Origin of the sequence: Methylocella sp., assembly GCF_044226135.1 — a bacterium.
GTDB lineage: Bacteria > Pseudomonadota > Alphaproteobacteria > Rhizobiales > Beijerinckiaceae > Methylocapsa.
The window spans coordinates 1-55,635 of the sequence record NZ_JBGAHM010000003.1; the positions used below are offsets into that span (position 1 = coordinate 1).

The following is a 55,635-nucleotide window of genomic DNA, read 5'->3' on the forward strand; positions in this document are numbered from 1 at the left end:
CTCATTCGCCGGCCTCATGCGCAAGCGCGCCGCGGCGCTCGGCCTGACCCATTCGAGCTTCACCAACGCCTGGGGCAAGGACGACCCGGGGCAGAGGGTGACGGCGCGCGACATGACGACGCTCGCCGCCCATGTGATCGCGACCTATCCCGACTACTATAAATATTTCGGCGAGAAGGAGTTCACCTGGGGCAAGATCCGGCAGACGAACCGGAATCCGCTGCTCGCCATGGAGATCGGCGCCGACGGCCTCAAGACCGGCAACATCGACGCGAGCGGCTATGGCGTCGTCGGCTCGGCGGTTCAGGACGGGCGGCGGCTCATTCTCGCGCTCTATGGCGCGGCCAGCGCGAAGGAGCGGGCGGAGGAGGCGCGCAAACTGCTGCTGTGGGGTTTTCGCGCCTTCGCCCTGAAGGAGATTTTCGCCGCCGGAGAGACGATCGGATCCGCTCAGGTCTATGGCGGCGAGAGCTTCGAGGCGCCGCTCGTCGCGGACGGCCCCGTCGCCATTCTCGCGCCCCGTTCGGGCGGCGAGAAGTTCGCCGGGCGCATCGTCTATTCCGGGCCGCTTGTCGCGCCGGTCGAGGCCGGCCGCGAAGTGGCGCGGCTGAAGATTTCGCGCGGACAGACGCAAATCCTCGACATTCCGCTGAAGACCGCGGCGCCGGTGGCGGCCGGGTCGCTGCCGCGCCAGGCCTTCAACGCCGGGCTTGAACTCGTCGGCGGTCTGTTCCGCAAATATGTCGGCTCGAAGCTCGACCGGAAATATGTCTCCAGGGACTGAGCCCGCAGCGCGGCGGGGGCGCCTGATCACCTTCGAGGGGGGCGAGGGCGCCGGCAAGTCGACGCAGCTTCGCCGTCTCGCGCGCCGTCTCGAGAGCGAGGGAGTCAAAACCGTCGCCACACGCGAGCCCGGCGGCTCGGAGCATGCGGAGGCGCTGCGGCGGGTTCTTTTGAGCGGCCGCGCCAGATTTCTGGGCCCAGCCGGCGAGGCGACGCTTTTCGCGGCGGCCCGGATCGACCACATAGACGCGATGATCGAACCGGCTCTCGCCTCAGGACTTTGGGTCGTCTGCGACCGCTTCGCCGATTCGACGCGCGCCTATCAGGGCGCGGACGGGCTCGATCCACGACTGATCGACGCGCTCGAGCATGTCGCGCTGAACGGCCTCGCCCCGGACCTGACCCTGGTGCTCGACGCCCCGGCGGAGCTGGGGCTCGCGCGCGCCGCGAGGCGCTCGGGCGCCGCCGCCGACAGGTTCGAGGCGCAATCCCGCGCCTTTCACGAGAAGATCCGCGCCGCCTTCCTGCGCGTCGCCGAGGAAAATCCGCGGCGGTGCGTGGTGATCGACGCGACGCTGTCCGAGGACGACGTCGCCGCCGCCGTGTGGCGCGCGACGCGGACGCGGCTTCTGACTTCGGCGGCGCAAGACGCGCATGGACAGGACGCGCATGGCCGCTAAAGCCGCCGCGCCGGACGAGCCGGCGGAGGCCGACCGTTTCGAAGATGCGCCGCATCCGCGCCATGCGCGGGCGCTGATCGGCCATGCCGAAGCGGAGGCCGAGCTTCTCGCCGCCTGCGTCTCGGGCAGGCTGCCGCAGGCGGCGCTGATCGGCGGCCCGCAGGGCGTCGGCAAGGCGACTCTGGCCTGGCGGCTCGCGCGATTCCTGCTCGTTCATCGAGACGCGCGCGCGGCGCAGGCCCGGCATGACCTTTCGACCGACCCGGACCATCCGGCCGTGCGCCAGGCGCTGGCGCTCTCGCATCCCGACCTGTTCCTGCTGCGGCGCGAGTGGAACGACAAGACCAAAAGGCTTGCGAGCGAAATCCGCGTCGACGACGTGCGCCGCATGATCCACATGTTTCAGCAGGCGGCCTCGGGCGACGGCTGGCGCGTCGGCCTCGTCGACAGCGCCGAGGACCTCAACGCGTCGGGCGCGAACGCGCTGTTGAAGCTCATCGAGGAGCCTCCGCCGCGCTGCATGATCCTGATCGTCGCGCATCGGCCGGGCCGGGTCCTGCCGACGATCCGCTCCCGCTGCCGCAAGATTTTGCTGCGGCCGCTCGGCGCGGCCGAGGTCGCGCAGGTTCTGACGAGCCTTGGCCCGCCATGGTCGACGACGGACGCGGCGCGGCGCGAAGCGGCGGCGGCGCGGGCGAGAGGCTCCATCCATGGCGCCCTGCGCCGCCTCTCCGAGAAAAGCGCCGATTTTGACGCCCGCGCCCGCCGGCTCCTCGACGCCCTGCCGCGCCTCGACCCGCGCGCCGTCCAGATGACGGCCGACCATGTGGCCCTGCGCGACCATTCCGAAGACTATGACGCGCTGCTCGAAGCGGTGTTCGACTGGCTCGAGGACCGGCTGCGCGCGCCGGCGCCTCAAGGCGCGCGCGCGCTTGCGCCCTATGCCGAGGTATGGGAAAAAGCGACGGAAGCGGCGCGCCAGACCGAAGCGCTCAATCTTGACAGGCGCCCGTTCGTCCTTTCCCTTTTCGCCGATCTCGCCGCAGCCGCGCGCCGGGCGGCGGCCTAAGCGCGGACGGGCGTCGCCGCTCCGTTTGGAAACGACACGACCGCAATGTCCGCGCCGACCTTTTACATCACCACCGCCATTCCCTACGCCAATGGCGCGCCGCATATCGGCCACGCCTATGAGCGCGTCGCGACCGACGCGATCGCGCGCTTCAAGCGGCTCGACGGCTTCGACGCCTTTTTCGTCACCGGCATGGACGAGCACGGGCAGAAGATGCAGCAGACCGCCGCGCGCGACGGGCTGACGCCGCAGGCGCTCGCCGACCGCACGGCCGCGCAGTTCGCGGCCATGGGCGAGAAGCTCGACGCGCCGGCCGACGACGTGGTGCGCACGACGCAGCCGCGCCATCGCGAGGCCGCCAGGGAAATCTGGCGGCGGATGGAGGCCGCCGGCGATATTTATCTCTCGAAATATCCCGGCTGGTATTCGGTTCGCGACGAAGCCTTTTTTGACGAGAGCGAACTGACCGAAACGCCTGACGGCAAGCGTCTCGCCCCGACCGGCGCGCCGGTCGAATGGGTCGAGGAGGAAAGCTATTACTTTCGCCTCTCGGCCTATCAGGAGCGCCTGCTCGATCTCTATCGGACGCGGCCCGATTTCATCACGCCGGAAAAATACCGCAACGAGATCGTCGCCTTCGTGGAGCGCGGCCTGACCGATCTCTCGATCAGCCGCTCCACCTTCGACTGGGGCGTGCCGGTTCCCGGCGATCCGAAGCATGTGATGTATGTGTGGGTCGACGCGCTGACGAATTACCTCACCGCCACGGGCTTCCCCGACGCCGCGGCGTCGCGCGCGAAATTCTGGCCGGCCGACGCCCATGTCATCGGCAAGGACATCACCCGGTTCCATGCGATCTACTGGCCGGCGTTTCTGATGTCCGCCGGCCTGCCGGTCCCCAAACAGATCGTCGTCCACGGCTTTCTGTTCAACCGCGGCGAGAAAATGTCGAAATCCGTCGGCAACGTCATCGACCCGATGGCGCTCGCCGATCATTACGGCGTCGACTCGTTTCGCTATTTTCTGCTGCGCGAAGTTCCGTTCGGACAGGACGGAAACTATTCGCATGAGGCGATCGTCAACCGGATCAACGCCGACCTCGCCAACGACATCGGCAATCTGGCGCAGCGCTCGCTGTCCATGATCGCCAAGAACTGCGCCGGGCGGCTGCCGGCGCTGACGGGGCTGACCGAGGCCGACGAAGCCTTGCTCGGGCAGGCGAGGGCGCTTGCCCCCAGGGCGCGCGCGCTCATGCGGGACTATGCGCTGCACCTCATCCTCGCCGAAATCTGGCGGGTCGTCGGCGACGCCAACCGTTATTTCGCCGCCGAGGAGCCCTGGACGAAGCGCAAGACCGACCCGGCGCGCATGGAGACGGTGCTGGCGGTGACCGTCGAGACCCTGCGCGTGGTCGCCATTCTCGCCCAGCCGTTCGTTCCAGGCTCGATGGCGCGCATGCTCGATCTTCTCGGCGCGCCGGCCGAGGCGCGCAGCTTCGCCCACGCTGAGGCGGCCCGGCCGGCCGAACCCGCGGAGGCGCTGCCCGCGCCGGCGCCGGTCTTTCCGCGCTATGTCGAGCCGGACGCCGCGGCGTCGACCGCCTGAGGGTGCGAGGTCTCATGCTGATCGACAGCCATTGCCATCTCGATTTCCCCGAGCTCGCCGCCGACCGCGAGGGCGCGCTGCGCCGTGCGCGCGAGGCCGGCGTCGCGCGCATGATCACGATTTCGACGCGCGTCGACCGCTTCGACGAGATCAGCGCGATCGCCGAAGCCCATGAGGAAATTTTCTGCACGGTGGGCGAGCATCCCGAGAACGTCGGGACGTCGCCCGAGCCCGAACTCGCGCGCCTGGTCGAACTCGCGGCGCATCCCAAATGCGTCGGGATCGGCGAGGCCGGCCTCGACTATCATTATGACAGCGCGCCGCGCGATCTCGCCGAGCGCGCCTTCCGCACCCATGTCGCCGCCGCGCGCGAGACCGGCCTGCCGCTGGTGATCCACAGCCGCGACGCCGACGCCGACATGGCGCGAATCCTCGAAGACGAGATGGGGAAGGGCGCCTTCACGGCGGTTCTGCACTGCTTCACTTCGTCCGCCGCGCTGGCGAGGACTGGCGTCGCCCTTGGGCTCTATGTGTCCTTCTCGGGCGTCGTCACCTTCAAGAAATCCGACGCCCTGCGCGAGATCGCGGGCGAAATTCCGCTGGACCGCCTGCTGGTCGAGACGGACGCGCCGTTCCTTGCGCCGACGCCGCATCGCGGCAAGCGCAACGAGCCGGCCTTCGTCGCCGCCACGGCCCGCGTCCTCGCCGAGGTCAAGGGCGTTTCGCCCGCCGCGATCGCCGGGGCGACCAGCGCCAACGCGCTGCGTCTCTTCAGCAAAATGACGCCGCCCGCGTCCTTCAGGACGGCGGCTGAATGAGCTTCGCGCTCACGATCCTCGGCTGCGGCTCGTCGGGCGGCGTGCCGCGCGTGGCGCAGGGCTGGGGCGCTTGCGACCCGGGCAATCCAAAGAATCGCCGCCGTCGCTGTTCGATTCTCGTCGAGCGCTCGGGCGGCGACGGCGCGACCGCGGTGCTCGTCGACACCTCGCCCGACCTGCGCGAGCAATTGCTGGCGCAGGACGTCCGGCGGCTCGACGGCATTTTTCTGACCCACGCCCACGCCGACCACACCCATGGCATGGACGACGTGCGCCCGCTGGTGATCGCCGGGCGGCGCAAGATCGACCTGCACATGGACGAGCCGACCTCGACGGTCGTGCGCACGAATTTCAGCTATATTTTCGCGACGCCGCCGGGCAGCCAGTATCCTCCGCTCCTGACGGAGCGCCGTCTTGCGCCCGGCGTCCCGGTCAGCGTCGACGGACCCGGCGGCCCGGTCGAGGCCATGCCGTTTCGCCTCGAACATGGCGAAATCGACTCGCTCGGGTTCCGTTTCGGCGACGTCGCCTATACGCCCGACGTCAACGGAATTCCGCCCGAAAGCATCGCGTTTCTCGAAGGGCTCGATCTCTGGGTCGTGGACGCGCTGCGCTACACGCCGCATCCGAGCCATTTCAGCCTGAACGAAACGCTCGCATGGATCGGGCGCATGAAGCCGGCGCGCGCGATTCTCACCAATCTGCACACCGACCTCGACTTCGCGAGGCTTGCGGCCGAACTGCCGCCGAACGTCGAGCCGGCCTATGACGGCATGCGGGTCGAATTCGGCTGACGGCGCGAGTCCTGGCGCGCGTTTCTTGACGAGCGAATTGGGGCGCCACTTTCGATCATATCTTTCAGCAAACGTAACCCGTTGGCAAAACACAGGCAACGGAATTTGCTAGAAATCCTGATTTGCGCACGCCCTATGCGATGGCAGGTTCCGCGAGTGCCGTCCACCTCGGCGCATGGGCGGTCCGGGCTGCTCACTGAGCGCTGGCCCTCGGTACGCGCTGGAGCGGGCAGCAGCCCGGCCCCCTCGTAGTAGCGATATGGTGGGCGCCTTCACGCCTGAGCGCCGCGCCAGCTCGCCGATGGAAGTTTCTCTCACAACCCTTGAACCTCTAGTCACTAGAGAGTGTATCTTAAAGGCCGGAAGGGAGTCCCTGATGGCCGATAGCTGCTGCAAGGGCGAAACCGCCTGCTGCGAACCGCCTGCGCTTGTGCTGCCGGGCCAGCCCGCTGCCTCGCACGGTACGTCGGCGGATAGCTGTTGCCCAAAGGGCGTGCCGGTTTTCGATGGGGTAGACCCGCGTTATAAGCGCATCCTCTGGACGGTGATTGGCCTCAACGGGGCGATGTTCCTTGGGGAGATGGTGGCGGGGCAGCTCGCCGGGTCGCAGGCGCTCAAGGCCGACGCTCTCGACTTCCTCGCCGATACTGTCACCTACGGCCTGTCTCTGGCGGTGATCGGCGCGAGCCTGCGCACACGCGCCACGGCTGCGCTCGCCAAGGGTGTGTCGCTGTCGCTCATGGCTCTGTGGGTGTTCGGCTCGACGGTCTACCAGACGCTCATCCTCGGCCTGCCGAAGGCGGAGGTCATGGGCGTGGTGGGCGTGCTGGCACTAGCGGTGAACGCCGCCTCGGTGCTGATGCTGCGGCCTTACAAGGATGGCGACGCGAACGTGCGCTCGGTATGGCTGTGCTCGCGCAACGACACGATCGGCAACGTGATCGTCATGGCGGCAGCGGTCGCCGTGTGGGGGACGGCGACCGCTTGGCCCGATCTCCTCGTGGCGGCCATCATGGCGGGCGTCTTTCTCACCTCGTCGGTGCAAATCCTGCGGCAAGCGTGGGCTGAGTGCCGCGAGGGATCGCGCCCGGCTGCGCCGGTTCCAGCCGAATAGATAATATGTTCCATAATGCTGATTATGCGAAATTCCTGTCGACCGCCGAAACGCCGACCCTCTCCCTGAAACGAGTCCGATTTGGGTAGCCAAGGGCCGCAGGTGTTGATATGTTTTTAACGACACGGGGCGTCAGGCATTTCACATCGAATTCCATAGCTGAGAATTTTTGTGGCTGGCGCCCGACGGCGGCCGGTCTTTGACGCATGGCGAAACGCCCGTGACAATCTTGGGTAATCAGCGGCGCAGGCTGAGACGAGTAGGCATAACATGAGCAAAGGCAGAGATTTCCGGGGACCCAAAAAGCGTGGCTTCGACGATGACGGCCCGTCCCCCTACGATCCGCCGCGGCAGAGTCGGGCGCCGCGCGGCGGAGGGTTCGGCGGGCCGCCGGAGATGGCCATGCCGGCCGCGGGTCCGAGCGTCGACGCCGTGGTCAAATGGTTCAAGGGCGACAAGGGCTTCGGCTTCGTCGAGCTGAGCAACGGCACGGGCGACGCCTTCCTCCACATCGGCGCCTTGCAGGCCGCCGGCTATGAGACGGTGCCGCCGGGCTCCAAGCTCAAGGTCATCGTCGCCAATGGAATGAAGGGCGCGCAGGTCACGCGCGTGCTCGAGGTCGACACGTCCGGGGCTTCCGAGCGTGCGCCGTCGTCGTCGTCGCGCTTTGGCGATTCGCCCCGTCCGCCGCGTCGCGCGCCCGATCCGTCGACCGCCGTTTCGGTCACCGGCACCGTCAAGTGGTTCGACGACAACAAGGGCTTCGGCTTTGTTCAGTCGAACGACGGCGGCAAGGACGTCTTCGTGCATATTTCGATCCTCGGCCCGTCCGGCGTGCAGAATCTCGCCGAAGGCCAGCCGGTCAGCATGCGCGTCGTCGACACGCCCAAGGGCCGTGAAGCGCTGTCGATCTCGCTCGACTGACGGCGTCCGGGCTTCTGAAACACGGGATGCGGCCGCAGGCCGCATCCTTCGTCGTTCGTCGCATTCCTGACTGGCGCATGCAGCCCTCCTCCGACGTTCGACGCCTTCTCGACATCATGGCGGCGCTGCGCGCGCCGCGCTCCGGTTGCGCCTGGGACCTCGCCCAAAGCTTCGAGACGATCGCCCCCTATACGATCGAGGAAGCTTATGAAGTGGCCGACGCCGTCAGCCGCGGCGATCTTTCCGATCTGAAGGACGAACTCGGCGACCTGCTGCTGCAGGTGGTGTTCCATGCGCGCATGGCGCAGGAGCAGGACGCGTTCGATTTCGGCGACGTCGTCGACGCGATCTGCGCCAAGATGATCCGCCGCCATCCGCATATCTTCGGCGACGTCAAGGTGCTGTCCGCGCAGGAGATCGAGACGCAATGGGCGCGCATCAAGGCCGAGGAGAAGGCCGCGCGCGCCGGCCCTGCGGCCAGAGAGAAAGGCGTGCTCGACGGCGTCGCGCTCGCCCTGCCCGCCCTGACGCGCGCAGTCAAGCTTCAGCAAAAAGCGTCGGGCGTCGGCTTCGACTGGAACGACCCGCGCGCCGTGCTCGCCAAGATTCGCGAGGAGACGGACGAGATCGAGGCGGAGATCCCGAGCGCCAGCGCGGACGCGATGGAGGATGAGATCGGCGACCTTCTTTTCGCGGTCGCCAATCTCGCCCGTCACTTGAACGTCGATCCCGAGGCGGCCGCGCGCCGCGCCAACGCCAAGTTCATGCGGCGCTTTCGCCATATCGAGACCGAGCTGGCGCGGCGCGGCCTGTCGCCGGAACAGGCCGGCCTCGCCGCGATGGACGCGCTCTGGGACGACGCCAAGGCCAGAGAGAAAGCCGACCGCGGCTGACGCCCTGCGCCCCCGCGCGCCACACAACCGCCCCAACGCCGCCTGCGGCGGCTCAGCGCCCGGCGACCGCCGTCTCCGCGGCGAATTTTCGCCTGAGCTGATCCGCTCGCTCCGGCCCGACGCGGACCTGCATGTGCAGCGCGCCTTCGGCGTCGACGCGTCGCCCGAGCACTTCGACGTTTTCGTAGAGCCAGTGCAGGCCGGCGCCGTCGTCGGGCGCGAGAGTAAGGTCGAACAGCTGGCGTTCGGCGGCGAGTTGCGTCTCGATATGGGCGCGAAGCTCGTCAAGCCCCTGCCCCGTCATGGCCGACACAATGATCGGCTGCGTCGCCCCATCCCTTCCGCCGGCGCGTCTGGCGGCGTTGCGCGCGGCCTCAAGCTCATCCTGCGACAGGAGATCGGCCTTGTTCCAGACCTCGACGATGCGGCGGCCGTCCGTGGCGTCGACGCCGAGATCCGCGAGGACGGCGCGCACGTCGTCGCGCTGCGCCTCCGCGTCTTCGTGGGAGACGTCGCGCACATGCAGGATCAGATCGGCCTCAAGCACCTCCTCGAGCGTCGCCCTGAAGGCCGAGATCAGCGCATGCGGCAGCGCGGAGATGAAGCCGACCGTGTCCGAGAGGATGATCTTTGCGCCATGGGGCAGGTCGACCGCCCGCAGCGTCGGATCGAGCGTGGCGAACAGCATGTCCTGCGCGAAGACCTCGGCGCGGGTCAGCCTGTTGAACAGCGTCGATTTGCCGGCGTTGGTGTAGCCGACGAGCGCGACGACCGGATAAGGCACGTCGCGCCGGCTCTTGCGATGCAGGCCGCGCGTCCGCTTCACCTTTTCGAGATCCTGCTCGATGCGCGTCATGCGCTCCTGAATGAGGCGGCGGTCGGTTTCGATCTGGGTTTCGCCCGGACCGCCGAGGAAGCCGAAGCCGCCGCGCTGGCGCTCGAGATGGGTCCAGGACCGCACCAGCCGCGATTTCTGATAGGCGAGATGGGCGAGCTCGACCTGAAGGGCGCCTTCCCGGGTGCGCGCGCGCTGGCCGAAGATTTCAAGAATGAGCCCGGTGCGGTCGATCACCTTGGCGTTCAGCGCCTTTTCGAGGTTGCGCTGCTGAATCGGGGAAAGCGCGCAATCCATCACGACGAGATCGACCTCGCCGGACGTGACGAGCTCCGCCAGCTCCTCAACCTTGCCCTTGCCCAGAAAGGTCGCCGGGCGGATCGTGGACAGAAGCGCCATGACATGGCCGACAATTTCGACGTCTATGGCCAGCGCGAGGCCGATCGCCTCGTCCATCCGCGCCTGCGGCGAACGTCCGGCGCCCTCGACTGGCGCCGGCTGACGCACCTTGTCGTTGAGATAAGGACCGACGACCAGAGCGCGGGTCTTCTGTTCGCGCGCGTCGGCCGCGCTTTTTTGTTCGGCGTCCAGGCTCTTCTCCTTGATTTCGGGGGGGCAAAGGCCCGCCCGGAACACATATGGGATCGCCTGCGCCGGCCGGAAGCGCTTCGATCCTCTCAAGCTTCATAAATTTGCAAAAGCTTATGGATGCGCCGCGCCCTCATCCCCCGATTCGAACATCTGGATCGGCTGGCCCGGCATGATCGTTGATATCGCGTGCTTATACACGAGCTGCGAATGGCCGTCGCGTCGCAACAACACGCAAAAATTGTCGAACCATGTGACGACGCCTTGCAGTTTGACGCCATTGACGAGAAAAATGGTCAAAGGGACTTTGTTCTTGCGAACGAAATTGAGAAAAGTGTCCTGGAGGTTCTGTGGCCGTTCCGCCGCCATCTTGCATGTCCCAATGTTATTGACGCCTTGCGGCGCGGTTACGTTGCGCAAGGCTTGGAGCGGCGGCAGGGTTACTGCGTCCGCACGCTCTCATTAGAACGACGGGCGCGTCGATTTGCAATCCGTCTTTCCGCGCATGGCCGTCGCCATACGTGGAAAGCGCGGAGTCGAATCGGTTAAAAATTTGTCTCGGCTGATATTTTTCGATTGTTGCGATCAGTTTGAATGAGCGGCGAAATCGTGAAATAGCCCGCGCAGCTTGAGCGCCACCGGTCCAGGGCGGCCGTCCCCGATCGGCTTGCCGTCGATGTCGACCACCGGCATGACAAGCGTCGTCGCGCCGGTGATGAAGGCTTCACGCGCGGCCAAAGCCTCGTCGAGGCTGAATTTGCGCTCTTCGAACGTCAAGCCTTCAGCTGCGATGAGTTCGATCAGCGTCGTGCGGGTGATCCCCGGCAGGATCGAGTGGCCGAGCTGGCGGGTGACGACGACGCCGCGCGCGTCGACGATCCAGGCGTTAGAGGCGGCGCCTTCGCTGACGAGCCCGTCGTCGTCGATCAGCCAGGCCTCATAGGCGCCTTTTTCCTTCGCCGCCTGGCGCGCCAGCACATTGGGCAGCAGCGCGATTGACTTGATGTCGACCCGCTTCCAGCGCAGGTCCGGCGCGCTCGTGACCTTGACGCCCGCCCGCGCCGCCGCCTCGCCCTTTTCGGGCGGGATCGATTTGGCGGCGACGACCAGGCTCGCCCGCGTCGGCGGATCGGGAAAGGGATGGTCGCGGTGCGCGACGCCGCGCGTCGCCTGAATGTAGAGATAGCCGTTCCTCAGCCGGTTGCGCGCGCGGATCTCGCGCAAAATCGTCCTGAGCGCCGCTTTTGACACCGGCTCCTCGATCTTCAGCTCGGCGAGGGAGCGCCGCAGCCGCTCGAGATGGCGGTCCTCGTCGATCAACGCGCCGCCGAACACCTCGCATACTTCATAGACGCCGTCGGCGAACTGGTAGCCGCGGTCCTCGACGCTGACGCAGGCTTCGCGGCTCGGCACATAGCGTCCGTTGACATAGGTGATTCGGCTCAACTGGCGCTCCGAAGATTAGATGTGGACGTCGAGGGCGCGGGCCGCGGCGCCGAGCGCCGCGCCGCCGGCGATCCCGAACAGGGGATTGACCCGCGTCAGGCCGCACAGGATGGACATGCCGGCCGCGAGCGCCAGGGTCAAGACGCCGCTGACGGCCGCGCGCGCCAGAACGAGCCCGCTCGCGGCCATCAGCCCGACCGCGATCGGCGCCATGGAACGGCGCAGGACGGCCACTCCCGCGCGGCGCGCATGAAGCCGAAGCAGCCGCTCCACGACGATGGCGAGTGCGGAAGACGGAAGAATCATCGCGAGCGTGGCGACGATGAGGCCAGACGCGCCGGCGAGGCTCCAGCCGACGGCGCTCGACGTCAGGACATTGGGGCCCGGCGCCGCCTGCGCCAGAGCGACGAGGCTGGCGAAGGTCCGGTCGTCCATCAAGCCCTGGACGACCACGATCTGGCGGCGAAGCTCCGGCAGAGAGGCGTTGGCGCCGCCGATCGCGCTCAGCGACAGGGTCGCGAAGGTCGAGGCTATGCCAAGGAGCGAAGCGCTCATGGATGCGCCCGCGTCAGGGCGAAGGCGGCGACGCTCGCCGGGATGGCGCAAATCAGCACGGCGACGAGCGGCGCCGCGAAAAGGCCCACGGCCGCGAACACGGCCGCCGCGACGAGAAGCGCGACGCGATCGCCGCCGATCGCGCGCAGGAGCCTGAAGGCGTTCGCGATGACGAGGCCCGACGTGGCCGCCGCCGCGCCCTGCAGGGCGCCCTGCGCCGTCGTCAGTTCGGCGAGGCGGTCGTAAAAGACCAGAATCATCGTCAGAATGGCGAGCGGCGCGACGAACAGCCCGCTCAACGCGGCGAGGGCGCCGGACAGCCCGTGATGCCGGTCGCCCAGCATGACGGAAAGATTGACGGTGTTCGCGCCCGGCAGGGCGCTGGCGACGCCCTGCGTCTCGGCGAATTCGCGCAGGCTCATGAAGCCGCGCTCGTCGACGAGCACGCGCTGGACCCAGGCGGCGACGCCGCCGAAGCCGACGAGCCCGATCTTGAAGAAAGCCAGAAAGAGGTCGCGACGCGACAGCTTTGCAGCCTCTCCGCGGCGGTCTTCGGCGTCGTCCATGCGCGTCCCGCCGCCTCTCAATCGACCCGCAGCGATTTCAGCTTGCGATGCAGCGCCGAGCGCTCCATGCCGATGAACTCGGCGGTGCGCGAGATATTGCCGCCGAAGCGGTTGATCTGGGCGACGAGATATTCGCGCTCGAACACTTCGCGCGCCTCGCGCAGGGGCAGGCTCATCAGCTTCTCGCCGCCGGCGCCGTTCGGCGTCGACGGGACGAGCGCGCCGATTTCGGAGGGAAGCAGGTCGGCCGTGATCGGCGCGGAAGGGTCTCCGGCCGACAGAATCATCAGCCGTTCGACATTGTTGCGCAGCTGGCGGATGTTGCCCGGCCAGTCATGCGACTGCAGGACGGCCATGGCGTCGTCGGCGATCAGGCGCTTCGGCATGCCGGTCGTGGCCGACACCTGGTCCATGAAGAAGGAGATGAGGTCCGAGATGTCCTCGCGGCGTTCGGACAGGGACGGAACGCGCATCGGCACGACGGCGAGGCGGTGGAAAAGATCCTCGCGAAACGCGCCTTCGGCGATCAGGGCGGCAAGGTCGCGCGCGCTCGAGGAGATGATGCGGACGTCGACATGGACGCGGGTCGAGCCGCCGACGCGTTCAAACTTCTGCTCGACGAGCACGCGCAGGATCTTGCCCTGGGTCTCGCGCGGCATGTCGGCGATCTCGTCAAGGTAGAGCGTGCCGCCGTGGGCCTCTTCGAGCGCGCCGATCTTGCGCGGCTCGCCGGGGCCGCCCTCGACGCCGAAAAGCTCGATCTCCATCGTGTCGGGCGCGATCGTCGCGGCGTTGATGACGACGAAGGGGCCGCTCGCGCGCGCCGAATGCTCATGGATCGACCGCGCGGCGAGCTCCTTGCCTGAGCCCGGCGCTCCGGTGATGAGGATGCGCGAATTGGCGGGCCCAAGCCGTTCGATGGTCTGGCGCAGCTGGTTGACCGTGCTGGAGCGCCCGACGATCTTGTCGACCGCTCCCGCCCTCGCCCGCAGTTCGCTGACCTCGCGCTTGAGCCGCGAGGCTTCGAGCGCGCGCTCGGCGACGAGGACGAGGCGGTCGGCCTTGAACGGCTTCTCGATGAAGTCATAGGCGCCGAGCTTGATCGCCTGGACCGCGGTCTCGACGTTGCCGTGGCCGGAGATCATCACCACCGGCAGGTTCGGATGGTGCTCCTTCACCGCCTTCAGGATCTGCAGCCCGTCGAGCTTCGAGCCCTGCAGCCAGATGTCGAGAAAGACGAGACTTGGGCGCCGCGCCTCCACGGCGGCGAGCGCCTCGTCCGAGTTCTTCGCGACGCGGGTGCCATGACCCTCGTCCGACAAAATGCCCGAGACGATCTCGCGGATGTCGGCCTCGTCGTCGACGATGAGGATGTCGCTCGCCATCTCTTGGGCTCCTATGACTCTTGCGCGGCCTGGTCGCGCGCGGCGGCCTGCGCCGCATCGCCGCCGTGCTCCGGCGCCTCGCCTTTCTCGCCCTGAAGCGGGAAGAACAGGCGCACCCAGGCGCCCTGCCCGTTCGGCGCGTCGCGCAGCTCGATGCCGCCGTGATGGTCGGCGAGGATTTTCGCGACGATGGGCAGTCCGAGGCCGGTGCCTTCCGCGCGCGTGGTGATGTAGGGCTCGAGCAGACGCTGGCGATTGTCTTTCGGGAAGCCCTTGCCGTTGTCCGTCACGTCGATGAAAGCCATGTCGCCGGAAACCGAAAGAGCGACGCGGATGCGGCCCTCGAAAGGCGCTCCCTCCGCCAGCGCCGCCCGCGCTTCGATGCCTTCAGTCGCGTTCTTTACGATATTGGTCAAGGCCTGAGACAGGAGCCGCCGGTCGAACCGGCCGTGCAGCGGCTCGTCGGGAAGCGCCTCGTCGAAGTCGATCGCCGGATGGGCGACACGCATCAGGAACAGGACGTGGCGCAGGATTTCCCGCAGATCGTCATGTTCGACGCGCGCCTTGGGCATGCGGGCGAAAGCCGAGAATTCGTCGACCATGCGTTTGATGTCGTCCACCTGCCGCACGATCGTGTCGGTGCACTGGTCGAAGATGTCGCGGTCGTGGGTGATGAGCTTGCCGTATTTGCGCTTGATGCGCTCGGCCGACAGCTGGATCGGCGTCAGCGGATTGCGGATCTCATGGGCGATGCGGCGCGCGACGTCGGCCCATGCGGCCGTGCGCTGCGCGCTGACGAGGTCGGTGATGTCGTCGAGCGTGACGATATAGCTCTTGCCGGAGCGCTCGGTCGGCGCGCTGGTGACGCTGACGCTGAACAGCCGCTCGAGCCCGCCGCGCGTGATCGACACATCCGCCGGCGCCATGCGCGACTGTCCCGCCCGCGCCTCGACGAAGACGTCCCTGACCTCCGGCAGCACGGCTTCGAGCGGCTGGCCGATCGCCGCCCGCGCCTGCGCGCCGTCGAGCTGGATCAGCCGGGCGGCCGAAGGATTCAGCACGGTGATCTCGCCTTTCGAGCCGACGGCCACGACCGCCACGGGAACGCCCGACAGAACCGCTTCGGTAAAAAGGCGGCGCTCGTCGATCAGATTGCTCGCCGCGATCAGGCGGTTCTGCTGAAGCCGCAGCTCCTGCGTCATCTTGTTGAAGGTTTCGCCGAGATGGGCGAGGTCGCCCTCGCTCTTGCGCACGGCGACCTGCACGTTGAGGTTGCCGGACGACACCTGATCGGTCGCGGCGATGAGGCGACGGATCGGCGCGACGAGGCGGCTCGCGAAGGAAAGCCCGAGCCAGGTCGCGCTCAACAGCATGATCAGCGCGATCAGCGCGAACATGGTCGCGAAGGCGATCTGGATGCTGCGCCTGTGGCTGTCGAAGGCGTCGTACAGCGTGACGAGCCGCGCCGCCTGGCGCGGGAACTCGACCGTGAAAGGGTCGACCGGGCGGGCGACATAAAGAAAGGTGTCCTCGAACGAGCCCATGGCCCGCACGGCCGCGAAGCTGCGGCCCTCGTCGATGATGAGGCAGAGCGGCTCGTTCTTGCGCGCGTCCTCGAAATCCTGCGGCTCGGGCTGGGCGATGGCCGGCCCGACCGGCGTGATCGATTCGACCTTTTCGAGAATCGTTCCGTCGGATTTCATGAGGGCCGCCGCCGCAAAGCCGAGAAAGCGCGTGCGCGAGGCGAGAAATTCGCGAAACAGCGGCCGGTCGACTTCATACATCAGCTTGGCGCGGTCGAGGTCGGAGGCGGTCAGCCGCGCCTCCTGCAGGAGCGACTTGCATTGCGCCTCGCGGAACAGGCGCGCGGCGTCGATCGTGGTCTGCACGAAGGCGCGGCCGTCGCGCATGAAATTGGGATTGAGGCTGCGCTCCAGCGTGACCGAGCCGACCCAGGCCATCAGCAGCGCCGGCGCTGCGGCGACGATGGAAAAGAGCGCAACGACCTGGATATGGAGTTTCGCGCCCGCCACGCCGGCGCGGCGCGCCTTGAACAGGGCCCAGGCCTCGACCAGGATGAAGCAGAAGACGACGAAAATCCCGACCACATTGGCGATCAGGAGGCCGAGCAGCACGCTGTTTGAGGGCGGAACCGGCGTGAAGCCGGCGAAAATCAGGAAGCTGCCGAGCGCCAGCAGAAGAACGAGAACCACGACCGTAAAGCCGTAGCGCGCCGTGAAGCGGCGCTTGCGGCCCGTGGCGCGCGGCTTGGTCGTGGGTGTGCCCTGGTCGCGCATTGTTTCGCCGGCGGGAAGGCTGCGTCTTGTGAGGTTTTTCGCGTGGCCCGGGCGCGGCGAGCCGGCCGGGCCGTCGGCGCGTCCATAAAGGACGCGCCGGCGACTCGTTGCATTGGCGCCACGCTGTTGCATAATTGCGACAAAAGCGCGGCCGCGATGATCGATTTGGAAAGGTTCCGTGCGTCCTGCCCGGCCTCGCGCGCCCGGTCAGCGCGGCGAGCGCATGAGGCGGATGTCGAGGTCGCGAACCTTCTTGCGCAGCGTGTTGCGGTTCAGGCCGAGGAGTTCCGCCGCCTTGATCTGATTGCCGCGCGTCGCCGCCAGCGCCGCCGAGATCAGCGGATATTCGAGTTCGCGCAAAATCCGGTGGTAGAGACCGGGCGGAGGCAGGCTGTCGCCATGGCCGCGAAACAGCTCCGCGAGATGCCGCTCCATCGCCGCCGCAAGTCCCGGCCCGCGCTCCTGCGTCTCGGCCTGTCGGGCCGCCGCCCCCGCCTGCGGCTGGGGCTGCGACAGGCTCGGCGCGTTGACGGACAGCTCCATGTCGATGAGCTGGGCGGTGACGGCCTCCTGCGGATAAAGCGCGGCGAGACGGCGCGTGAGATTTTCAAGCTCGCGGATGTTGCCCGGCCAGCGGTAGCGCTTCATCCGGTCGAGCGCGTCGGGCTCGACATGCTTCAGCGGCAGGCCTTCGCTCGCCGCCTGCGCGAAGAAATGCTGGGCGAGGTCGCCGATGTCCTCGACGCGCTCGCGCAGCGGCGGCAGGCGCAGCGGCACGACGTTGAGGCGGAAGAACAGATCCTCGCGGAACAACCCCTGCTGGATCAGCGCGGCGAGGTCCTTGTTGGTGGCGGCGATGATCCGCACGTTGGTCTTGATCGGCATACGGCCGCCGACGGTCGTGTATTCGCTCTGCTGCAGCACGCGCAGGAGGCGCGTCTGGGCCTCCATCGGCATGTCGCCGATCTCGTCGAGGAACAGCGTGCCGCCTTCGGCCTGCTCGAAACGGCCGGCCGAGCGCTGGTTGGCGCCGGTGAAGGCCCCCTTCTCATGGCCGAACAGCTCGCTCTCGATCAGGTCGCGCGGAATCGCCGCCATGTTGATCGCGACGAACGGCCCCTTCTTGCGCTTGCCGTAGTCGTGCAGCGCGCGGGCGACGAGCTCCTTGCCGGTGCCGGACTCGCCGTTGATCATCACCGTGAGGTCGGTCTGCATCAGCCGCGCGAGCGAACGGTAGATCTCCTGCATCGCCGGGGAGCGGCCGACGAGCGGCATCCCCTCGAGCTCTTCGTCGCGCTCGACCTTGATGCGGTTCTTCGGCTCGCTCATCGCCCGGCCGACGATCGTGACGAGTTCGCGCAGGTCGAAGGGCTTCGGCAGATAGTCATAGGCGCCGCGCTCGGACGCCTTGATCGCGGTCATGAAGGTGTTCTGCGCGCTCATGACGATGATCGGCAGCTCCGGCCGAAGCTTCTTCATCTTGGGCAGGAGTTCGAAGGCGTTTTCGTCCGGCATCACCACGTCCGTGATGACGAGGTCGCCGTCGCCGGACTGCACCCAGCGCCACAGCGTCGCCGCCGTGCCCGTCGCCCTGACGTCATAGCCGGCGCGCGACAGCGCCTGGCTGAGCACCGTGCGGATTGCGGTGTCGTCGTCGGCGATGAGAATGTTTCCGGTGGGCATCTTCCAGGCCTCTTGGTCAGGCGTAGCGCGGGCGCGTGAAAGCTGAGGGGCCGGCGCGCTTGCGCTCCGCTTCCACTCCAGGGAGCCGTTCTATCCTTCGCGACGCGGGCTCATTGGCATGAGGACGCGGAAGGTGGTGCGGCGCGGCGCCGATTCGCATTCGATGACGCCGCCATGATCGCCGATGATTTTGGCGACCAATGCAAGTCCCAGGCCGCTTCCGCTCGCCTTGGTGGTGATGAAGGGATCGAACAGATAGGGCATGACCTCGGCCGGAACGCCCGAGCCGTTGTCGCGCACGCAGCATTCGAGCGGCAGGCTGACGGGCGCGTTCGACCCCGGCACCTGCATGCGCACGCCCGGCCGGAAGGCGGTCGACAACTCGATGTCGCCCTCGTCCTCGCCAATGGCCTCGGCGGCGTTCTTCACGAGATTCAGGAACATCTGCACGAGCTGGTCGCGGTCCCCGAAGACAGGCGGCAGCGAGGGGTCGTAATGCTCATGGAAGCGGATGCGGCGCGCGAAGCCGGCCTGGGCGACTTTCTTCACATGGTCGAGGATGGCATGGATGTTGACGCTCTCGCGCTCGATCGGACGCCCGTCCGAAAAGGCGCCCATGCGGTCGACGAGCTTCACGATCCGGTCGGTCTCCTCGCAGATCAGGCGGGTCAGCGCGCGGTCTGAATCGCTCGCGTCGGTTTCGAGGAGCTGCGCCGCGCCTCGGATGCCAGACAGCGGATTCTTGATTTCATGCGCGAGCATGGAGGCCATGGCGGCGACGGAGCGCGCCCCGCCGCGATGGGTGAGCTGGCGCTCCAGCTTGTCGGTCATGGACCGCTCATGCAGCATGATCGCGACGCCGTCGGGCGCGTCCGGCAGCGGCGACACGAAAATGTCGACGAGCACGTCGGACCCGCCGCGGGCGAGTGCGAGATCAAGGCGATAGCCTTTCATCGCCGTCCCGCTGTCCGCCACCTGCTCGACGAAGGCGAGAAGCGGCGAGCCCGGCAGAACCAGCTGGTTCAGCCGGTGCTGGCGCAGCAGCTCGCGGCTCATGGCGAAGAAGGTTTCGGCCGCGAGATTGGCGTCCGCGATCGAGCCGTCGAACCGCGCCGTCAGCACGGGATGCGGCAGGGCGTCGAGCACCCGGGCCGCCTCGATGTCCGCCGCGGCGGCCTTGTTGGGATTGGGAGCTAACAGGATCGCCATCACGCCGCCTCCGCCTGAAAGGACGGGTCGAAAGTTTCCTTGAGAAGGCGCATGACCTCGCGCGGGTCGTCCGCCTTGACGAGGTCCGCGCGCAGCTCGACCGCCCGCGGCGAGCCCGACCATTGGGCGTAGGCGGCGAGATGCTTGCGCGCGTGGCGAACGCCCTGTTCGCGTCCGAACAGACGCAGAAGCTCGTCATAATGCTCGCAGGCGGCCTCGCGCCGCGCTTCGGCGGACGGCTCGCGCGCCGGACCGCCGGCAAGGCCCCGCGCCGCCGCGCCGACCAGCCAGGGCCGGCCGACGGCCGCGCGTCCGATCATGACGGCGTCCGCGCCCGACGCGCGCAGCATCTCGCGGGCGTCGTCGAGGCCCGAACAATCGCCGTTGGCCACGAGCGGAATCGAGACGGCCTCCCTGACGGCGCGAATCGCGCCCCAGTCCGCGACGCCGTCATAGAACTGGCTGCGCGTGCGCCCATGGACGCAGAGCATGGCGACGCCTTCGGCCTCGGCGACGCGCCCGAGTTCAGCGGCGTTCAGGCTCAAGGAGTCCCAGCCGAGCCGCATCTTGAGCGTCACCGGAACGTCGACGGCCGCGACCGTCGCGCGAATAATCGCCGCCGCAAGCGGAAGATCGCGCATGAGATGCGAGCCTGCATAGCCGTTGATCACCTTTTTCGCCGGGCAGCCCATGTTGAGGTCGATCACGGCGGCGCCGGCGTCCCGGGCGACGCGGGCGCCGCGGGCCATGGCGGCGGGATCGCGGCCCGCGATCTGGACGACGTGAAGACCGAGGCCGCAATCCTCGGCCTTGAGCCGGTTTGCGGCGTCGCCGTCGGCGTAAGCCTCGGCGGCGACCATTTCCGTGACGACGAGACCGGCGCCGAAGCGCCGCGCGATCCGCCGCATGGCGACGTCAGTGAGGCCTGACATGGGCGCGAGCAGCGCCCGTCCCGGGACCTCGTGAGGGCCGACGCGGAAAGGCGCCTCGAATCTGTCCTTGCCTATTATCGAAGCAGTTGCGGCCATGCCTATATGATAATCATTTGGTGCATCGCGGCAACGTCGTTTTTTGAACAGTTCGCAACTGACCCGTGACGCCCTTGATTGACGCCGGGGCGCAAAAGCGGGAAGGAACGGCGTGGCGCCAAGCTCGGGGTTCTGGATGACACGCGACGCGCGCCAAGGCGCAGGGACACAGGGCGCAGGGACACAGGGCGCAAGGACGCAGGGCGCAAGGACGCAGGGCGCAAGGACAGTGGCGATCGTCGTCGTCGCGGCGGGCCGCGGCTCGCGCGTTGGCGAAGGGACGCCGAAACAATATCGCAGCCTCGCTGGCCGCTGCGTGCTCGCGCATGGCCTTTCGGCCCTGCGTCGCGCCGCGCCTGACGCCGCGATCCTTCCCGTCATCCACGCCGACGACGTGACGCTTTACGCCGAAGCCGTGGCGTCGCTCGATCCGGCGTCGCGCGCCGGCGTGCTCGCGCCCGTGGTCGGCGGGGCCTCTCGGCAGGAGAGCGTGCGCGCCGGCCTTGAGGCGCTGGCGGCCGGTCCTGACGCCGCGCCCGGCATTGTGCTCATCCACGACGCCGCCCGTATTTTCGCGAGCGACGCGCTGATCGCGCGCGCCGTGCGGGCCGCCGAAGTCCATGGAGCGGCGATTCCCGGCGTTCCCGTCGCCGACACGATCAAGGAGATCGCGCCCGACCAGTCGATCCGCGCGACGCCGCCGCGCGCGGCGCTGCGCGCCGTCCAGACCCCGCAGGCGTTCGACTTCCGGCTCATTCTCGACGCGCATCGGCGCGCCGCGCAGTCCGGCGCCGACGGGCTGACCGACGACGCCGCCGTCGCCGAATGGGCCGGACGCCCCGTGCATGTGTTTGAGGGAGACGCCGCCAACATGAAGATCACCAGCGCCGAGGACCTCGCCGCCGCCGAGGCGCGGCTGATCCGCGATCTCGTCGACATGCGCATGGGCCAGGGCTACGACGTGCATGCGCTGGGACCCGGCGACCATGTCTGGCTCGGAGGCATAAAAATTTCGCATGATCATGGCCTTGTCGGACATTCCGACGCCGACGTCTTAAGTCATGCGGTGACCGACGCCCTGTTCGGCGCTCTGTCTGACGGCGACATCGGCAGCCATTTCCCGCCGTCCGATCCGCAATGGCGCGGCGCGGATTCCAACATTTTCCTCGCCTACGCCGCGCGACGTGTGCGCGAGCGCGGCGGCATGATCGCCCATGTCGACGCGACCGTGGTCTGCGAGCGCCCGAAAGTCGGCCCGCACCGCGACGCGATCCGCGCGAGCCTCGCCAGAACCATGGAGATTTCTCTCGACCGGGTGGCGGTCAAGGCGACGACCAGCGAAAAACTTGGCTTCACGGGTCGCGAAGAAGGCATAGCGGCGCTCGCCGTCGCCACGGTGCGCCTGCCCCTGGCTGGCGCCTGAAGCTGCTTTCTGGCTTAAGTATTGTCTAAAACCAAATAGTTATGACGTATTCTTCATAAGGCGGACGAGCATGTTCGAGACGATCCTGCTGGAGCGCGCCGAAAGCCTGCTCGCGCTGTGCCGCTCAAAAGACGTGAAGCTCGTAACCGCCGAATCCTGCACTGGAGGGCTGATCGCCGCCCTGCTGACGGAGATCGCAGGCTCGTCCGACGTCTTCGAACGCGGCTTCGTGACCTATTCCAACGCCGCCAAGACGGATTGCCTTGGCGTCGACGCGGCGCTGATCTCGCGCCTCGGCGCGGTGAGCGCCGAGGTCGCGGCCAGCATGGCGGAGGGCGCGCTGGCGCGCTCCCGGGCCGACGTCGCCGTTTCGGTGACCGGGATCGCCGGGCCCGGCGGCGGATCGGCGCAAAAGCCCGTCGGCCTCGTCTATTTCGGCTGCCTGCGGCGCGGACGCGAGATGGCGGCGTGCGAACGGATTTTTGCGGGCATGGATCGCGCCGGGGTGAGAAAGGCTTCGGTCGAGACGGCGCTGGGTCTGATTGAAAGCGCCGTCTCATGAACCAATTGCGCGATAATTCTTGTAATCTTGTTCAGGAAATCAGGCTTAATATCTGATTTTTATCATTGTTTCCGATATGAAGCCATGTCACGACACGCCGCCGTACACAATATCGGCTCTTCTTTCAAAGGCTTCCGCAAACTTCCTGAACGCCTTGTCGAACATCCCACCCATGAGCAGGCTGAGCGCGCGACTGCGAAACTCATAGCTGATCTCGAATTCGATGGTCGAGGCGCCCGGTCCGGCGTCGCGGAAGGTCCAGCGGTTTTCGAGGCGCCGGAACGGCCCGTCGACATATTCGACGAGGATTTGCAACGTGTTCGGATCGCAGGCGACGCGGGTCGTGAAGCATTCCCTGATCGCCTTGTAGCCGACCGTCATCTCGGCGATCTTGATCGTCGCGCCGGCGCTCTCGGTCTGGCGGCGAATCCTGAGATCGAGGCAGAGGGGCACGAACTGCGGATAGGCCTCGACGTCGGCGACGAGAGCGAACATGTCGGCCGCGCTGTGGCGGACCTTTCGGGTCGTTCTGAAGGACGGCATGTGTTCCGCAGCAAACGCCGGGTCTCCGCCGGCCACATTCGGCGGACGACTCCCTCCGCCAGAAGAATCAGCCTGATCTAGCGAGGCTTCCGGGCGTCCGCAAGGGCGTGGCGAGACGCTTCGCCTTGAGCCTGGCGAAATCCTCGCCGGCGTGGTGCGACGACCGCGTCAGCGGCGAGGCGGACATGAGCAGGAATCCCTTGGCGCGGCCGATTTCCGCATAGGAGGCGAATTCTTCCGGCGTGACGAAACGCGCCACCGCATGGTGTTTTTTCGTCGGCTGGAGATATTGCCCGATGGTCATGAAATCGACCTCGGCGCTGCGAAGGTCGTCCATGAGCTGGAGCACTTCGTGGCGTTCCTCGCCAAGCCCGACCATGATGCCGGATTTGGTGAAAAGGGTCGAATCGAGCTCCTTCGCCCGCTGCAGAAGCCGGATCGAGTGGAAATAGCGCGCGCCGGGCCGAACCGAGAGATATTTCGACGCGACCGTCTCGAGATTATGGTTGAAGACGTCGGGCTTCGCCTCGACGACGACTTCAAGCGCGCCGGGCTTGCGCAAAAAGTCCGGCGTCAGAATCTCGATGGTCGTTCCGGGGCTCGCGGCGCGGATCGCGGCGATGACCTGCGCAAAATGCCACGCGCCGCCGTCGGCGAGATCGTCGCGGTCGACGGAGGTGACGACGACATGGGACAGGCCGAGCCTAGCCACGGCGTCGGCGACGCGGCGCGGCTCGTCGGCGTCGAGCGCGCGCGGCAGGCCGGTGCGCACGTTGCAGAAGGCGCAGGCTCTCGTGCAGGTGTCGCCCATGATCATGAAGGTCGCGTGCTTCTTCGCCCAGCACTCGCCGACGTTCGGGCAGCCGGCTTCCTCGCAGACGGTGACGAGCTTGTGCTGCTTGACGATGCTGTTCGTCGCCGCCCATTCCGGCGAGCCGGGCGCCTTGACCCTGATCCAGTCGGGTTTGCGCAGCGCCGTCGGCTGGTCGGGCCGATGCGCCTTTTCGGGATGACGCGCTTCCCCCGGACGCTTTTCGATCAGATCCTCGGAAGCCATGCGCAATCCTGTTTTCGGCGAAACTTGGGCGCCTTATGAAACGAGGCCGGCCGGAGCCTCGAAAGTCCCGGCGTCCCGCTCACTCCGGCGTCCCACTGAATATAGCGGCGATTTCACGCGCGGCCATACCGCCGAAGGATGGAGCCGGTTGCGCTCAGGTGTGGACGACGCGCCCATAAGCGTCGAGCACGCTTTCGTGCATCGTCTCCGAGAGCGTCGGATGCGGGAACACCGTGTTGATGAGCTCTTCCTCGGTGGTCTCGCAATTCATGGCGACGACGAAACCCTGAATCAGTTCGGTGACCTCCGCGCCGACCATATGCGCGCCGAGGAGCTTGCCCGTCTTGGCGTCGAAAATGGTCTTGACGAGGCCGTCCGGCTCGCCGAGCGCGATGGCCTTGCCGTTGCCGATGAAGGGAAAGCGCCCGACCTTGAGCTCATAGCCCGCCTCTTTCGCCTTCGCCTCGGTGAGGCCGACGGAGGCGATCTGCGGATTGCAATAGGTGCAGCCGGGGATCATCAGCTTGTCCATGGCGTGCGGATGCAACCCGGCGATGGCTTCGACGCAGATCACGCCCTCATGCTCGGCCTTGTGCGCGAGCATCGGCGGACCGGCGACGTCGCCGATGGCGTAGATTCCCGAGACATTGGTGCGGCAGAGGCCGTCGATCTTGATCACGCCGCGCTCGATCGCGACGCCCGCGGCTTCGAGCCCGAGAGCCTCGACATTGCCGACGACGCCGACGGCGGAAATCATCCGCTCCGCCTTGAGCGTCAAAACCTTGCCCTTGTCGTCCTCGAGCGTCGCCGTGACGCCTTCCCCCGACTTGTCGACCCTTGTGACCTTGGTCGACGTCAGGATCTTCATGCCCTGCTTTTCGAAACGCTTGCGCGCGAGCGCGGCGATCTCGGAGTCCTCGACGGGGAGAAGCTGCGGCAACACCTCGACGACGGTGACGTCGGAGCCGAGCGTGCGATAGAAAGAGGCGAACTCGATGCCGATCGCGCCCGAGCCCATGACGATCAGGCTTTTGGGGAAGGCCGGCGGCTTCATCGCCTCGAAATAGGTCCAGATCTTCTCGCCGTCGGGCTCGAGGCCTGGCAGGGCGCGCGGCCGCGCCCCGGTCGCCACGATGATGTTCTTGGCGCGATAGGCGCCCTCGCCCAGAACGCCCTTCGGAATCGGGTTCTGCGGCTGGACGATCGCCTTCTTGGTGGCGGCGACCGAGACCTCGCCGGGTTTGGCGATCGTCGCCTCGCCCCAGATGACGTCGACCTTGTTCTTCTTCATGAGGAAGGCGACGCCGGCGTTGAGCTGCGCCGAGACGCCGCGCGAGCGCTTGACCACGGCGGCGAGATCGGCCTTGGCCTCCCCCGAGATCGACAGCCCATAGTCCTTGGCGTGCTCCAGATAATGGAAGATTTCCGCCGAACGCAGCAGCGCCTTGGTCGGGATGCAGCCCCAGTTGAGGCAGATGCCGCCGAGATGCTCGCGTTCGACGACCGCCGTCTTCAATCCGAGCTGGGCGGCGCGGATGGCGGCGACATAGCCGCCCGGACCTCCGCCGATGATCAGAACGTCATAAGGGTCGGCCATGATGCGTTCTCTCGATGAAATGAAAGACGGCCGGGGTCCGGCCTGCGGCCGCGCGCCGGAGGGTCAGACCAGCATGCTCATCGGACGCTCAATCAGGGATTTGAACGCGTCGAGCAGCTCCGCGCCAAGCGCGCCGTCGATGGCGCGATGGTCGGTCGAGAGCGTGACGCTCATCAGCGTCGCCGCAGCGGGCGCGCCGTCCTTGACCACGACGCGCTTCTCGCCCGCGCCGACGGCGAGGATCGAGGCCTGCGGCGGGTTGATGATCGCCGAGAAATTCTTGATCCCGAACATGCCAAGGTTCGACACCGACGAGGAGCCGCCCTGATATTCCTCGGGCTTCAGCTTGCGGGCCTTGGCCCGCGCGGCGAAATCCTTCATCTCGCGCGAGATCGCCGACAGGGATTTCGTGTCCGCGGCGCGGACCACGGGCGTGATCAGGCCGCCGGGGATCGACACGGCGACGCCGACGTCGGCCTGCCTGTGCTTGAGCATCGCGCTTTCGGTCCAGGTCACATTGGCTTCGGGCACGCGCATGAGCGCGAGCGCCAGCGCCTTGATGATGAAGTCGTTGACCGAAATCTTGAACGCTGGCTTGCCGTCCTTGTCCCTGGGCGCCTGCGCGTTCACCGTTTCGCGCAGGGCGAGCAGCGCGTCGAGCTCGCAGTCGACCGAGAGATAGAAATGCGGGATCGTCTGGCTCGCCTCGACGAGGCGGCGGGCGATCGTCTTGCGCATGGTGTCATGCGCGATCTCTTCGTAGGAGCCCGGCGCGTAGAATTTCTTGACCGTTTCGTCGGAGACGGGCGAAGGCGCCGAGGGCGGAGCGGATGGTTTGGGCGCAGGCCCAGGCGCCGCCGCGGCCGCCTGGGGCGCGGGTCTTGGCGCGGCGAGCGCCGCTTTCACGTCGCGCTCCACGATACGGCCATGCGGGCCGCTGCCCTTGATCGACGAAAGATCGAGGCCCTCTGCCTTCGCGACGCGGCGCGCCAGCGGCGAAGCGAACAGCCGGGCCTTCCCGCCGCCGTCCGCAGCGGGAGCGGGCGCCGCGGCTGGCGGCGAAGCGGCTGGCGGCGTCGCCGGAGCGGCGGATTTTTCTGGCGCCGTGGCCGATTTTTCCGGCGCCGCGACGGCGGACGCGTCCTCGCCGTCGCCCGCGATGACGCCGATCACCTCATTGACCGCGACGTCGGCCGTCCCGTCCGGCACAAGGATCCTGGCCAGCGTGCCCTCGTCGACCGCCTCGACCTCCATCGTCGCCTTGTCGGTTTCGATTTCGGCGAGCACGTCGCCGGACTTCACCTTGTCGCCTTCCTTCTTCAGCCATCGGGCGAGATTGCCCTTTTCCATGGTCGGCGACAGCGCGGGCATCAGGATGTTGACGGGCATGGGAGGCTCTTTGATGCGAGCTGAACGCCGGTCACGAGACGGGGCCGGAGTCCCTTGCGGTGGCGACGATGCGGCGGCGGGTCAGATGTAGAGCGCGGCCTTCGCGGCGGCGACGACCTCGCCGACGTTCGGCAGCGCGAGCTTCTCGAGATTGGCGGCGTAGGGCATCGGCACGTTCTTGCCGCAGATCCGGGCGACCGGCGCGTCAAGATAGTCGAAGGCCTGCTCCATCAGAACGGCGATGATCTCGGCGCCGACTCCGCTTTGCGGCCAGCCCTCCTCCACCGTGACGCAGCGCCCTGTCCGCTTCACGGAATCGACGATGAGCTCGGTGTCCATCGGCCGGATGCTGCGCAGGTCGACGACCTCCGCCTCGACGCCTTCCCTGGCGAGCTCTTCGGCGGCCTTGAGCGCATAGATCATGCCGATCGAGAACGAAACGATGGTGACGTCCTTGCCGGGCCGCGCGATCCGGCCCTTGCCGATCGGCACGGTGAAATCGTCGAGCTTCGGCACGTCGAAGCTGTGGCCGTAGAGAATCTCGTTTTCGAGGAAGATGACCGGGTTCGGATCGCGGATCGCGCTCTTCAGCAGGCCCTTGGCGTCGGCCGCGCTATAGGGCGCGACGACGGACAGGCCGGGAACATTGGAATACCAGGCCGAAAAATCCTGGCTGTGCTGGGCGGCGACGCGGGCCGCGGCGCCGTTGGGGCCGCGAAACACGATCGGGCAACCCATCTGCCCGCCGGACATGTAAAGCGTCTTGGCGGCCGAATTGATGATCTGGTCCATCGCCTGCATGGCGAAGTTGAAGGTCATGAATTCCACGATCGGGCGCAGGCCGGCCATGGCCGCCCCGACGCCGAGCCCGGCGAAGCCGTGCTCGGTGATCGGCGTGTCGACGACGCGGCGGTCGCCGAACTCCTGCAGAAGCCCCTGCGTGATCTTGTAGGCGCCCTGATATTCGGCGACCTCCTCGCCCATGACGAACACGCTGTCGTCGCGCCGCATTTCTTCGGCCATGGCGTCGCGCAACGCCTCGCGCACCGTCTGCGGGACGAATTCGGTTCCCTCTGGAACTTCGGGGGCGCGCGTCAGCGGCGGCGCGACGGCCGGGGTCGCGGGGGCGGCGGATTCGGGCGCGGGCTTGGCCATCGGCGGCTCGGGCGCGGTTGCGCCATTGGCGGCTGCGCCGCTGGCCGCCGGCGCCGCGGCCGAGGCCGCGTCTTCGCCGTCAGCCGCGAGAACGGCGATCGGCGTGTTGACCGCGACGTTCTCGGAGCCTGCGGGCACAAGGATTCGGGCCAGCGTGCCCTCGTCGACCGCCTCGACCTCCATCGTCGCCTTGTCAGTTTCGATTTCGGCGAGCACGTCGCCGGATTTCACGGCGTCGCCTTCCTTTTTCAGCCATTTGGCAAGTTTGCCCTGCTCCATCGTGGGCGAAAGCGCGGGCATCAGAATATTGGTCGCCATCGGGTTTTCCTGAAATCTCCTCGCGCGCCGCGAGCGTTCGCCGCGAGTCTTGGCGGAACCCCTCGCCGGGCCTATTTCAGAACGTCCGTCCAGAGCTCGGACGACTCAGGCTCGGGGTCGTGCGAGGCGAAATCGACCGCCTCCGCGACCACGGCGCGAACGTCCGCGTCGACGGCCTTGAGCTCGTCCTCGGTCGCCGCATGGTCGCCGAGCAGCCTGGCCCTGACCTGTTCGATCGGGTCATGCTCCTCGCGCATCTTCTGGACTTCCTCCTTGCTGCGGTACTTGGCCGGGTCCGACATGGAATGGCCGCGATAACGGTAGGTCTGCATCTCGAGAATCATCGGGCCGGCGCCGCTGGCGGCCCACTCCCGCGCGCGCTCGGTCGCCGCCTTGACGGCGCGGACGTCCATGCCGTCGACCTGCTCCCCGGGGATGTTGAAGCTCTGGCCGCGCTTCGAGAAATCCTTCATCGCCGAGGAGCGCGTGACCGACGTGCCCATCGCGTAACGGTTGTTCTCGACGATATAAATCACCGGAAGCTTCCAGAGTTCGGCCATGTTGAAGCTTTCATAGACCTGCCCCTGATTGGCCGCGCCGTCGCCGAAATAGGTGTAGCAGACGAGCCCGTTCTGGCGATATCGGTTGGCGAAGGCGAGCCCGGTCCCGAGCGGCACCTGCGCGCCGACGATGCCATGGCCGCCATAGAAGTTCTTCTCCTTGGAGAACATGTGCATCGAGCCGCCCTTGCCTTTCGACAGGCCGCCGCGCCGGCCGGTCAACTCGGCCATGACCCTCTTCGGATCGAGGCCGCAGGCGAGCATGTGGCCGTGGTCGCGATAGCTCGTGATGGTCTGATCGCCGGCCTTGGCCGCCATCATGACGCCGACGACGACGGCCTCCTGGCCGATGTAGAGATGGCAGAAGCCGCCGATGAGCCCCATGCCGTAGAGCTGGCCGGCCTTTTCCTCGAAACGCCGGATGAGCAGCATTTCTCGGTAGGCCTTGACGTCGTCGTCCTTGGAGAAGGGAGGCGGGGCCGGCTTGTCGGCGAGGGGTTCCGTCGCCGGAGTGGGGCTTGATGCGTCGGCCATTCGGGCTCTTTCCTGCGATGACGCGCGGGCGCTTCTCGAGCAGGAGGCTAGCGCAGCTAGGGCTCGATTGCGAGCGCCGCGCCGACTAAATTTTTGCAGATGTTCGTGGTTCGTACGTGCGCCTTAGATCATAAGCTGCTGTCAGGCGGCGGGTTTCGCCAAGGCGAATCGACGCGCGGCACGCCGGCGCGCCCGCTTATTTCGACGGCAACATCACGACCAGATCATTCTTGTCGGCGCGCCCCAGCACGACCCTCGCCTGCTCGTCGAGCAGATCGCGATCGACGATGGCCCCGTTCACCAGATCGATTCGCCGCCGCCACGTGGCGCTTTCCGCCTTCAGGGCGTCGAGCTGCCCGTGCAGTTGCGCGATCCTGGCCTGATGCTCGTCGTTGGCCTTGAGGCCGCGCTCGCCGTTGAGGGCGTGCCAGACGAAATAGCCGGCCGCGGCGCCGGAGACGCAATAAAGAAAGAGCGGGAAGAAAATTGCGCGCAGGCGCCGGCGGATGACCATGCCGGCGACCTTCGCACCAGAGGGTTAGCGGCGGGTTAACGACCCGCCGCCGCCCGCGCCGGGCGAAAGAGCCCGCTTTCCGTCGTCAGGCCAGGGCCTTGAGCGCGTTGCGGCCGGCGTAGACGGCCTGCGACCCGAGTTCTTCTTCAATACGCATCAGCTGGTTGTATTTCGCCGTGCGGTCGGAGCGGGCGAGCGAGCCGGTCTTGATCTGCCCGCAATTGGTCGCGACGGCGAGGTCGGCGATGGTCGAATCCTCGGTTTCGCCCGAGCGATGCGACATGACCGCCGTGTAGCCGGCGCGCTGCGCCATGCTGACGGCGGCGAGGGTCTCGGTGAGCGAGCCGATCTGGTTGACCTTGACGAGAATCGAGTTCGCCACGCCCTTCCTGATTCCGTCCTCGAGCCGGGTGACGTTCGTCACGAACAGATCGTCGCCGACGAGCTGGACTTTTGCGCCGATCAGGTCGGTGACGGCCTTCCAGCCCGCCCAGTCGTCCTCGGACATGCCGTCCTCGATCGTGGCGATCGGATAGGCGGCGGCGAGCTTGGCGAGATAGCGCGCCTGCTCCTCGGGCGAGCGGGTCGCGCCCTCGCCGGCGTAGACATAGGCGCCGTCCTTGAAGAATTCGGTCGAGGCGCAGTCGAGGCCGAGGAAAACGTCGTCTCCGGGCGTGAAGCCCGCGGCCTCGATCGCCTGCATGCAGAAGTCGAGCGCGGCCTCGGCGGACGGCAGGTTGGGCGCGAAGCCGCCTTCGTCGCCGACGTTGGTGTTGTGGCCCGCCTTCTTGAGCTGGCTCTTCAGCAGCTGGAAGATCTCGGCGCCCCACCGCACGGCCTCGGCGACGGAGTCGGCGCCGACGGGCAGGATCATGAACTCCTGGAAGTCGATCGGATTGTCGGCGTGCACGCCGCCGTTGATGATGTTCATCATCGGCACGGGCAGCACATGGGCGGAGACGCCGCCGACGTAACGATAGAGCGGCAGGGCGGCGGCGTCGGCCGCCGCCTTGGCGACGGCGAGCGAGACGCCGAGAATGGCGTTGGCGCCAAGCTTCGACTTGTTCGGCGTGCCGTCGAGGTCGATCATGATCTGGTCGATCTTGCCCTGATCCTCGGCTTCGAGCCCGCTCAGCGCCTCGAAGATGTCGCGGTTGACGCTTTCGATCGCCTTGAGCACGCCCTTGCCGCCGTAGCGCGACTTGTCGCCGTCGCGCAGCTCGACGGCCTCATGCGCGCCGGTGGAGGCGCCCGACGGGACGGCCGCGCGGCCGTGCGACCCGTCTTCCAGCGTCACGTCGACTTCCACGGTCGGATTGCCGCGGCTGTCCAGAATTTCGCGCGCGGCGATGTCGATGATCGCGGTCATGGCGGCTCCTTGGGATGGTGTCCGGGGATGGTTTCTTGTAGGGGCGTTGGAATGACTCAGGGCTTTTACGACGAAGCTCCGCCGGACAAAAGGTCTTGAAGCGAAGGCGACGCTTGGAAATTTTTAGCTTGAACGGAATAAATTGCAGGGGCCACGCGCGGCGCCACGCCGTCGCGGCGGATGATTCTGGTCGGGAGCGCGCTCTGGCGTCGGCGTCGCCGGCCCGGGGACAAGGCGATTTTGGACATGCGGCGAAGACATTGCGTGACGCGGCCAACCCGGATGAAACGCCTGATCGCGGCGCTCGGCTGCGTTTTGGCGCTCGGCGTCGCCGGCGCGGCCCAATCCTCGCCCGCCGACGCGCCGGCGCCTGTCCCCCGGCCGGCCGAAGAAGACGCTTCGCCCGCCGCCGCTCCGCGTGAAAACGCCAAAACCTCGGTCGAGCCCGACGCGGCGAGCCCCCGCGGCCGCTATCGCGGCATTTTGCTGCGCGAGGCGGCCAAAGCGGGCCTGCCGGCCGACATCGCCGACGCCGTCGTCGCCGTGGAAAGCGGCTATGACCCGACCGTGATCGGCGGCGTGGGCGAGATAGGCCTGATGCAGGTGCGTCCGCAGACGGCCGCCATGCTGGGATTTCGCGGCGACGACGCCGAGCTCGCGCGGCCCGAGGTCAATATCCGCTACGGCGTCGCCTATCTCGCCGGCGCCTGGCGGCTCGCCGGCGGCGATCTCTGCCGCACGCTCATGAAATATCGCGCCGGACACGGCGAAGAGCGCATGACGCCGCTTTCGGTCGCCTATTGCGGCCGGGCGCGGGCGCATCTCGCCGCCGTCGGTTCGCCGCATGCGACGGGGGCCGTCATTCCCGCCTCCGTCGGCGTCACGCCGGCCGCGCCCCGCTCCTTCGCCTATCGCCCGACCGCGCGGCGGGGGACGGAGGCGGCGAGCCGGTCGTTCTGGGCCGCGCATGAAGCGCGCGTCGCCGCGATCACGCGCAAGCTGCACGCAAAATGGCGGCGGATGGCGTCACGCTGAGACCGTCCTGCCCCGGGGCCGGGCCGTCAGCGGGTCGCAAGACCCTGAAGCAGAAGCCTGAACGCCGCGTCGAAGCGCGCCGCCGCCTCCGGCTTGCGCCAGTCGGCGACATGGTCCGGCGCCAGAAATTTCGTCGCGGCGTCAAGCAGCGCATGAGCGGCTTCGACCGGGTTCGGCGCGTTGAACGCGCCCTGCGCGCGTCCGTCGTCGATGATCTTTGCGACATGGGTCGCGCGCCGTTCGAGCTCCGCGGCGACGCAGCGGCTGTCGCGCCTGGCCATTTCCGCGAAAGCCAAAAACAGCTCCGGGTCGTTCTGCGCCTGCGCGGTCTGTGACGCGATCAGCACGTCGAACCAGCGCCGCAGCCGCTCGGCCGCCGGCCCCGTCTCCGCGGCGATGACCGCGAGCGGGCCGTTGATCCGTTCGAGCCAGCGCGCGGAGACGGCGTCGACGATGTCGGCCTTTCCGTCGAAATGGCGATAGAGCGCGCCATGGGTGACCCCGAGGCTGCGGGCGACGTCGACGACGCTCGTCTTGGCCAGCCCGAATCGCCGCAGCGCCGCCTCCGCAGCGTCGACGATCTGATCCTTCGACAGTCTTTCCTCAGCCATGCCGCCCGCCTGCGCCGAAAGACGACATATCGTCATTCTGATATCACGATAACAGATATCAGAATATGTTATCAAAAGACAAAACTATCAAGACATACTTTCAGCGCCGGTCGCCGCGGCAAAACGAATGCGCAATGATTGCGCCCGGCGACGCAGTTCATTATGGGCGAAGCCGGGGGCGTCGCGGGAACAGAGGCGAAACATGGTTAAGGTGCGGACGGGCGTGAGCCTGCTGGGCGTTGCGGCGCAGGCCCCGGCGTCTCCCGACGAGGCGGTTCTGGAGCGGGCGCCGAACCCGCACCCAGACGCGCTTTATCTCGCGCGCTTCGCCGCGCCTGAGTTCACGTCGATCTGTCCCGTGACCGGGCAGCCCGACTTCGCGACGCTCATGATCGACTATGCGCCGGCCGACTGGCTCGTCGAATCAAAGTCGCTGAAGCTTTATCTCGGGTCGTTTCGCAATCACGGCGCGTTCCACGAGGACTGTACGGTCAAGGTGGCGAAGGATCTCGTCGCCGCCCTCGCGCCGCGCTGGCTGCGCATCGGCGGCTACTGGTATCCGCGCGGCGGCATCCCGATCGACGTGTTCTGGCAGACCGGCGCGCCGCCCGCAGGGCTCTGGCTGCCCGATCAGGGCGTGCCGCCCTATCGCGGGCGGGGATGACGCTCAAGGCGCGACATTGCCGCGGGTGTGGTGGATCGCGTTGATGCGGTCTTCGAGCTCCGGCGGAATGTTCACGTCGATCGAGGCGATGTCGGCCTCAAGCTGCGCCATGGTCGTCGCGCCGATGATGTTCGACGTCACGAAGGGCCGAGAGGTCACGAAGGCCAGCGCCATCTGGGCGGGGTCGAGCCCGAATTCTCTGGCGAGGGCGAGATAGGCGTCGATCGCCTCCTCGACGCCGGGCTTCTCGTAACGCTGGCCGCGCCCGAAAAGCGTCGTGCGGGCGCCCGGCGGACGCGCCCCGCCCTGATATTTGCCGGTGAGATAACCTTGCGCCAGCGGCGAATAGGCGAGCAGCCCGACGTCTTCGCGCAAGGCGATTTCGGCGAGGCCGATCTCGAAGGTGCGGTTGACGAGATTGTAGGCGTTCTGGATCGAGGCCACGCGCGGCCCCCTGCCCGCCTCCGCCGCCGCGAGGAAGCGCATCGTTCCCCACGAAGTCTCGTTCGACAGGCCGACATGGCGGACCTTGCCGGCCCTGACCAGATCGTCGAGCGCCTCGAGCGTCGCCTCGATCGGGTGTTCGGGCCCGCGCCTGAGGCCGTGAAAGGTCGTCGTGCGTTCGGCGAAGAGAGGCAGAGGCCGGTCGGGCCAGTGCAGCTGGTAGAGGTCGATATAGTCGGTCTGAAGCCGCCGCAGCGATCCCTCGACGGCGAAACGGATGTTTTTCGCGTCGAGTTCGGTCGTCGCGCCGCCTTCGCGTAGCCAGTTCGCGGAGCCGCGGCCGGACACTTTTGTGGCGAGGATCACCTTGTCGCGATTCTTGCGCGCGGCGAGCCAGCTGCCGATGATCCGCTCCGTCGTTCCTTGAGTCTCGGGCTTCGGCGGAATGGCGTACATCTCGGCGGTGTCGAGAAAATTCACGCCATGGCCGAAGGCGTAGTCGAGCTGCGCATGGCCGTCGGCCTCGTCATTCTGCTGGCCCCATGTCATGGTGCCGAGGCAGATCGCCGAAACCTTCAGGTCAGTGCGGCCGAGGCGGCGCAGCTCCATGACGTTGATCCTCGCAGCGGTCAGACGAGCCGCGACTGCTCCAGCGCGGCCGCGATGAAGCTCGCAAACAGCGGATGCGGCTCGAAGGGACGGGATTTGAGCTCGGGGTGGAACTGCACCCCGATGAACCAGGGGTGGCCTTCGAGCTCGATCGTCTCGGGCAGGAGCCCGTCGGGCGAAAGGCCCGCGAAGATCAGCCCCTTTTCGGCGAGCGTCCTGCGATAGGCGGTGTTGACCTCGTAGCGATGGCGATGCCGCTCGGAAATCTCGGTGTCGCCGTAGATCGACGCGATCTTCGAGCCCGGTTCGAGGCGCGCCTTGTAGGCGCCGAGCCGCATGGTGCCGCCAAGATCGCTGCCGGCCGCGCGGATTTCGAGCTCGTTGCCGCGCATCCATTCCGTCATCAGGCCGACGACGGGCTCGCTGGTCGGGCCGAATTCGGTGGAGTTGGCGTTTTCGACATGGGCGAGCGCGCGCGCCGCCTCGATCACAGCCATCTGCATGCCGAAGCAGATGCCGAAATAGGGCACGCGCCGCTCGCGCGCGAAGCGCGCCGCGAGGATCTTGCCTTCGGCGCCGCGCTGGCCGAAGCCGCCCGGCACCAGAATCCCGTGGACGTGATCGAGGTGGGCGGCGGGATCGTCGCTCTCGAAGATTTCCGATTCGATCCAGTCGATGCGGACGTTGACCCGATTCGCCATGCCGCCGTGGGCGAGCGCCTCGATCAGCGACTTGTAGGCGTCCTTGAGGCCCGTGTATTTGCCGACGATGGCGATCGTCACTTCGCCTTCGGGATTGGCGACCCGCTCCATCACCGCGTTCCAGCGGCTCATGTCGGGCTTGGGCGCGGGCTCGATGCCGAAGGCGGCGAGCACCTCCTGGTCGAGGCCGGCGGCGTGGTAGGCCCGCGGCACGTCATAAATCGACTCGACGTCGCGCGCCTCGATCACCGCGCTCTCGCGCACGTTGCAGAACAGGCCGAGCTTGCGCCGCTCCTCGCGCGGGATCTCGCGGTCGGTGCGGCAGAGCAGAATCTGCGGCTGGACGCCGATCGAGCGCAGCTCCTTGACCGAATGCTGGGTCGGCTTGGTCTTGAGTTCGCCGGCGCTCGGAATATAGGGCAGCAGCGTCAGATGGATGTAAATGGCGTGGCCGCGCGGCAGGTCGTTGCCGAGCTGCCGGATCGCCTCGAAGAACGGCAGCGCCTCGATGTCTCCGACCGTGCCGCCGATCTCGACCAGCACGAAGTCGATCCCGTCATTGCCGGCGAGCACGAAATCCTTGATGGCGTTGGTGACGTGCGGAATGACCTGCACCGTCGCGCCGAGATAGTCGCCGCGCCGTTCCTTGGCGATGATGTCCTGATAGATGCGGCCGGTGGTGATGTTGTCGTCGCGCATCGCCGGCCGGCCGGTGAAGCGCTCGTAATGGCCGAGGTCGAGGTCAGTCTCGGCGCCGTCGTCGGTGACGAACACTTCGCCGTGCTGATAGGGGCTCATCGTCCCCGGGTCGATGTTGAGATAGGGGTCGAGCTTGCGCAGGCGGACCGTATAGCCGCGCGCCTGAAGCAGCGCGCCGAGCGCCGCTGAAGCGAGACCCTTGCCGAGCGAAGACACCACGCCGCCGGTGATGAAGATGTACCGCGCCATGGGCCCCGAGCTTTATCCGAGTTTCGTTGCCGGCGGAAGCGCAAACCTTCCGCCTTTCGATCGTTTTACAGCCGCCTTTTCAGACGGTTTCATTGTCTGTCTGTCGCGCGCCGGGCGTCTTCAAACTTGAAGCAAGCGCTTCAAGCTCCTGTTCGACCCGCCAGCCGGCGGCTTTCGCCAGAAGCCCCCGCCTCAGCGCCCCGCCGGCGGCGTCGACTGGCGCTGATTCTCCATCTGGCGCAGCTGGTCGAGCAGGCTGCCGCCTTGCGGCGGGGTCGCGGGCTCGGCCGGCGCGCTCTGGGCCGGCGGCGCCTTCACGATCGTCGACGGACCGTGCGAGAATTTGGCCAGCATGGTCAGGCTGAGGCTGGTGACGAAGAACAGAGTGCCGAGGATGGCCGTCGCCCGCGTCAGGACATTGGCCTGCCCGCGTCCCGTCATGAAGCCGCCGCCGCCGCCGACGCCGAGCGCGCCGCCTTCGGACCGCTGGAGCAGCACGGTCACGACGAGCGCGACCACGATCATGAGGTGGATGACGATCAGAACCGTCTGCATCGAAACTCTCTGCTCGCGCGAGAACCCCTCCTCGCGCATCAAACCATGAAATAAGGCGCGAAAACGGCTTCGGCGAGCCGCATTCCGCGCCGGTCGCCCGCGCTTTTACACGCCCGCGCGGCGCAGGGCCAGAGTTTTCGCCAGATCCGCGCCGGCGCTCAGGAGGCGACGCGCAAATCGCGATAGACGCTGGCGATGCCCATGAAATCCCTGGCGGTCAGGCTCGCGCCGCCGACAAGCGCGCCGTCGACGTTCGGCACGCGCATCAGCTCGGCGGCGTTGGACGGCTTGACCGAGCCGCCGTAGAGAATGCGGATGCGGTCGCGCACGCCCGAAAGGTCCGCCTCGAGCCGCTCGCGGATGAAGCGATGCATCTCGGCGATGTCCTTCAGCGTCGGCGTCAGTCCGGTGCCGATCGCCCAGACGGGCTCATAGGCGATCACCAGCGTCTCGGGGGTCGCCTCTCCGGGCACGGAGCCGGTGAGCTGCGAGCCGACGATGGCCATGGCGTCGCCCGCCTCCCGTTCGGCCCGGGTCTCGCCGACGCAGACGATGGCGGTCAGGCCGGCGCGGAAGGCGGCGCGCGTCTTTTCGCGGACGGAGGCGTTGCCCTCATTGTGGCCGGCGCGGCGCTCCGAATGGCCGAGAATGACATAGGAGGCCCCGGCGTCCTTCAGCATTTCGGCGGAGACGTCGCCGGTGAACGGCCCGTTCGGCGCGCCATGGCAGTGCTGGCCGCCGAGGCCGACGCCCGCCGCCTCGCAACTCGCGACGGCCGCCATCAGCAGCGTGGCCGGAAGGCACAGCACGACCTCGGCCTCGCCGGCCTCGCCGGCCGCCGTCGCGGCGCAGATCTTGTCCGCTTCGGCGAGATCCTTGCGCAGACCGTTCATCTTCCAGTTTCCGGCGACGAGCGGGCGACGCTCGGACCGTGAAAGCCATTCTGTCATCAAGAAGCGTCCGGCGTTGAGGCCCCGTCCGGGGCCGCAGATGCGTTGCAAGCGTCCGCCCACCTTCTTATAGTCCCGGCCGATTTTGTAAATGCGCGGCCGAGGTTCGGCTCGGCGCGTTTGTGGCGCAGGCTTGCGGAAAGACCCGAACGGACATGCTTGAATCGATGCGCGCCGCGACGCAGGGCCTGATCGGCCGCGGCGTCATGACCATTGTCCTCGGGCTCATCATTCTGAGCTTCGCGATCTGGGGCGTCGGCGACGTGTTCCGCGGCTTCGGGGCGAACAAGCTCGCGGAGGTGGGCAAGGAGGAGGTCACGACCGAAAGCTTCCGGGCGGCCTATCAGACCGAGCTGCAGCGGCTCCAGCGCCAGTCGAAGCGCGCCGTGACCAATGAGGAGGCGCGCCGCTTCGGCCTCGACCGCCAGGTGCTGTCCCGCCTCGTCAGCGAAGCCGTGCTGAACGAGGAGACGTCCTCTCTGCGCCTCGCCATGAGCGACGACGAGATTGCGCGTCTGATCGCGCAGGACCCGTCCTTCAAGGGCGTGAACGGCCAGTTCGACCGCGCCCGCTTCGTCGAGCTTCTGCGCGACAACGGCTTCACCGAAAAGAGCTATGTGCGCGCGCAGCGCGGCGTCTATCTGCGGCAGGAGCTCGTCGACGCCATGACGCACGGGCTCGCCCTGCCGAACGCCATGCTCGACGCGATTCACCGCTACCAGAGCGAGGCCCGCTCGGTCGATTATGTCGTGGTTCCCGCTCCGCCCCCGGCCGACGTCGCGCTCCCGCCTGAAGCAGAGCTGCGCAAGTTTTACGACGAGCGCAAGAGCGCCTACGCCGCGCCCGAGCTGCGCAGCGTCGTGACGCTCGCGCTGACGCCCGAGACCGCGGCGAAGCCCGAACTGGTGACGGAGGCGGACGCGCGCCGCCGCTATGACGAAATCAGGAACGAGCGTTTCGGCTCGCCCGAAAAACGCGAGGTCGACCAGCTCTTCTTCGCGGACGCCGCCGCCGCCAAAGCCGCGCGCGACAGGCTCGACGCGGGCGCGAGCTTCGAGGACGTCGTCGCGCAGGCCGGCCGCAAGATGGACGACGTGTCGCTCGGCCTCGTCACGCGCGCGCAGATCGTCGATCCGGCCGCCGCCGAAGTCGCCTTCTCGCTTCCGGAAGGCGCCGTGAGCGCGCCCGTCAAAACGGGTTTCGGCACGGTGCTCCTGCGCGTCTCGGCGATTTCGCCCTCGACCGTGCGGCCCTTCGAGGAGGTGGAGGCGGAGGTCAGGAAAGATGTCGCGATCGCGCGCGCGCGTCCCGAGATCGCCCGCATCCATGACGTGATCGAGGACCAGCGCGCCTCGGGCCACACGCTCGCCGAGGCCGCGAAGGCGGCCGGGCTCGAGCCCCGCACGATCGACTCCGTCGACGCGACGGGCAAGGACAAATCCGGCGCCGAGGTCGCGGGCCTCGTCAACGGCCCCGCCCTGCTCAAGGCGGTCTTCGCCTCGGACGTCGGCGTCGACAATGAAACCCTGAGCCTGCCTGAGGGGGGCTATCAGTGGTTCGAGGTGGCGCGCGTCGACAAGGCGCGCCAACGCAGCTTCGAGGAGGCCCGCGCCGAGGTCGAAAAGGACTGGCGCGCGCAGGAGAGCGAACGCCTGACGGGCGCGCGGGCGGCCGATCTCGTCAAGAAGATCGAAGGCGGCGAGGCGATGGCGAAAGTCGCCTCGGACGCCGGCCTCGCGCTGAAGCGCGCCGACGGCGTGACACGCGGCGGCGGCGGCGAGTTTCCGCAACCCGCGGTCGCGCAGCTTTTCAACGTCCCGGTCGGCGGGGCGGGAGCGGCGAGCGTCGGCGCCGACGACCGGCTGGTGTTCAAGGTCACAGGATCGACGATGCCGCCGATGGACGCCAACGCCCCGATGCTGGCGGCGATCCGCGATCAGGTGATGCGGTCCTATCTCGACGACCTCGTCGCCGAATATCTCTCCGCGGCGCAGACGCGGCTGGGCGTCCGTGTCAACCCGCAGGCCTTCGCCGCCGCCACCGGCGCGCAAAACTTCTGACAGCCGACAAAGAGCCGATCTCATGGACCAGCCCGCTCACGCGGATCTCGCCGCGGCCTATGCGGCCGGCCGGCCGTCGCTCGTTTCGGCGCGGCTGATCGCCGACCTCGAAACGCCCGTCTCGGCTTTCCTGAAGCTGTCGAAGACGCGCCCGGGCCGCGTCTTTCTGCTCGAATCGGTCGAGGGCGGCGCGGCGCGCGGCCGCTATTCGATGATCGGCCTCGATCCCGACGTGCTCTGGCGCGCTTTTGGCGCGCGCGCCGAGATCAACCGGAGCGCGCTGCGCGACGCTGACGCCTATGAGCCCTGCCCCGAGCCCCCGCTCGCCGCGCTGCGCGCCCTGATCGCCCAGTCGGCGATCGAGGCTCAGGAGGGGCTCCCGCCGATGGCGGCCGGGGTCTTCGGCTATCTCGGCTATGACATGGCGCGCCAGATGGAGCGCCTGCCCGCCGCCAAGCCCGATCCGATCGGCGTGCCTGACGCGATGATGATGCGCCCGACGGTCATGGTCGTGTTCGATTCGGTGCGCGAGGAGATTTTCGTGGTGACGCCGCTGCGGCCGGCGGAGGGCGTCGCCTTCCTCGCCGCGCTGGAGCTTGCGCGTGAGCGCATCGACGCCGTCGCCGTGACGCTCGAAGGCCCGCTCGAGCATGACTGGGCGCCGGCCGACCCCACGCTGACGGCCGCCCCTCCCGTCTCGAACACCACGCAGGGGCGTTTCCGCGAGATGGTCGAGCGCGCCAAGGAATATATCCGCGCCGGCGATATTTTTCAGGTCGTGCTGTCGCAGCGCTTCTCGACGCCTTTCGCCCTGCATCCTTTCGCGCTCTATCGTGCGTTGCGTCGGGTCAATCCCTCCCCGTTTCTCTCCTATCTCGACTTCGGGCCGTTCCAGATCGTTTGCTCCAGCCCCGAGATTCTGGTCCGGCTGCGCGACGGCAAGGTCACGATCCGCCCCATCGCCGGCACGCGCTGGCGCGGCCGCACCAAGGCCGAGGACGAGGCGCTGGCGCAGGACCTCCTCGCCGACGAGAAAGAGCGCGCCGAGCATCTGATGCTGCTTGACCTCGGCCGCAACGACGTCGGCCGCGTCTCGGAGATCGGCACGGTCACGGCGACCGACCAGTTCGTGATCGAGCGCTACAGCCATGTCATGCATATCGTCTCGAACGTCGAGGGGCGGCTGCGGGCGGGCCTCGACGCCATCGACGCGCTCTGCGCCGGCTTTCCCGCCGGCACCGTCTCCGGCGCGCCGAAGGTGCGCGCCATGGAGATCATCGACGAGCTCGAGGCCGACAAGCGCGGCGTCTACGGCGGCTGCATCGGCTATTTCGGCGCCGCCGGCGAAATGGACACCTGCATCATCCTGCGCACGGCGGTGGTGAAGGACTGCGTGATGCATGTGCAGGCGGGCGCGGGCGTCGTCTATGACAGCGACCCGGCCTATGAGCAGCGCGAATGCGTGAACAAATCGGCCGCGCTGTTTCGCGCCGCCGACGAGGCGGTCCGCTTCGCGAGCCAGGCGCGGCGCGGCCAGTAGGGCTCAGGCCGTGATCTCGAGCGCGACGCGGCCGACATGGCTCCGGCCATATTCGTCGACCGCCTCGACCGTCAGCCGGTGCGCGCCGGGCGCGAGTCCCGCCGGCAGCCGCGCTGTCCAGACATGCGACGAGACGGCGGGCCTGACCCAGGGCTTGATCGTCGACGCATAGCGTCCGTAAAGCTCCTCGATATGAGGGTCGGTCCGCGCGACCCGCGCCATCGGGCGCGCCGCGCCGTCGCCGATCCTGTAGGAGAGCCGCGTTCTGGGGCCGCCGTCGAAAAAATTGACGACCAGCGTAGCGTCGCGGCCGCCGCGACCTCCTGCGAAATCGGCGAGGAGAGGAGCCGCCCGGGCCGGAAGTCGCGATAAAGCTCCTTTTCGCGGTGGAAGGCGCCTTCGACCATGATCCGCATCTGTCGGTCGGCCGGCGCGCTCGCCGGGACGAAACGGGTCTGATAGGCCGCGCCGTCGACCGACAGCACATGATAGCCGTTGGGGCTGCCGTCGCGGCTGTCGGCGCAGGCGATCCCGCGCGAATCGAGCGGCCCGCTCCACCATGAGCCTGAAACCGTCGTCAGCACATGGTGATGATGCGGGAGAAATCTGTCCGGCGCGCCTTCGGGCGTCAAATAATGATGCTCGGTCGTATGAGTGTGGCCCGAGAAGCTGACGCTCGGCCGGCCTTCGAGCAGGCGCAGGAAGGCGTCGCGGTCGGCCGTGTTGCGGCCCGGATGGTCCGGATCGACGTAGCAGCGCAGGGGAATGTGCATGACCGCGACGACGAGCTTTTCGCGCGGCGTTTCGGCGAGGACATTGGCGACGAAGGCGAGCTGCTCCTCGCCGAGCCGCCCGACATATCCGCCCTTCGCGCGCGGCTGCGCCGGATCGGCGCCGAGATAGTCCACATTGTCGAGCATCAGAAACAGGGCGTCGCCATGCTCGAAGGCGCGCCAGGCGGGCCCGAACGCACGCTTGAAGGTCTCGCGGCTCCAGCGCCGGCCGGGACTTTCGTAATTGAGGTCGTGATTGCCGCCGACGCTGAACCAGGGCACGCCGATCTGCGCCAGCAGATGAGCGCAGCGCGGATAGAACGAAAGATCGTCGCAGGCGACGTCGCCGGCCGTCACGCCGAAGGCCGCGTCGGCGCCGATGAGGTCGTTCACCACGTCGTCGCGGACATAGGCGACTTCGGTCTCGCTCTCGGGCTGCGGGTCGGCGAACATCAAAACGTCGAAGCGCGTCCGGCGCGGGCGGCGGCGCAGCCCGAAATCGACGGAGGGCGGCAGCGGTCCCGTCGGCGCGAGGCCGGGGTAGGTGAAGCCGAAGCGCTCCGGCGTGCCCTGCGGGCTGTGGAGATAATAGGCCTGCGGCAGCATGGTCGCCGCGTCGACCGGCGCCGCGAAGCCGTCGGGCGCGATGACGAAGATCGCGCACTCGTCGTCCGCGCCCCGCCCCTGCGGAAACGGCAGGACATAGACCCCTTGCGCGTCGGTCCGCGCGACGTCGCGCCCGTTCGAGACGAGGACGTTGGAGAGCCCCGCGCCCGTCGCGCCTTCGGCGTCGATCTCGCGCACGAGGCCGCGGATGGCGGGGGCGGCGTTGGCCGCCGTTTCGCCGCGCGCCCCGCCCGCCGCGGCGAGGCTTCCGGCGCCGATCATCAGTTCGCGCCGCGACATGTTGGAAAGACGTGCGGACGGATCGGTCATGGCCGCGAGCCCCGGGAACGACGCACAGCCATTACCTTCTTTCGCGTGACGGCGATGCGACAAAAACGTCGCGGCCTTGACCTCGCCGGCCGCGCGCCGCAAAAGAACCGCTCGAACGGAAAGCGGCGCGCGTGACCTCGATCCTGCTCATCGACAATTACGACAGCTTCACCTGGAATCTCGTCCATGGCCTCGGCGGCCTCGGCGCCGAGATTTCCGTGCGCCGCAACGACGAGGTGAGCGTGGAGCAGGCGCTGGAGACCGCGCCCGACGCCATCGTGCTCTCGCCCGGGCCCTGCGGGCCGGCGGAGGCCGGCATCTGCCTCGACCTTATCAGGGCCGCGGCGCCGACGGTGCCGATTTTCGGCGTCTGCCTCGGACATCAGGCGCTGGGCGAGGCGTTCGGCGGCGAAGTCGTCCGCGCGCCGGTCCCGGTGCATGGCAAGCTCGCGCTGATCGAGCATCAGGGCGAAACCCTGTTTCATGGCGTCAACGGCCCGTTCCACGCGGTGCGCTATCATTCGCTCGTGGTGCGGGCCGAGACCGCGCCGGCGGACTTCAGGATCACCGCCTGGACCGACGGGCTGGTCATGGCCATGTCGCACAGGCGCTTCCCGGCCCATGGCGTGCAGTTTCATCCCGAGAGCATCGCCTCGGAGCATGGCGCGCGCATCTTCGACAATTTTCTCACCCTCGCGGCGCGCTGGAACGAACGCCGCCGCCTGCCTGCGGCCTGAGGCGCGCATGAACGCCCTGAAGCCGCTCATCGTCAGACTCGCCGCGGGCGCGCGCCTGACGCGCGACGAAGCCGCGCAGGCCTTCGAGCATATTTTTGCGGGCGAGGCGACGCAGGCCCAGATCGGCGCGCTGCTGATGGCGCTGCGCCTGCGCGGCGAAACCATCGATGAAATCGTCGGCGCGGTTCTCGCGCTGCGCGCGCGCATGCGGCGCGTGCGCGCGCCTGAAGGCGCGATCGACATCGTCGGCACCGGCGGCGACGGCCACGGCACCTTCAACGTCTCGACCTTCGCCGCCATCGTCGTGGCGGCCTGCGGCGTGCCCGTGGCCAAGCACGGCAACCGCGCGGCTTCGTCTCTTTCCGGTTCGAGCGACGTCCTGTCCGCGCTCGGCGTGCGCGTCGGGCTCGAACCCGACGAGGTCGAGGCCTGCCTCGAGACGGCGGGCCTCGCCTTCATGAGCGCGCAGGCGCATCATGCGGCGATGCGCCATGCGGCCGGCGCGCGGGCGGAGCTTGGGCTTCGCACCATCTTCAATCTCATAGGGCCGCTGTCGAACCCGGCCGAAGTCAGGCTTCAGCTGCTCGGCGTCTATTCGCGCGACTGGCTGGCGCCTCTCGCCGACGCGCTGCGGACGCTCGGCGCGCGGCGCGTCTGGGTCGTGCACGGCTCCGACGGGCTCGACGAGGCGACGCTGACCGGCCCGACCTTCGTCACCGCGCTCGAAGACGGCGCGATCCGCTCCTTCGAGATCACGCCGGAGGACGCCGGCCTGAAGCGCGCCGCCCTCTCCGAGCTCAAGGGCGGCTCGCCCGACTTCAACGCCGCCGCCCTGCGCGCCGCGCTCGACGGCCACAGATCGGCCTATCGCGACATCGCCGTCCTCAACGCCGCGGCGGCGCTCGTCGTCGCGGGGCGGGCCGACGACCTGCGCGGCGGGGCTGAACTCGCCGCCGCGGCCATTGACGAAGGACGCGCAGCCGCTACGCTGCAAAAGCTCGTCGCGGCGTCCCGGAAAACAGACTCGACGGACGCCGCCGCGGCGGCCGGGTGACGGGCGGCTTCGCCATGACCGACATATTGAAGAGCATCGAAGCCTACAAACGGCGCGAGATCGCGCAGGCGAAGGTTCGCATGCCGTTCGAGACGCTCGCGCGCCAGGCGCATGACCGCGATCCGCCGCGCGGCTTCGTCAAGGCGATCGAGGCGCGCCATGCCGTCAACCAGCTTGCGCTCATCGCCGAAATCAAGAAAGCGAGCCCGTCCAAGGGACTGATCCGCGCCGACTTCGACCCGCCGGCGCTGGCGAAGGCCTATGAGGAGGGCGGCGCGGCCTGCCTTTCGGTCCTGACCGACGGACCCTCGTTCCAGGGCGATCTCGACTATCTCGACGCCGCCCGCGGCGCAGTCCGCCTCCCCTGCCTGCGCAAGGATTTTCTGTTCGACCCTTATCAGGTCTATGAGGCGCGCGCCTTTGGCGCCGACTGCATCCTGATCATCATGGCCTGCGTCGACGACGAGGCCGCAAGCGCCCTGACGCGCGCGGCGCACGACCTTGCGATGGACATTCTCGTCGAGGCCCATGACGAAGCCGAGCTCATGCGCGCCCTGCGGCTCGAGACGCGCCTCGTCGGGATCAACAATCGCGACCTGCGCAGCTTCGACACGCGGCTCGAAACCACCGAGACGCTCTCGGCCAAGGTTCCTTCCGACCGCATTCTGGTCAGCGAGAGCGGCATCTTCACCCATGACGACTGCCTGAGGCTCAAGACGCATGGCGTCTCGACCTTTCTGGTCGGAGAAAGCCTGATGCGCCAAAAGGACGTCGCCGCCGCGACCAGACTGCTCCTCGTCGGCGAGCTTGCGCCGTCGCACGCCCGACATGCGCACGGGCCATGACCGTGACGGAGCCGAAGCTGTCCCATCTCGCGCCTGGCGGCGAAGCCGCCATGGTCGACGTCGCGGACAAGGCGACGACGACGCGCGTCGCCGAGGCGCGCGGACGTATCGTCATGGAGCCGCAGACCCTGGCGCTCGCCGTTTCGGGAAATGCGAAAAAGGGCGACGTCTTCGCCGCGGCGCGCATCGCCGGCGTCATGGCCGCCAAGAAAACCCACGAGCTGATTCCGCTGTGCCACTCGATCGCCCTGTCGAACGTCTCGATCGATCTTGCGCCTGATCCGGACCTGCCCGGCGTGAGGGTCGCCGCGCGCGCGAAAACGGTCGGCCGGACCGGCGTGGAGATGGAGGCGCTGACGGCCGTCTCGGTCGCTTGCCTCACGCTCTACGACATGCTGAAGGCGGTCGATCGCGGCATGCGGATCGAGGGCGTCGAGCTTGTCGAGAAGACCGGCGGCAAATCGGGCGACTGGCGCCGGAGCGCCGCGGATTGACCGAGGCGCCGAAGCGGGACGAAAGGCTCAGCGTCGACGAAGCCCTTCGCCGCATTCTCGACCGCGTTTCGACGACGCCCCTTACGGAAATGACCCCGCTTTCGGCGGCGCTCGGGCGCACGCTCGCCGCCGATCTCGCCGCGTTGCGGACGCAGCCGCCCTTCGCCGTTTCGGCCATGGACGGCTACGCCGTGCGCAGCGCCGACCTCTCCGCCCTCCCCGTCCGCCTGCGCCAGATCGGCGAAAGCGCGGCGGGCCATGGATTTGCGGGCGACGTCGGCCCGGGCGAGACCGTGCGCATCTTCACCGGCGCGCCTGTCCCGACGGGCGCCGACGCGATCCTGATTCAGGAAAACGCGCGTCGCGTCGACGGGTGGGTCGAGCCGACGCGCCCCGTCGCGGCGGGCCTTTATGTACGGCGCGCCGGGATCGATTTTTCCGAAGGCGAGGTCTTGCTCTCGAAGGGAACGCGGCTCTCGCCGGGGGCCATCGCCCTCGCCGCGGCGATGAACCACGCCGCGGCCCCGGTTTCGCGCCGGCCGCGCGTCGCGATCCTTGCGACCGGCGACGAGCTCGCCCTGCCGGGCGAGGCCGCGCGCGCCGATCAGATCGTGTCCTCGAACGTCTACGCCGTCGCCGCGCTCGTCGAGGAGGCGGGCGGCGAGCCGCTCGACCTCGGCCTCGCGCCTGACGACCTCGACGCGCTCGACGCGGCGATCGCCCGCGCGAAAAGCCTCGACTGCGACGTGCTCGTGACGAGCGGCGGCGCTTCGGTCGGAGATCATGATCTCGTGCGGCCCGCCCTCGAGCGCGCGGGCATGACGCTCGACTTCTGGCGCATCCGCCTGCGGCCCGGCGCGCCGCTCCTTTTCGGCGGGCTCGGCCGCATGTCGGTCCTTGGCCTGCCTGGCAATCCGGTGTCGGCCATCGTCGGCGCGATCCTGTTCCTGCGCCCGCTCGTTCGCGCGCTGTCGGGCGACCCCCAGGCCGGCGCCGACCGGAGCGACGCGGCGATTCTCGGCGCGGACGTCGGCGCCAACGACCTCCGGCAGGATTTTCTGCGCGCGACGCTCGCGCCGCAGCCGAACGGACCCCCGGTGGCGACGCCCTTTTCGTCGCAGGATTCGTCCCTGCTGAGCGTGCTGGCCAAGGCGCAGTGCCTGATCGTTCGCCCCTCCGAGGCGCCTCAGGCCAGGGCGGGCGACCCCTGCCGGATTCTGCGCATTCCGGGCGTCGCATGACCATGGCCGAGAGCGATTGACAACACGGGCGTCGTCAGTTCAATTTCGCCCCGCTTAAGGCTTTGATAAAGATTTGAAGCGACTAGTCTTCGTCCGATTCGCACGAACCTCTTTGTCTCTCCCTGCGGCTGTCGCCCTTCCCGGAAAGCTTCCGCATCGCGTCGAATATCGCCCATGCCGGCGGCGTTTGCCCGATCCGCCACACCCTTCGCGTGTCCGCAGCACTGGCGCCGCGGCCGCAGAACCCTCCATCGCCTTGGGGTGAATCATGAACTTTTCAATGTCTCAACGGCTGCTGTCCGAGTTTCTCGGCACCTTCTGGCTGGTGTTCGGCGGCTGCGGCAGCGCCGTTCTCGCCGCCGCGTTCCCCGAGCTCGGCGTCGGCTTCGTCGGCGTCGCCTTCGCGTTCGGCCTGACCGTGCTGACCATGGTCTATGCGGTGGGCCCGATCTCGGGCGGTCATTTCAACCCGGCCGTGACGATCGGGCTGTGGGCCGGCGACCGTATTTCATTCGGCATCGTCATTCCCTACATCGTCGTGCAGGTCGCCGGCGCGATCGCCGCCGCGGCGGTGCTTTATCTGGTGGCTTCCGGCAAGCCCGGCTTCGAGCTCGGAGGCTTCGCCTCCAACGGCTACGGCGAGTTGAGCCCAGGACATTACCCGCTGCTCTCCTGCATCGTGATCGAGTCGGTGCTGACCTTCTTCTTCCTGTTCGTCATTCTCGGCGCGACCGCCCCTTCGGCGCCGGCGGGCTTCGCCGGCATCGCGATCGGTCTCGCGCTGACGCTCATTCACCTGATTTCGATCCCGGTCACGAACACCTCGGTCAATCCCGCGCGCAGCACGGGACCGGCCCTGTTCGCGGGCATGGCTCACATCCAGCAGCTCTGGATGTTCTGGGTCGCGCCGTTCGCCGGCGCCATCGTCGCCGGCGTGCTCTCGCGCTATGTCTACAAGCCGGCGCGCTGACGTCTCGCACGCTCAAGCCATTTCGCAACGAGCCCGCCGCGTCGCCGCGGCGGGCTTTTTCGTCGCGGCGCGTCCTCCGCGCCAGACAATGACATCGAGGGATGGGAACTCGCCGACGCCGAACGGGCGCCGACGATCGGGCCCGGCTTCGTTCGAAGCCCGGCCGTTTGGCGGGCCCTCGACCGGGAAGCGTTTCGGAACCGGCGTCAGCCTTCGTCCGCAAGGCCCTCGCCGTCGCCCGCCTCAGTCCGGGGCGTCTCAGGCTCTTCTCCGTCTTCGAGCGGGTCTTCGTCAGCGGCGAGCGCCTCGGCGTCGTTTGGCTGAGGCACCAGGAAGCCGGACGGCAGCCTCCCGTCGAACAGGCCTGCGCCCTTGAGCTCTTCGAGCCCCGGGAGATCGGTGACGGCCTCAAGGCCGAAATGGATCAGGAAGTCCGTCGTGGTGCCATAGGTCAGGGGCCGGCCCGGGGCGCGGCGGCGGCCGCGCAGACGCACCCATCCGGTTTCGAGCAGCACGTCGAGCGTGCCCTTCGAGATGGCCACGCCGCGAATCTCTTCGATCTCGGCGCGCGTCACGGGTTGATGATAGGCGACGATCGCCAGCGTCTCCAAAGCCGCGCGCGACAGGCGCTTCGGCTCGCCCTCCGCTCCGGCGAGCAGCCAGGCAAGATCAGTCGCCGTGCGAAACAGCCATTTGCCGCCGACGCGCACGAGATTGACGCCGCGCGCGGCATAGGCGGATTTGAGGCTGTCGAGCACGGCGGCGGCTTCGACGCCGCGCGGCAGCCGCTTCTGGATATCCTCGGCCGAAAGCGGTTCGCGCGCCGCAAACAGAAGCGCTTCGGCGATGCGCGCCGCGTCCATGAGGGCCGCGGCTTCGGCGCCGGCAAGATCACGCGCGTCGTCCTGCGCCGCGGGAAACAGTCTGGCGATTTCGCCCATGTCCGCGAAAGGCCTCCCGACCGTCATTCGGAGCCGGCGGGCGCGCGGGCGCGTTCCGGCGTCTTGATCCACAGGGGCGCGAAGGGCGCGTCCTGACGCAGGAGAATGACGCCTTCGCGCGCCATTTCGAGCGAGGCTGAAAGAGTCGAGGCGCGCACCGTGCGCCGCATCCCGGGGCTCACGCAGAAGGCGATCAGAAATCCGTCGAGCTCGGTCCAGTCCACAGCCTGGCCGATCAACCGTTCGAGCTCCTCGCGCGCCTGCGCCAGCGACCAGACGAAGCGCTGCTTCAGCGTGACGCGCGTCAGCGCCTGCTTCTGGCGCCGCTGCGCATAGGCCGCCAGAAGATCGAACAGGCTCGCGCGCCATTGCGGCGCGCCGCCCGGATCGACGATTTCGGGCCGCCCGCGCGCAAACACGTCCCTGCCAAGCCGCGGTCTGGCGACCAGCGCCTCGGCGGCCGCCCGGATCGCTTCAAGGCGGCGCAGGCGCAGCGCAAGCGCTTCGGCGAGATCTTCGGCCTCGGGCTCCTCGCCCTTTTCAGCGCGGGGAAGCAGCAGGCGCGACTTCAGATAGGCGAGCCAGGCCGCCATCACCAGATAATCGGCGGCGAGTTCGAGACGAAGACTGCGCGCCGCTTCGATGAATTCGAGATATTGCTCGGCGAGCGCGAGCACGGAAATTTTTTCGAGGTCGACCTTCTGGCGACGGGCGAGGTCAAGCAACAGGTCAAGAGGCCCTTCAAACCCCTCGACGTCGACCCTGAACGGCCCGGCGTCTTCGCCGGCGCGCTCGTCGTCCTCGAAATCCGCCTCCAATCCGGCCGTCCTCTCCGCTGTCTCCGTTCTTTCGAGAATGCCCCGAACAGGCGAAGCTTCGCAAGCGCCGCGCCGCGGCTTATCCCCGGCCCCGACGGGCCGCGCCCGTTCCCGCATTCAGTCCGGCGTCCGGCGCTAGTTCCTGGCGACGAAGCAGGCCCCGCCGGCGCCCTGGACTTTCTGACAGAGAGCCGTCGCCTCGGCTTTCGTCAGGCCGACGGAGCGCACGCGATAGACGGTCTTGTCGCCGCTCGTCGCCTTGTGAATGGTCGGACGGAAGCCGGAAACGAGGCCGCCATACTTCTTCACGAGCCGCGCCTGGATTTCGCGCGCCTCCGCCTCCGACGACGGCGCGGCGAGCTGAGCCGCCCAGCCGCCTGCGCTCTCGGCCTGCGGCGCGGCGGGCCTGGCCTCCGCAACCTTGGGCGCGGCCGTGCGCGCCGCGGGTTTGGCGGCCTCGGCGGGGGCGCCGGACACCACCGATCCGTCAGGGCGCACCGAGATCGTCTTGACCTTTTTCGGCTCGATCAGGCTCGCGATGCTCATCTGTTCGCCCGACGCCTCGGGCGCATGCGCCGGCGTTCTCGCCGGGCTCGCGTTCGAGCCGTTCATGCCGATCACCCGCGGCGCGCGCTCCGGCATCTGCGAAAGGTCGACCGGCTGCTCCGCGCCGTCCGCGACGGCCACGGGCTGGGCCTGCGGCGTGCGGTCGAGGATCGAAGGATCGTCCTTCTGGGAGTCGCCCGCGCCACTGTTCTCGGGCTGGATCTTCACCGGTCCGTCATGTGGCCTGATCATCGCGATCTGCGTCGGCCCGGATCCGCGCAGCGCGAAGGTTGCGCCGACCCCGAGCACGCCCGCGAGAACGACGGCCGCCATGATATAAAGCGGACGGCGCGAGCGCGGCTCGCGCGGCGAATCCGCCTCGGGCGGCGCGCCGTAACGCTGATCGTCCTGATAGCGCCAGTCGTCCTGATCGAAGATCGGCGGATATTCCGGATAATCGTCTTCGGGCTCGGCCGGATGCGGCGGCTGCGCGCCGCGGGCATAGGGCGCATGCGCCGCGGAACGCGCGTCGTCGGGCCGCGGCGCGTGGCGGGGGGTCGGCGCCGGCTCGTCGAAATCTCCGAAATCCTGACGTTCAAACCGCTGGCGTTCAAAGCCTTGGCCGGGAAACCCCTGGCCGAAGTTTTGGGAGGCGGGAGCCTGGCCGCCGAAGTCATGCGGGCCGCGCGTGGGCCGCGGCGTGAAGCCGTCGTCGAAATTGTCATCCTCGGGGGCTGCCGGGCGACGGCGTCCGAGCGGGGCGGCCCGGCCGGAGGCGCGCTCGTCAAAGCGCGGCGCGCGCAGCGCACGATAGTCGAAATCAGGCTCGGGCTCGGGCTCGGAACGCCCCCAGTCGTCATGGAGACGATCGGGATGGAGACGATCGGGATGGACGCGCCCGGGCGCGTCGTCATAGGCTCCGGCGCGACGTGGCGGCGTCCGCTCGAACACCGCCTTATAGGGGTCTTCGCGCTCGCCGGAGAGACGGGCGAGTTCGGCGAGCGGATCGTTTTCGGCGCGTCCGCTCTGCGTCGTCTGCCGCAGGCGACGTTCAAACTGCTCGAGGTCGATCATCGGACGCTGCTTGGCGACTGTTTCGCGCATATTCATCACACCTCCCGCCGCCCTCACGCGACGCGGTCAAATCATCTCGGGCTCAAGCCGACGCGTCGCAGCGCCGGGAGCAAAGCCCCGGTTTCGCATCCGCCCGGCGCGCCGCGCGGCGAAGATCCGCCTGACGCCAGGCTGAAGAAAGGCGCGCTTCGGCGTCCTGCGCTCAAACTATGCTCGACCACCGGCCGACGCGCGCGCCGGCTCGACTTTCAACCGACAGTCACGCGTGGCCATCTGGCCGTTGAAGCGACCGGGACCGGTCATTCTAACGCATTTCATCTGGCGCGTTCACGCCAAGAACGCCGAGGCCCGCAGCCAAAACATTGGCCAATACCTTCGCAAGAGCCAGCCTTGCGTTGGTTAGATTTGGCATTTCTTCATTAAGAAATCGTAATTGCGGCTTGTCTTTGCCCCGCGTCCATTGGGCATGCAGGCCCGACGCCAGATCATGCAAATAAAAGGCGAGCCGATGCGGCTCATGCGCCGCCGCCGCCGCTTCGACGACCCGGGGAAACTGCGCCACAAGCTTGATCAGCTCGAGCTCGCCCGCGTCGTCGAGCAGGCTGAAATCCGCCTGCTCGAAGGCGCGCGTGGTGAGCTTTGGCGCCGCAATGGAGACATGCGCCTGCCGCAGCACCGACTTCGCGCGGGCGTGCGCGTATTGAACATAGAAGACAGGGTTTTCCTTGGACTGCTCGATCACCCTGGCGAGGTCGAAGTCGAGCGTCGCGTCGTTCTTGCGAAACAGCATCATGAAGCGCACGGCGTCGCGCCCCACCTCGTCGACGACCTCGCGCAGCGTGACGAAATCGCCCGAGCGCTTCGACATCTTCACCGGCTCGCCGGCGCGCAGAAGCCTGACAAGCTGGCACAGCTTGACGTCGAGCGTCGCTTTTCCGTCCGACAGCGCCGTGACGGCGGCCTGCATGCGCGGGACATAACCGCCATGATCCGCGCCCCAGACGTCGATCAGGAGGCCGAAGCCACGGTCGATCTTGGATTTATGATAGGCGATGTCGGAGGCGAAATAGGTATAGCTTCCGTCGGACTTCAGCAGCGGCCGGTCGACGTCGTCGCCGAAGGCGGTCGACCGGAACAGCGTCTGCTCGCGGTCCTCCCAGTCGTCGGGGAGCTGGCCCTTGGGAGGCGGCAGGCGGCCTTCATAGACGAGGCCCGCCGCGCGCAGCGTCGCGATGGCGGCGGCGACCTCGTCGCCCGCCGCGCCGGAGGTCAACGAGCGCTCCGAGAAGAACGCGTCGTGGCGGACGGCGAGCGCCTTCAGGTCCTCGCGGATCATGGCCATCATCGCGTCGACGGCGGCGTCGCGCACGAGCGGCAGCCATTCCGTGTCGGGCATGGCCCGCAGCGCGTCGCCATGCGCCTCGGCGAGCGCCTCGCCGACGGATTTCAGATAGTCGCCCGGATAAAGCCCCTCGGGAATCTCGCCGATGTCGTCGCCGAGCGCTTCGAGGTAGCGGAGATAGGCCGAGCGCGCGAGCACGTCCACCTGCGCGCCGGCGTCGTTGACGTAGTATTCGCGCGTCACCGCCTCGCCGGCGAAGTCGAGCAGACTGGCGAGCGCGTCGCCGAACACGGCGCCGCGGCCATGCCCCACATGCATCGGCCCGGTTGGATTGGCCGACACATATTCGACGTTGACGTTCGGCGCGCCGGCCTTGCGCGCGCCCCGGCCGTATTCGGCCCCGAGGTCGAGCGCCGCGCGCAGCACGCGGCCGAACACGTCGGGCTTCAGCGTGATGTTGACGAAGCCGGGGCCGGCGACCTCGGCCGTCGCGACGTCCTTGTCTTCGGCGAGCGCGAAGGCGATCTCGGTCGCAAGCTGGCGCGGATTGGAGAAGTTCGCCCTGGCCTCCCTGGCGTAGACCATGGCGGCGTTGCAGGCGAGGTCGCCATGCGAGGCGTCGCGCGGCGGCTCGACGACGAAGCGCGCAAGATCAAGATCGGCCGGCAGGCGTCCGGAGGCCATGATCGCGGACAGGATCGCCGCGACGCGCTGACGGAAATCGGCGTAAATATTCATCGTTCGTCAACTTTGCGAATGTTTTGGCGCGGATCGCCTCGCTCGGCCGTCCGCGCGGCTTGCCTGGACGCGACTTCTTCCGCCAACAAAGCTTAATTCTTCATCCGCCAGCCTGGCGGAGCGCCGCGCGACGTCCGCTTCGGCGACAAGAACGGCAGAAAGGTCAAGCGCTTCGCGCTCTATAGCAAGTTTGGCGCTTCGTCAAAAATCCGGCCATGCTCGATCGTCGCGTAGCGGTCCGTCATGCCGGCGATATAATCGCAGACGACGCGCGCGCGCCGCGCCGCGTCGGCGCCGGCGGCCGCCGCCGCTTTCGCCCATTCCGGCGGCAGGGCCTCGGAACGCGCAAAAAAATGCTCGAACAGGCCGGCGACGATCACGCCCGCCCTTTCGCGGTCACGCATCAGCGGCGGGCTGCGATAAAGGCTTTTCATGAGGAAACGCTTGATCTCGCGCTCGGCCGCCTCCATCGCCGGAGAAAATCCGACGAGCGGCGCGCCCCAGCGGCGCGCCTCGTCGAAGCTCGCAACCCCCGAGGCCTCGATCCGCCGACGGCTTTCGGCGATGGCGTCCTCGATGAAACGGGTGATGAGCCGGCGCGTGAGCTCATGAATGAAACGCGCCGGCTCAAGCCGCGGATGCAGCGCCTCGATCTCGCGGCCAAGGTCGCGCAGGAACGGCGCGGCGCGCACGGCGTCAAGCGCGAGCAGACCCGCGCGCAGCCCGTCGTCGATGTCATGCGCGTCATAGGCGATGTCGTCGGCGAGCGCGGCGGCCTGCGCCTCGAGCCCGGCGCAGGTCTGAAGATCGAGCGCAAAGCCCGCGTCGAACTCGAGGATCGCGCCGGGAACGCCGCGCTTCGCGTGGCGCCGCGTCGGCGCGCCGTTTGCGGTCAGCAGCGGCCCATTGTGCTTCACAAGGCCTTCGAGCGTTTCGTAGCTCAGATTCAGTCCGTCAAACGCGGCATATCGTCGCTCGAGTTTGGCGACGATGCGCAGCGTCTGGGCGTTATGGTCGAAGCCTCCATAAGGCGTCATCTTCGCGTCGAGCGCCTCCTCGCCGGCATGGCCGAACGGCGTATGGCCGAGGTCATGGGCGAGAGCGACGGCTTCGGCGAGATCCTCGTCGAGGCCGAGCGCGCGGGCCAGGGCGCGCGAAATCTGCCCGACTTCGATCGAATGGGTCAGGCGCGTGCGGTAATGGTCGCCTTCATGCGGAATGAAGACCTGCGTCTTGTGCGCCAGACGACGGAATGCGGCCGAATGGATGACGCGGTCGCGGTCGCGCTGGAACGGCGTGCGCGAGGGCGAATCCGGCTCCGCGAAAATGCGGCCGCGGCTCAGCGCGGGGTTCGCCGCTTGGGGCGCGCGCGCCGGCGGAAACGGCGCCGCGGGCGTCATCGGCTGCGGCATGGGGCGGGTCCAGCGCTCAAGTTTGTTGCGGTCGCGGACGGCGCGACCTATCTTCTTTCCTCAACGGCGAACCAAGCGCGGCCTGCGGTCCAGGGCGCGCGGCCGACACCCAAGACAATTCGAGGCGAACCATGAGCGAAGCCGCTATCGAGGCGCCGGTTGCTCCTGTCGAAATGACGGACAATGCGGTCAAGCGTATTTCGGAGATTCTCAAGACCGAGCCGGAAGGGTCGTTCCTGCGCATCGGCGTCGACGGCGGCGGCTGCTCCGGCTTCACTTACACCTACAAGATCGAAACAGAAAG

52 protein-coding genes and 1 pseudogene (1 of these 53 only partly in view) are annotated in these 55,635 nt (G+C 67.8%); 23 read left to right on the plus strand and 30 right to left on the minus strand.

Annotation, left to right across the window (positions count from 1 at the left end; translation table 11 throughout):
- The 9 genes from ACILRB_RS02140 to mazG all read left to right on the plus strand — a co-directional run.
- Positions 1-784: D-alanyl-D-alanine carboxypeptidase family protein (locus ACILRB_RS02140; RefSeq protein WP_395664656.1), on the plus strand; the 784-nt coding region annotated here is incomplete at its 5' end.
- Positions 768-1,463: a dTMP kinase gene (tmk, locus tag ACILRB_RS02145; RefSeq protein WP_395664657.1), complete on the plus strand. Its 696-nt coding sequence runs from the start codon at positions 768-770 to the stop codon at positions 1,461-1,463. The genes ACILRB_RS02140 and tmk, both read left to right, overlap by 17 nt.
- Positions 1,453-2,532, plus strand: a complete 1,080-nt coding sequence (locus tag ACILRB_RS02150) for a DNA polymerase III subunit delta' (protein WP_395664658.1) — start codon at positions 1,453-1,455, stop codon at positions 2,530-2,532. The genes tmk and ACILRB_RS02150 overlap by 11 nt, the downstream gene beginning before the upstream one ends.
- A gap of 45 nt (positions 2,533-2,577) precedes the next feature.
- Complete coding sequence (gene metG / locus ACILRB_RS02155) at positions 2,578-4,137, plus strand: methionine--tRNA ligase (protein WP_395664659.1); 1,560 nt, start codon at positions 2,578-2,580, stop codon at positions 4,135-4,137.
- Between the two features lie 14 nt (positions 4,138-4,151).
- The gene (locus tag ACILRB_RS02160) at positions 4,152-4,955 is read left to right on the plus strand and encodes a TatD family hydrolase (RefSeq protein ID WP_395664660.1); all 804 of its coding nucleotides are present in this window, start codon (positions 4,152-4,154) and stop codon (positions 4,953-4,955) included.
- Complete coding sequence (locus ACILRB_RS02165; protein WP_395664661.1) at positions 4,952-5,749, plus strand: MBL fold metallo-hydrolase; 798 nt, start codon at positions 4,952-4,954, stop codon at positions 5,747-5,749. The genes ACILRB_RS02160 and ACILRB_RS02165 overlap by 4 nt, the downstream gene beginning before the upstream one ends.
- A gap of 376 nt (positions 5,750-6,125) precedes the next feature.
- Positions 6,126-6,863 carry a cation transporter gene (locus ACILRB_RS02170; protein ID WP_395664662.1) on the plus strand — a complete coding sequence of 246 codons (738 nt, stop codon included), beginning with the start codon at positions 6,126-6,128 and terminating at the stop codon, positions 6,861-6,863.
- A gap of 270 nt (positions 6,864-7,133) precedes the next feature.
- Entirely contained in the window at positions 7,134-7,787 is a 654-nt protein-coding gene (locus ACILRB_RS02175) for a cold-shock protein (RefSeq protein ID WP_395664663.1), read from the plus strand.
- 77 nt (positions 7,788-7,864) lie between these two features.
- The gene (gene mazG / locus ACILRB_RS02180) at positions 7,865-8,680 is read left to right on the plus strand and encodes a nucleoside triphosphate pyrophosphohydrolase (protein ID WP_395664664.1); all 816 of its coding nucleotides are present in this window, start codon (positions 7,865-7,867) and stop codon (positions 8,678-8,680) included.
- A 52-nt stretch (positions 8,681-8,732) separates the two neighbouring features.
- Here mazG and hflX read toward each other — a convergent pair whose 3' ends face one another.
- Entirely contained in the window at positions 8,733-10,022 is a 1,290-nt protein-coding gene (hflX, locus tag ACILRB_RS02185) for a GTPase HflX (protein WP_395664813.1), read from the minus strand.
- On the opposite strand from hflX, the gene ACILRB_RS02190 reads away from it, so the two are divergent.
- Positions 9,918-10,205, plus strand: coding sequence for a hypothetical protein (locus ACILRB_RS02190; RefSeq protein ID WP_395664821.1), 288 nt, complete (start codon positions 9,918-9,920; stop codon positions 10,203-10,205). The two genes, hflX and ACILRB_RS02190, sit on opposite strands and share 105 nt — an antisense overlap.
- Positions 10,206-10,217: 12 nt before the next feature.
- Here the strand turns inward: ACILRB_RS02190 and hfq are convergent, their stop codons facing one another.
- The 9 genes from hfq to dusB form a co-directional block, all read right to left on the minus strand.
- Entirely contained in the window at positions 10,218-10,472 is a 255-nt protein-coding gene (gene hfq / locus ACILRB_RS02195; RefSeq protein WP_395664665.1) for an RNA chaperone Hfq, read from the minus strand.
- 216 nt (positions 10,473-10,688) lie between these two features.
- Positions 10,689-11,549, minus strand: a complete 861-nt coding sequence (locus tag ACILRB_RS02200; protein WP_395664666.1) for a D-amino-acid transaminase — start codon at positions 11,547-11,549, stop codon at positions 10,689-10,691.
- Between the two features lie 15 nt (positions 11,550-11,564).
- Positions 11,565-12,104 carry a chromate transporter gene (locus ACILRB_RS02205; protein WP_395664667.1) on the minus strand — a complete coding sequence of 180 codons (540 nt, stop codon included), beginning with the start codon at positions 12,102-12,104 and terminating at the stop codon, positions 11,565-11,567.
- The gene (locus ACILRB_RS02210; RefSeq protein ID WP_395664668.1) at positions 12,101-12,670 is read right to left on the minus strand and encodes a chromate transporter; all 570 of its coding nucleotides are present in this window, start codon (positions 12,668-12,670) and stop codon (positions 12,101-12,103) included. Before ACILRB_RS02210 ends, ACILRB_RS02205 begins: the two co-directional genes overlap by 4 nt.
- A gap of 17 nt (positions 12,671-12,687) precedes the next feature.
- The gene (locus ACILRB_RS02215; protein WP_395664669.1) at positions 12,688-14,055 is read right to left on the minus strand and encodes a sigma-54-dependent transcriptional regulator; all 1,368 of its coding nucleotides are present in this window, start codon (positions 14,053-14,055) and stop codon (positions 12,688-12,690) included.
- Positions 14,056-14,066: 11 nt separating this feature from the next.
- On the minus strand, positions 14,067-16,352 hold the full coding sequence (locus tag ACILRB_RS02220; RefSeq protein WP_395664670.1) for an ATP-binding protein: 2,286 nt from the start codon (positions 16,350-16,352) through the stop codon (positions 14,067-14,069).
- 207 nt (positions 16,353-16,559) lie between these two features.
- Positions 16,560-18,035: a nitrogen regulation protein NR(I) gene (ntrC, locus tag ACILRB_RS02225; RefSeq protein ID WP_395664671.1), complete on the minus strand. Its 1,476-nt coding sequence runs from the start codon at positions 18,033-18,035 to the stop codon at positions 16,560-16,562.
- 90 nt (positions 18,036-18,125) lie between these two features.
- The gene (locus ACILRB_RS02230) at positions 18,126-19,244 is read right to left on the minus strand and encodes a nitrogen regulation protein NR(II) (RefSeq protein WP_395664672.1); all 1,119 of its coding nucleotides are present in this window, start codon (positions 19,242-19,244) and stop codon (positions 18,126-18,128) included.
- Positions 19,244-20,272 (minus strand): tRNA dihydrouridine synthase DusB, encoded by a 1,029-nt coding sequence (gene dusB / locus ACILRB_RS02235; RefSeq protein ID WP_395664673.1) that lies wholly within the window; start codon positions 20,270-20,272, stop codon positions 19,244-19,246. Before dusB ends, ACILRB_RS02230 begins: the two co-directional genes overlap by 1 nt.
- 229 nt (positions 20,273-20,501) lie before the next feature.
- Here dusB and ACILRB_RS02240 point away from each other — a divergent pair, with 229 nt between their 5' ends.
- Entirely contained in the window at positions 20,502-21,695 is a 1,194-nt protein-coding gene (locus ACILRB_RS02240) for a bifunctional 2-C-methyl-D-erythritol 4-phosphate cytidylyltransferase/2-C-methyl-D-erythritol 2,4-cyclodiphosphate synthase (RefSeq protein WP_395664674.1), read from the plus strand.
- Between the two features lie 70 nt (positions 21,696-21,765).
- Positions 21,766-22,257: a CinA family protein gene (locus tag ACILRB_RS02245; RefSeq protein WP_395664675.1), complete on the plus strand. Its 492-nt coding sequence runs from the start codon at positions 21,766-21,768 to the stop codon at positions 22,255-22,257.
- A gap of 87 nt (positions 22,258-22,344) precedes the next feature.
- Here ACILRB_RS02245 and ACILRB_RS02250 read toward each other — a convergent pair whose 3' ends face one another.
- The 8 genes from ACILRB_RS02250 to eno form a co-directional block, all read right to left on the minus strand.
- The gene (locus ACILRB_RS02250) at positions 22,345-22,800 is read right to left on the minus strand and encodes a type II toxin-antitoxin system RatA family toxin (protein WP_395664676.1); all 456 of its coding nucleotides are present in this window, start codon (positions 22,798-22,800) and stop codon (positions 22,345-22,347) included.
- A gap of 67 nt (positions 22,801-22,867) precedes the next feature.
- Positions 22,868-23,857 (minus strand): lipoyl synthase, encoded by a 990-nt coding sequence (gene lipA, locus ACILRB_RS02255; RefSeq protein ID WP_395664677.1) that lies wholly within the window; start codon positions 23,855-23,857, stop codon positions 22,868-22,870.
- Positions 23,858-24,011: 154 nt separating this feature from the next.
- On the minus strand, positions 24,012-25,454 hold the full coding sequence (gene lpdA, locus ACILRB_RS02260) for a dihydrolipoyl dehydrogenase (RefSeq protein WP_395664678.1): 1,443 nt from the start codon (positions 25,452-25,454) through the stop codon (positions 24,012-24,014).
- A gap of 63 nt (positions 25,455-25,517) precedes the next feature.
- Positions 25,518-26,843 carry a pyruvate dehydrogenase complex dihydrolipoamide acetyltransferase gene (locus tag ACILRB_RS02265; protein ID WP_395664679.1) on the minus strand — a complete coding sequence of 442 codons (1,326 nt, stop codon included), beginning with the start codon at positions 26,841-26,843 and terminating at the stop codon, positions 25,518-25,520.
- A gap of 81 nt (positions 26,844-26,924) precedes the next feature.
- Positions 26,925-28,316: a pyruvate dehydrogenase complex E1 component subunit beta gene (locus ACILRB_RS02270; protein WP_395664680.1), complete on the minus strand. Its 1,392-nt coding sequence runs from the start codon at positions 28,314-28,316 to the stop codon at positions 26,925-26,927.
- A gap of 71 nt (positions 28,317-28,387) precedes the next feature.
- Positions 28,388-29,410, minus strand: coding sequence for a pyruvate dehydrogenase (acetyl-transferring) E1 component subunit alpha (pdhA, locus tag ACILRB_RS02275; RefSeq protein WP_395664681.1), 1,023 nt, complete (start codon positions 29,408-29,410; stop codon positions 28,388-28,390).
- 196 nt (positions 29,411-29,606) lie between these two features.
- Complete coding sequence (locus tag ACILRB_RS02280) at positions 29,607-29,924, minus strand: septum formation initiator family protein (protein WP_395664682.1); 318 nt, start codon at positions 29,922-29,924, stop codon at positions 29,607-29,609.
- A gap of 85 nt (positions 29,925-30,009) precedes the next feature.
- Complete coding sequence (gene eno / locus ACILRB_RS02285) at positions 30,010-31,293, minus strand: phosphopyruvate hydratase (RefSeq protein ID WP_395664683.1); 1,284 nt, start codon at positions 31,291-31,293, stop codon at positions 30,010-30,012.
- A gap of 282 nt (positions 31,294-31,575) precedes the next feature.
- On the opposite strand from eno, the gene ACILRB_RS02290 reads away from it, so the two are divergent.
- Positions 31,576-32,328 carry a lytic transglycosylase domain-containing protein gene (locus ACILRB_RS02290; protein ID WP_395664684.1) on the plus strand — a complete coding sequence of 251 codons (753 nt, stop codon included), beginning with the start codon at positions 31,576-31,578 and terminating at the stop codon, positions 32,326-32,328.
- Between the two features lie 26 nt (positions 32,329-32,354).
- On the opposite strand, the gene ACILRB_RS02295 is transcribed toward ACILRB_RS02290, so the two are convergent.
- Positions 32,355-32,939 (minus strand): TetR/AcrR family transcriptional regulator, encoded by a 585-nt coding sequence (locus tag ACILRB_RS02295; protein ID WP_395664685.1) that lies wholly within the window; start codon positions 32,937-32,939, stop codon positions 32,355-32,357.
- A 202-nt stretch (positions 32,940-33,141) separates the two neighbouring features.
- On the opposite strand from ACILRB_RS02295, the gene queF reads away from it, so the two are divergent.
- A complete protein-coding gene (gene queF, locus ACILRB_RS02300; RefSeq protein WP_395664686.1) occupies positions 33,142-33,603 on the plus strand; it encodes a preQ(1) synthase in 462 nt (153 codons plus the stop codon).
- A gap of 3 nt (positions 33,604-33,606) precedes the next feature.
- Here the strand turns inward: queF and ACILRB_RS02305 are convergent, their stop codons facing one another.
- From ACILRB_RS02305 to tpiA, 4 genes are all read right to left on the minus strand, one after another.
- The gene (locus ACILRB_RS02305) at positions 33,607-34,656 is read right to left on the minus strand and encodes an aldo/keto reductase (protein ID WP_395664687.1); all 1,050 of its coding nucleotides are present in this window, start codon (positions 34,654-34,656) and stop codon (positions 33,607-33,609) included.
- A 20-nt stretch (positions 34,657-34,676) separates the two neighbouring features.
- The gene (locus tag ACILRB_RS02310) at positions 34,677-36,305 is read right to left on the minus strand and encodes a CTP synthase (protein WP_395664688.1); all 1,629 of its coding nucleotides are present in this window, start codon (positions 36,303-36,305) and stop codon (positions 34,677-34,679) included.
- Positions 36,306-36,497: 192 nt separating this feature from the next.
- Positions 36,498-36,860 carry a preprotein translocase subunit SecG gene (gene secG, locus ACILRB_RS02315; protein ID WP_395664689.1) on the minus strand — a complete coding sequence of 121 codons (363 nt, stop codon included), beginning with the start codon at positions 36,858-36,860 and terminating at the stop codon, positions 36,498-36,500.
- 158 nt (positions 36,861-37,018) lie between these two features.
- Entirely contained in the window at positions 37,019-37,810 is a 792-nt protein-coding gene (gene tpiA, locus ACILRB_RS02320) for a triose-phosphate isomerase (RefSeq protein WP_395664690.1), read from the minus strand.
- A gap of 155 nt (positions 37,811-37,965) precedes the next feature.
- Between tpiA and ACILRB_RS02325 the strand changes: the two genes are divergently transcribed.
- Positions 37,966-39,870, plus strand: a complete 1,905-nt coding sequence (locus tag ACILRB_RS02325) for a SurA N-terminal domain-containing protein (RefSeq protein ID WP_395664691.1) — start codon at positions 37,966-37,968, stop codon at positions 39,868-39,870.
- Between the two features lie 22 nt (positions 39,871-39,892).
- Entirely contained in the window at positions 39,893-41,410 is a 1,518-nt protein-coding gene (gene trpE, locus ACILRB_RS02330) for an anthranilate synthase component I (RefSeq protein ID WP_395664692.1), read from the plus strand.
- A gap of 3 nt (positions 41,411-41,413) precedes the next feature.
- On the opposite strand, the gene ACILRB_RS02335 is transcribed toward trpE, so the two are convergent.
- Positions 41,414-41,935, minus strand: a complete 522-nt coding sequence (locus ACILRB_RS02335) for a calcineurin-like phosphoesterase C-terminal domain-containing protein (RefSeq protein WP_395664814.1) — start codon at positions 41,933-41,935, stop codon at positions 41,414-41,416.
- Positions 41,845-43,119 (minus strand): annotated as a pseudogene (locus ACILRB_RS02340) (calcineurin-like phosphoesterase C-terminal domain-containing protein); the annotation flags it as partial. The gene ACILRB_RS02335 and the pseudogene ACILRB_RS02340, both read right to left, overlap by 91 nt.
- Before the next feature lie 131 nt (positions 43,120-43,250).
- On the opposite strand from ACILRB_RS02340, the gene ACILRB_RS02345 reads away from it, so the two are divergent.
- The 6 genes from ACILRB_RS02345 (at position 43,251) to aqpZ (ending at position 48,460) form a co-directional block, all read left to right on the plus strand.
- Entirely contained in the window at positions 43,251-43,856 is a 606-nt protein-coding gene (locus tag ACILRB_RS02345) for an anthranilate synthase component II (protein WP_395664693.1), read from the plus strand.
- 7 nt (positions 43,857-43,863) lie between these two features.
- Positions 43,864-44,910 carry an anthranilate phosphoribosyltransferase gene (gene trpD / locus ACILRB_RS02350; RefSeq protein WP_395664694.1) on the plus strand — a complete coding sequence of 349 codons (1,047 nt, stop codon included), beginning with the start codon at positions 43,864-43,866 and terminating at the stop codon, positions 44,908-44,910.
- Between the two features lie 14 nt (positions 44,911-44,924).
- Positions 44,925-45,755 (plus strand): indole-3-glycerol phosphate synthase TrpC, encoded by an 831-nt coding sequence (gene trpC, locus ACILRB_RS02355; RefSeq protein ID WP_395664695.1) that lies wholly within the window; start codon positions 44,925-44,927, stop codon positions 45,753-45,755.
- Entirely contained in the window at positions 45,752-46,249 is a 498-nt protein-coding gene (gene moaC, locus ACILRB_RS02360; RefSeq protein WP_395664696.1) for a cyclic pyranopterin monophosphate synthase MoaC, read from the plus strand. Before trpC ends, moaC begins: the two co-directional genes overlap by 4 nt.
- Positions 46,246-47,490 (plus strand): gephyrin-like molybdotransferase Glp, encoded by a 1,245-nt coding sequence (glp, locus tag ACILRB_RS02365; RefSeq protein ID WP_395664697.1) that lies wholly within the window; start codon positions 46,246-46,248, stop codon positions 47,488-47,490. Before moaC ends, glp begins: the two co-directional genes overlap by 4 nt.
- Before the next feature lie 280 nt (positions 47,491-47,770).
- On the plus strand, positions 47,771-48,460 hold the full coding sequence (aqpZ, locus tag ACILRB_RS02370; RefSeq protein WP_395664698.1) for an aquaporin Z: 690 nt from the start codon (positions 47,771-47,773) through the stop codon (positions 48,458-48,460).
- Between the two features lie 206 nt (positions 48,461-48,666).
- Here the strand turns inward: aqpZ and scpB are convergent, their stop codons facing one another.
- From scpB to ACILRB_RS02395, 5 genes are all read right to left on the minus strand, one after another.
- Positions 48,667-49,401 (minus strand): SMC-Scp complex subunit ScpB, encoded by a 735-nt coding sequence (gene scpB, locus ACILRB_RS02375; RefSeq protein WP_395664699.1) that lies wholly within the window; start codon positions 49,399-49,401, stop codon positions 48,667-48,669.
- 23 nt (positions 49,402-49,424) lie between these two features.
- Positions 49,425-50,219: a segregation and condensation protein A gene (locus ACILRB_RS02380; protein ID WP_395664700.1), complete on the minus strand. Its 795-nt coding sequence runs from the start codon at positions 50,217-50,219 to the stop codon at positions 49,425-49,427.
- A 135-nt stretch (positions 50,220-50,354) separates the two neighbouring features.
- The gene (locus ACILRB_RS02385) at positions 50,355-51,869 is read right to left on the minus strand and encodes an SPOR domain-containing protein (RefSeq protein ID WP_395664701.1); all 1,515 of its coding nucleotides are present in this window, start codon (positions 51,867-51,869) and stop codon (positions 50,355-50,357) included.
- 274 nt (positions 51,870-52,143) lie between these two features.
- The gene (argS, locus tag ACILRB_RS02390) at positions 52,144-53,919 is read right to left on the minus strand and encodes an arginine--tRNA ligase (RefSeq protein ID WP_395664702.1); all 1,776 of its coding nucleotides are present in this window, start codon (positions 53,917-53,919) and stop codon (positions 52,144-52,146) included.
- Positions 53,920-54,098: 179 nt separating this feature from the next.
- Positions 54,099-55,331, minus strand: coding sequence for a deoxyguanosinetriphosphate triphosphohydrolase (locus ACILRB_RS02395; RefSeq protein ID WP_395664703.1), 1,233 nt, complete (start codon positions 55,329-55,331; stop codon positions 54,099-54,101).
- 131 nt (positions 55,332-55,462) lie between these two features.
- Between ACILRB_RS02395 and ACILRB_RS02400 the strand changes: the two genes are divergently transcribed.
- Positions 55,463-55,635, plus strand: the beginning of a protein-coding gene (locus ACILRB_RS02400; protein ID WP_395664704.1) for a HesB/IscA family protein. Its footprint extends 181 nt past the window's final position; 173 of the gene's 354 nt are visible here — the first part of the coding sequence; the start codon lies at positions 55,463-55,465; its stop codon lies beyond the right edge, outside the window.

What these genes read in the sequence shown, in the direction of transcription:
- mazG (WP_395664664.1), top strand. Translation starts at nt 7,865, where the DNA reads ATGCAGCCCTCCTCCGACGTTCGACGCCTTCTCGACATCATGGCGGCG.
- ACILRB_RS02160 (WP_395664660.1), top strand. Translation starts at nt 4,152, where the DNA reads ATGCTGATCGACAGCCATTGCCATCTCGATTTCCCCGAGCTCGCCGCC.
- ACILRB_RS02395 (WP_395664703.1), bottom strand. Translation starts at nt 55,331, where the DNA reads ATGCCGCAGCCGATGACGCCCGCGGCGCCGTTTCCGCCGGCGCGCGCG.
- argS (WP_395664702.1), bottom strand. Translation starts at nt 53,919, where the DNA reads ATGAATATTTACGCCGATTTCCGTCAGCGCGTCGCGGCGATCCTGTCC.
- ACILRB_RS02245 (WP_395664675.1), top strand. Translation starts at nt 21,766, where the DNA reads ATGTTCGAGACGATCCTGCTGGAGCGCGCCGAAAGCCTGCTCGCGCTG.
- ACILRB_RS02215 (WP_395664669.1), bottom strand. Translation starts at nt 14,055, where the DNA reads ATGGCGAGCGACATCCTCATCGTCGACGACGAGGCCGACATCCGCGAG.
- secG (WP_395664689.1), bottom strand. Translation starts at nt 36,860, where the DNA reads ATGCAGACGGTTCTGATCGTCATCCACCTCATGATCGTGGTCGCGCTC.
- ACILRB_RS02310 (WP_395664688.1), bottom strand. Translation starts at nt 36,305, where the DNA reads ATGGCGCGGTACATCTTCATCACCGGCGGCGTGGTGTCTTCGCTCGGC.
- ACILRB_RS02210 (WP_395664668.1), bottom strand. Translation starts at nt 12,670, where the DNA reads ATGGACGACGCCGAAGACCGCCGCGGAGAGGCTGCAAAGCTGTCGCGT.
- lipA (WP_395664677.1), bottom strand. Translation starts at nt 23,857, where the DNA reads ATGGCTTCCGAGGATCTGATCGAAAAGCGTCCGGGGGAAGCGCGTCAT.
- ntrC (WP_395664671.1), bottom strand. Translation starts at nt 18,035, where the DNA reads ATGCCCACCGGAAACATTCTCATCGCCGACGACGACACCGCAATCCGC.
- trpE (WP_395664692.1), top strand. Translation starts at nt 39,893, where the DNA reads ATGGACCAGCCCGCTCACGCGGATCTCGCCGCGGCCTATGCGGCCGGC.
- trpD (WP_395664694.1), top strand. Translation starts at nt 43,864, where the DNA reads ATGAACGCCCTGAAGCCGCTCATCGTCAGACTCGCCGCGGGCGCGCGC.
- ACILRB_RS02385 (WP_395664701.1), bottom strand. Translation starts at nt 51,869, where the DNA reads ATGCGCGAAACAGTCGCCAAGCAGCGTCCGATGATCGACCTCGAGCAG.
- tmk (WP_395664657.1), top strand. Translation starts at nt 768, where the DNA reads ATGTCTCCAGGGACTGAGCCCGCAGCGCGGCGGGGGCGCCTGATCACC.
- eno (WP_395664683.1), bottom strand. Translation starts at nt 31,293, where the DNA reads ATGACCGCGATCATCGACATCGCCGCGCGCGAAATTCTGGACAGCCGC.
- hfq (WP_395664665.1), bottom strand. Translation starts at nt 10,472, where the DNA reads ATGGCGGCGGAACGGCCACAGAACCTCCAGGACACTTTTCTCAATTTC.
- moaC (WP_395664696.1), top strand. Translation starts at nt 45,752, where the DNA reads ATGACCGTGACGGAGCCGAAGCTGTCCCATCTCGCGCCTGGCGGCGAA.
- trpC (WP_395664695.1), top strand. Translation starts at nt 44,925, where the DNA reads ATGACCGACATATTGAAGAGCATCGAAGCCTACAAACGGCGCGAGATC.
- ACILRB_RS02250 (WP_395664676.1), bottom strand. Translation starts at nt 22,800, where the DNA reads ATGCCGTCCTTCAGAACGACCCGAAAGGTCCGCCACAGCGCGGCCGAC.
- ACILRB_RS02305 (WP_395664687.1), bottom strand. Translation starts at nt 34,656, where the DNA reads ATGGAGCTGCGCCGCCTCGGCCGCACTGACCTGAAGGTTTCGGCGATC.
- ACILRB_RS02290 (WP_395664684.1), top strand. Translation starts at nt 31,576, where the DNA reads ATGAAACGCCTGATCGCGGCGCTCGGCTGCGTTTTGGCGCTCGGCGTC.
- ACILRB_RS02265 (WP_395664679.1), bottom strand. Translation starts at nt 26,843, where the DNA reads ATGCCCGTCAACATCCTGATGCCCGCGCTGTCGCCGACCATGGAAAAG.
- ACILRB_RS02165 (WP_395664661.1), top strand. Translation starts at nt 4,952, where the DNA reads ATGAGCTTCGCGCTCACGATCCTCGGCTGCGGCTCGTCGGGCGGCGTG.
- ACILRB_RS02220 (WP_395664670.1), bottom strand. Translation starts at nt 16,352, where the DNA reads ATGCGCGACCAGGGCACACCCACGACCAAGCCGCGCGCCACGGGCCGC.
- ACILRB_RS02280 (WP_395664682.1), bottom strand. Translation starts at nt 29,924, where the DNA reads ATGGTCATCCGCCGGCGCCTGCGCGCAATTTTCTTCCCGCTCTTTCTT.
- ACILRB_RS02230 (WP_395664672.1), bottom strand. Translation starts at nt 19,244, where the DNA reads ATGGCGATCCTGTTAGCTCCCAATCCCAACAAGGCCGCCGCGGCGGAC.
- ACILRB_RS02270 (WP_395664680.1), bottom strand. Translation starts at nt 28,316, where the DNA reads ATGGCGACCAATATTCTGATGCCCGCGCTTTCGCCCACGATGGAGCAG.
- dusB (WP_395664673.1), bottom strand. Translation starts at nt 20,272, where the DNA reads ATGGCCGCAACTGCTTCGATAATAGGCAAGGACAGATTCGAGGCGCCT.
- scpB (WP_395664699.1), bottom strand. Translation starts at nt 49,401, where the DNA reads ATGGGCGAAATCGCCAGACTGTTTCCCGCGGCGCAGGACGACGCGCGT.
- metG (WP_395664659.1), top strand. Translation starts at nt 2,578, where the DNA reads ATGTCCGCGCCGACCTTTTACATCACCACCGCCATTCCCTACGCCAAT.
- ACILRB_RS02190 (WP_395664821.1), top strand. Translation starts at nt 9,918, where the DNA reads ATGGCCGACAATTTCGACGTCTATGGCCAGCGCGAGGCCGATCGCCTC.
- queF (WP_395664686.1), top strand. Translation starts at nt 33,142, where the DNA reads ATGGTTAAGGTGCGGACGGGCGTGAGCCTGCTGGGCGTTGCGGCGCAG.
- lpdA (WP_395664678.1), bottom strand. Translation starts at nt 25,454, where the DNA reads ATGGCCGACCCTTATGACGTTCTGATCATCGGCGGAGGTCCGGGCGGC.
- aqpZ (WP_395664698.1), top strand. Translation starts at nt 47,771, where the DNA reads ATGTCTCAACGGCTGCTGTCCGAGTTTCTCGGCACCTTCTGGCTGGTG.
- ACILRB_RS02325 (WP_395664691.1), top strand. Translation starts at nt 37,966, where the DNA reads ATGCTTGAATCGATGCGCGCCGCGACGCAGGGCCTGATCGGCCGCGGC.
- ACILRB_RS02170 (WP_395664662.1), top strand. Translation starts at nt 6,126, where the DNA reads ATGGCCGATAGCTGCTGCAAGGGCGAAACCGCCTGCTGCGAACCGCCT.
- ACILRB_RS02295 (WP_395664685.1), bottom strand. Translation starts at nt 32,939, where the DNA reads ATGGCTGAGGAAAGACTGTCGAAGGATCAGATCGTCGACGCTGCGGAG.
- ACILRB_RS02175 (WP_395664663.1), top strand. Translation starts at nt 7,134, where the DNA reads ATGAGCAAAGGCAGAGATTTCCGGGGACCCAAAAAGCGTGGCTTCGAC.
- tpiA (WP_395664690.1), bottom strand. Translation starts at nt 37,810, where the DNA reads ATGACAGAATGGCTTTCACGGTCCGAGCGTCGCCCGCTCGTCGCCGGA.
- pdhA (WP_395664681.1), bottom strand. Translation starts at nt 29,410, where the DNA reads ATGGCCGACGCATCAAGCCCCACTCCGGCGACGGAACCCCTCGCCGAC.
- ACILRB_RS02150 (WP_395664658.1), top strand. Translation starts at nt 1,453, where the DNA reads ATGGCCGCTAAAGCCGCCGCGCCGGACGAGCCGGCGGAGGCCGACCGT.
- ACILRB_RS02205 (WP_395664667.1), bottom strand. Translation starts at nt 12,104, where the DNA reads ATGAGCGCTTCGCTCCTTGGCATAGCCTCGACCTTCGCGACCCTGTCG.